The sequence below is a fragment of the Streptomyces hygroscopicus subsp. hygroscopicus genome (assembly GCF_030269125.1).
In the GTDB taxonomy this organism is placed as follows: domain Bacteria; phylum Actinomycetota; class Actinomycetes; order Streptomycetales; family Streptomycetaceae; genus Streptomyces; species Streptomyces hygroscopicus_C.
In genome coordinates this window covers 112,431-170,101 of record NZ_BSSM01000018.1, presented here as the reverse complement: position 1 = coordinate 170,101, position 57,671 = coordinate 112,431, and the positions used below count along the sequence as shown (strand labels likewise).

General features: G+C 73.1%; 39 protein-coding genes (2 of these 39 cut by a window edge). 17 read left to right on the top strand and 22 right to left on the bottom strand.

Annotation, left to right across the window (positions count from 1 at the left end; genetic code table 11):
• Together QSK45_RS32060 and QSK45_RS32055 are read right to left on the bottom strand one after the other, a co-directional pair.
• On the bottom strand, positions 1-166 hold the 5' end (the start) of the coding sequence (locus QSK45_RS32060; protein ID WP_285562413.1) for a DUF4129 domain-containing protein. 599 nt of this gene lie to the left of the window's left edge; 166 of the gene's 765 nt are visible here — the first part of the coding sequence; its start codon is at positions 164-166; its stop codon lies off the left edge, out of view.
• A gap of 22 nt (positions 167-188) precedes the next feature.
• Entirely contained in the window at positions 189-1,532 is a 1,344-nt protein-coding gene (locus tag QSK45_RS32055) for a DUF7847 domain-containing protein (protein WP_285562401.1), read from the bottom strand.
• A gap of 140 nt (positions 1,533-1,672) precedes the next feature.
• On the opposite strand from QSK45_RS32055, the gene mtnA reads away from it, so the two are divergent.
• From mtnA to QSK45_RS32020, 7 genes are all read left to right on the top strand, one after another.
• Positions 1,673-2,815, top strand: a complete 1,143-nt coding sequence (gene mtnA, locus QSK45_RS32050) for an S-methyl-5-thioribose-1-phosphate isomerase (protein WP_285562400.1) — start codon at positions 1,673-1,675, stop codon at positions 2,813-2,815.
• 145 nt (positions 2,816-2,960) lie between these two features.
• Positions 2,961-3,650, top strand: a complete 690-nt coding sequence (gene mtrA, locus QSK45_RS32045) for a two-component system response regulator MtrA (RefSeq protein ID WP_187279108.1) — start codon at positions 2,961-2,963, stop codon at positions 3,648-3,650.
• A 1-nt stretch (position 3,651) separates the two neighbouring features.
• A complete protein-coding gene (gene mtrB, locus QSK45_RS32040; RefSeq protein WP_285562399.1) occupies positions 3,652-5,787 on the top strand; it encodes an MtrAB system histidine kinase MtrB in 2,136 nt (711 codons plus the stop codon).
• On the top strand, positions 5,777-7,609 hold the full coding sequence (locus QSK45_RS32035; protein WP_285562398.1) for an LpqB family beta-propeller domain-containing protein: 1,833 nt from the start codon (positions 5,777-5,779) through the stop codon (positions 7,607-7,609). The genes mtrB and QSK45_RS32035 overlap by 11 nt, the downstream gene beginning before the upstream one ends.
• Positions 7,610-7,863: 254 nt before the next feature.
• Entirely contained in the window at positions 7,864-8,799 is a 936-nt protein-coding gene (locus tag QSK45_RS32030; RefSeq protein WP_285562397.1) for a ComF family protein, read from the top strand.
• Between the two features lie 314 nt (positions 8,800-9,113).
• Complete coding sequence (hpf, locus tag QSK45_RS32025) at positions 9,114-9,806, top strand: ribosome hibernation-promoting factor, HPF/YfiA family (protein ID WP_285562396.1); 693 nt, start codon at positions 9,114-9,116, stop codon at positions 9,804-9,806.
• 204 nt (positions 9,807-10,010) lie between these two features.
• The gene (locus QSK45_RS32020) at positions 10,011-10,766 is read left to right on the top strand and encodes a response regulator (RefSeq protein ID WP_285562395.1); all 756 of its coding nucleotides are present in this window, start codon (positions 10,011-10,013) and stop codon (positions 10,764-10,766) included.
• Positions 10,767-10,781: 15 nt separating this feature from the next.
• Here the strand turns inward: QSK45_RS32020 and QSK45_RS32015 are convergent, their stop codons facing one another.
• Positions 10,782-11,957: a winged helix-turn-helix domain-containing protein gene (locus tag QSK45_RS32015; RefSeq protein WP_285562394.1), complete on the bottom strand. Its 1,176-nt coding sequence runs from the start codon at positions 11,955-11,957 to the stop codon at positions 10,782-10,784.
• A gap of 46 nt (positions 11,958-12,003) precedes the next feature.
• Positions 12,004-12,576, bottom strand: coding sequence for a GNAT family N-acetyltransferase (locus QSK45_RS32010; protein ID WP_285562393.1), 573 nt, complete (start codon positions 12,574-12,576; stop codon positions 12,004-12,006).
• 253 nt (positions 12,577-12,829) lie between these two features.
• Here QSK45_RS32010 and secA point away from each other — a divergent pair, with 253 nt between their 5' ends.
• Positions 12,830-15,646: a preprotein translocase subunit SecA gene (gene secA / locus QSK45_RS32005; RefSeq protein WP_285562392.1), complete on the top strand. Its 2,817-nt coding sequence runs from the start codon at positions 12,830-12,832 to the stop codon at positions 15,644-15,646.
• 162 nt (positions 15,647-15,808) lie between these two features.
• On the opposite strand, the gene QSK45_RS32000 is transcribed toward secA, so the two are convergent.
• A complete protein-coding gene (locus tag QSK45_RS32000; protein WP_285562391.1) occupies positions 15,809-16,342 on the bottom strand; it encodes an Rv3235 family protein in 534 nt (177 codons plus the stop codon).
• 328 nt (positions 16,343-16,670) lie between these two features.
• On the opposite strand from QSK45_RS32000, the gene QSK45_RS31995 reads away from it, so the two are divergent.
• Together QSK45_RS31995 and QSK45_RS31990 are read left to right on the top strand one after the other, a co-directional pair.
• Entirely contained in the window at positions 16,671-17,165 is a 495-nt protein-coding gene (locus QSK45_RS31995) for a DUF6912 family protein (protein ID WP_285562390.1), read from the top strand.
• Positions 17,166-17,222: 57 nt separating this feature from the next.
• Positions 17,223-17,897, top strand: coding sequence for an HAD family hydrolase (locus tag QSK45_RS31990; protein WP_285562389.1), 675 nt, complete (start codon positions 17,223-17,225; stop codon positions 17,895-17,897).
• Positions 17,898-17,933: 36 nt separating this feature from the next.
• Here the strand turns inward: QSK45_RS31990 and QSK45_RS31985 are convergent, their stop codons facing one another.
• Positions 17,934-18,500 (bottom strand): DJ-1/PfpI family protein, encoded by a 567-nt coding sequence (locus QSK45_RS31985; RefSeq protein ID WP_285562388.1) that lies wholly within the window; start codon positions 18,498-18,500, stop codon positions 17,934-17,936.
• A 592-nt stretch (positions 18,501-19,092) separates the two neighbouring features.
• Here QSK45_RS31985 and QSK45_RS31980 point away from each other — a divergent pair.
• Together QSK45_RS31980 and QSK45_RS31975 are read left to right on the top strand one after the other, a co-directional pair.
• Positions 19,093-24,054 carry an NAD-glutamate dehydrogenase gene (locus QSK45_RS31980; RefSeq protein ID WP_285562387.1) on the top strand — a complete coding sequence of 1,654 codons (4,962 nt, stop codon included), beginning with the start codon at positions 19,093-19,095 and terminating at the stop codon, positions 24,052-24,054.
• A 211-nt stretch (positions 24,055-24,265) separates the two neighbouring features.
• Positions 24,266-25,780 (top strand): hypothetical protein, encoded by a 1,515-nt coding sequence (locus QSK45_RS31975; RefSeq protein ID WP_285562386.1) that lies wholly within the window; start codon positions 24,266-24,268, stop codon positions 25,778-25,780.
• Positions 25,781-25,882: 102 nt separating this feature from the next.
• Here the strand turns inward: QSK45_RS31975 and QSK45_RS31970 are convergent, their stop codons facing one another.
• The 4 genes from QSK45_RS31970 to QSK45_RS31955 all read right to left on the bottom strand — a co-directional run bounded on the left by QSK45_RS31970 (position 25,883) and on the right by QSK45_RS31955 (position 31,687).
• Entirely contained in the window at positions 25,883-27,559 is a 1,677-nt protein-coding gene (locus QSK45_RS31970; protein ID WP_285562385.1) for a glycosyltransferase family 2 protein, read from the bottom strand.
• Entirely contained in the window at positions 27,556-29,751 is a 2,196-nt protein-coding gene (locus QSK45_RS31965) for a CDP-glycerol glycerophosphotransferase family protein (RefSeq protein ID WP_285562384.1), read from the bottom strand. Before QSK45_RS31965 ends, QSK45_RS31970 begins: the two co-directional genes overlap by 4 nt.
• A gap of 180 nt (positions 29,752-29,931) precedes the next feature.
• Positions 29,932-30,783 carry an ABC transporter ATP-binding protein gene (locus QSK45_RS31960; RefSeq protein ID WP_285562383.1) on the bottom strand — a complete coding sequence of 284 codons (852 nt, stop codon included), beginning with the start codon at positions 30,781-30,783 and terminating at the stop codon, positions 29,932-29,934.
• Positions 30,776-31,687 carry an ABC transporter permease gene (locus QSK45_RS31955; RefSeq protein ID WP_285562382.1) on the bottom strand — a complete coding sequence of 304 codons (912 nt, stop codon included), beginning with the start codon at positions 31,685-31,687 and terminating at the stop codon, positions 30,776-30,778. The genes QSK45_RS31960 and QSK45_RS31955 overlap by 8 nt, the downstream gene beginning before the upstream one ends.
• 207 nt (positions 31,688-31,894) lie before the next feature.
• Here QSK45_RS31955 and QSK45_RS31950 point away from each other — a divergent pair, with 207 nt between their 5' ends.
• Positions 31,895-32,533 carry a TetR/AcrR family transcriptional regulator gene (locus QSK45_RS31950; protein WP_285562381.1) on the top strand — a complete coding sequence of 213 codons (639 nt, stop codon included), beginning with the start codon at positions 31,895-31,897 and terminating at the stop codon, positions 32,531-32,533.
• A 12-nt stretch (positions 32,534-32,545) separates the two neighbouring features.
• On the opposite strand, the gene QSK45_RS31945 is transcribed toward QSK45_RS31950, so the two are convergent.
• From QSK45_RS31945 to QSK45_RS31930, 4 genes are all read right to left on the bottom strand, one after another.
• Complete coding sequence (locus QSK45_RS31945) at positions 32,546-33,514, bottom strand: ADP-ribosylglycohydrolase family protein (RefSeq protein WP_490993648.1); 969 nt, start codon at positions 33,512-33,514, stop codon at positions 32,546-32,548.
• Between the two features lie 96 nt (positions 33,515-33,610).
• On the bottom strand, positions 33,611-34,606 hold the full coding sequence (gene galE, locus QSK45_RS31940; protein ID WP_285562379.1) for a UDP-glucose 4-epimerase GalE: 996 nt from the start codon (positions 34,604-34,606) through the stop codon (positions 33,611-33,613).
• A gap of 73 nt (positions 34,607-34,679) precedes the next feature.
• Positions 34,680-36,329, bottom strand: a complete 1,650-nt coding sequence (locus QSK45_RS31935; RefSeq protein WP_285562412.1) for a glycosyltransferase family A protein — start codon at positions 36,327-36,329, stop codon at positions 34,680-34,682.
• A gap of 44 nt (positions 36,330-36,373) precedes the next feature.
• A complete protein-coding gene (locus QSK45_RS31930) occupies positions 36,374-37,645 on the bottom strand; it encodes a glycosyltransferase family 87 protein (RefSeq protein WP_285562378.1) in 1,272 nt (423 codons plus the stop codon).
• 174 nt (positions 37,646-37,819) lie between these two features.
• Between QSK45_RS31930 and QSK45_RS31925 the strand changes: the two genes are divergently transcribed.
• Positions 37,820-39,343, top strand: a complete 1,524-nt coding sequence (locus tag QSK45_RS31925) for a glycosyltransferase family 39 protein (RefSeq protein ID WP_285562377.1) — start codon at positions 37,820-37,822, stop codon at positions 39,341-39,343.
• Here the strand turns inward: QSK45_RS31925 and QSK45_RS31920 are convergent.
• Positions 39,288-39,773 carry a MarR family winged helix-turn-helix transcriptional regulator gene (locus QSK45_RS31920; RefSeq protein ID WP_285562376.1) on the bottom strand — a complete coding sequence of 162 codons (486 nt, stop codon included), beginning with the start codon at positions 39,771-39,773 and terminating at the stop codon, positions 39,288-39,290. The two genes, QSK45_RS31925 and QSK45_RS31920, sit on opposite strands and share 56 nt — an antisense overlap.
• Before the next feature lie 123 nt (positions 39,774-39,896).
• On the opposite strand from QSK45_RS31920, the gene QSK45_RS31915 reads away from it, so the two are divergent.
• The gene (locus QSK45_RS31915; protein WP_285562375.1) at positions 39,897-40,310 is read left to right on the top strand and encodes an organic hydroperoxide resistance protein; all 414 of its coding nucleotides are present in this window, start codon (positions 39,897-39,899) and stop codon (positions 40,308-40,310) included.
• 63 nt (positions 40,311-40,373) lie between these two features.
• Here QSK45_RS31915 and QSK45_RS31910 read toward each other — a convergent pair whose 3' ends face one another.
• The 7 genes from QSK45_RS31910 to QSK45_RS31880 all read right to left on the bottom strand — a co-directional run bounded on the left by QSK45_RS31910 (position 40,374) and on the right by QSK45_RS31880 (position 54,605).
• Positions 40,374-42,578: a bifunctional glycosyltransferase/CDP-glycerol:glycerophosphate glycerophosphotransferase gene (locus QSK45_RS31910; protein ID WP_285562374.1), complete on the bottom strand. Its 2,205-nt coding sequence runs from the start codon at positions 42,576-42,578 to the stop codon at positions 40,374-40,376.
• A gap of 2 nt (positions 42,579-42,580) precedes the next feature.
• On the bottom strand, positions 42,581-44,782 hold the full coding sequence (locus QSK45_RS31905; protein WP_285562373.1) for a bifunctional glycosyltransferase/CDP-glycerol:glycerophosphate glycerophosphotransferase: 2,202 nt from the start codon (positions 44,780-44,782) through the stop codon (positions 42,581-42,583).
• A 219-nt stretch (positions 44,783-45,001) separates the two neighbouring features.
• Positions 45,002-47,251, bottom strand: a complete 2,250-nt coding sequence (locus QSK45_RS31900; protein WP_285562372.1) for a bifunctional glycosyltransferase/CDP-glycerol:glycerophosphate glycerophosphotransferase — start codon at positions 47,249-47,251, stop codon at positions 45,002-45,004.
• 156 nt (positions 47,252-47,407) lie between these two features.
• Complete coding sequence (locus QSK45_RS31895; RefSeq protein WP_285562371.1) at positions 47,408-48,310, bottom strand: carbohydrate ABC transporter permease; 903 nt, start codon at positions 48,308-48,310, stop codon at positions 47,408-47,410.
• A complete protein-coding gene (locus QSK45_RS31890) occupies positions 48,307-49,650 on the bottom strand; it encodes a carbohydrate ABC transporter permease (protein WP_285562370.1) in 1,344 nt (447 codons plus the stop codon). The genes QSK45_RS31895 and QSK45_RS31890 overlap by 4 nt, the downstream gene beginning before the upstream one ends.
• A 7-nt stretch (positions 49,651-49,657) precedes the next feature.
• Positions 49,658-51,049: an ABC transporter substrate-binding protein gene (locus QSK45_RS31885; RefSeq protein WP_285562369.1), complete on the bottom strand. Its 1,392-nt coding sequence runs from the start codon at positions 51,047-51,049 to the stop codon at positions 49,658-49,660.
• A gap of 184 nt (positions 51,050-51,233) precedes the next feature.
• Positions 51,234-54,605, bottom strand: a complete 3,372-nt coding sequence (locus tag QSK45_RS31880) for an FHA domain-containing protein (RefSeq protein WP_285562368.1) — start codon at positions 54,603-54,605, stop codon at positions 51,234-51,236.
• Positions 54,606-54,977: 372 nt separating this feature from the next.
• Between QSK45_RS31880 and QSK45_RS31875 the strand changes: the two genes are divergently transcribed.
• Entirely contained in the window at positions 54,978-56,696 is a 1,719-nt protein-coding gene (locus QSK45_RS31875; RefSeq protein WP_285562411.1) for a serine/threonine-protein kinase, read from the top strand.
• Between the two features lie 112 nt (positions 56,697-56,808).
• Positions 56,809-57,671, top strand: partial view of a serine/threonine-protein kinase gene (locus QSK45_RS31870; RefSeq protein ID WP_285562367.1) — the 5' portion only. The gene runs 367 nt beyond the window's last position; only the first 863 of its 1,230 coding nucleotides appear in the window; the start codon lies at positions 56,809-56,811; its stop codon lies off the right edge, out of view.

The following is a 57,671-nucleotide window of genomic DNA, read 5'->3' as shown; positions in this document are numbered from 1 at the left end:
GCTTGGCCAGCTCGCGCCGGGCCGCCTCGCGGGCGGGATCGCGCGGGACGGTCACCGGCGGCCCGTCCCCCGGGCCGCCCGCCGCGAGGACGGACGTGCCCGAGGCGCGCAGCAGGCCGTGTACGGCTGTGGCCACGGCGCCGGGCCGGCCCGGCGCCGTGAACATTCCCCCCGTGAGAAGCACCCCGTCAGCTCCCCGGGACGGGACCGGGGGCGCCGGTGGCGGCGCCCTGGACACCGGCGGCGCGGGCCAGTTCGAGGTCGAGGCCCTCGCGGCGGATGCGCTGGTCGATGTAGAGGAACACGGTGACGCAGGCGGAGACCGGCAGGGTGATGGTGGTGCCGATCACCGCGCCGATCCCGGCGATCACCAGGAAGGTCCAGCCGACGTGGCCGCCGTTCTGGCCCATCAGGCCGGACAGACCGTCGCCGCCCGCGATCAGGGCGATGACGGTGAAGGGAATCGAGATCACCACCCTGATGACGGCGACGATGAGCCCGGCGAGCAGCTGGATGCCGAGGATGCGCCACCAGGAGCCGTGCACCAGCTTCGTGGAGCGGCGCAGGGACTGTATGACGCCCTGCTTCTCCAGCATCAGCGCGGGCGCGGCCAGGGAGAAGCGCACCGTCAGCCAGATGAGGACGACCATCCCGGCGAGGAAGCCGATGATCAGGAGCGCGATTCCGGCGCCCTTGCTGCCGCCGAGGAAGCCGATGACGCCCGGGACCGAGGCGACCAGCATGATGCCGAAGCCCATGAGGAAGAGCAGGACCAGCTGGCCGAACAGCTTCCACAACTGCGGGCGGGCCTCGCGCCACGCCTCGCCCGGGGTGGCCGGCCTGCCGAGGACCGCCCGGCTGGTCACGCTCGTGAGCATCGCGGTGGCGATGAGCGTGCCGATCATGGTGATCAGGCCGAGGATTATGGAGCTGAGGAAGGACTCGCCCATGATGCGCAGGGCTTCGGTGGGCGTGATGGTCGGGTCGCCGAGGGAGGTCCGCGCGACGGTCTTGTTCAGGAAGAGACCCTGGAGGAGGACCGCGGTGATCTCCGTGACCAGCGCGAGGGTCAGGGATATGCCGAGGACGGTGCGCCAGTAGGTGCGCAGGGTGGAGACGGCGCCGTCGAGGATCTCGCCGACGCCGAGCGGGCGCAGCGGGATGACACCGGGCTTGGCCGCGGGCGGGGGACCGCCCCAGCCGCCGCCCCAGGCTCCGTGGCCGGGAGCGCCGTAACCACCGTACCCAGGGGGGCCTCCGTAGCCTCCGGGCGTGCCGGGGCCGCCCCAGCCGGGGCCGGGCGGCGGGGGTGGCGGGGTCTGGCCGGGGGCGCCGGTGGGTGCGGACCACCGGCCCGGTGGCGGCTGCTGGCCGGACCACTGCGCGCCTGGGCCCTGCGGCTGCGGGCCCGGCTGCGAAGCGGACGCGCCGGGACCGGATCCGGGCTGGTCGGTGCTGTCGGACGCGCCGGGTTCCCGGCCCTCGGGCGTCGGGTCGGATCCGGGCGAGGCCCAGCCCGGAGTGTCTGTCATCGGAGCTCCTTCTCGGTGCCCGTCCGCGGTCGCGGCGGCAGGTTGGTGGACATCGTGCCATGGCTCGGTCAAGTCGGGTCCGGGCGAGGTGGGGGCCGGATGCCTTCAGTTGTCCGAGGTGTCCGGGGCAGACTGATCCCATGGCTGATCATCAGGCACGAAGCGGTGGGGACGAACGGCCGTCCGGAGTACCGGCGATCCGATGGGAGGAACCACCCGAAGGTCCCGTACTGGTCCTTCTCGATCAGACGAGGCTTCCCGTGGAGGAGGTCGAGCTGGTGTGCACGGACGCGCCGGCGCTGGTGGAGGCGATCCGTTCGCTCGCCGTGCGCGGGGCGCCGCTGCTGGGGATCGCGGGGGCGTACGGCGTGGCGCTCGCCGCCGCGCGGGGCTTCGACGTGCCCGAGGCCGCGCGGGCCATCGAGGAGGCGCGGCCCACCGCGGTGAACCTCTCCGTCGGAGTGCGCCGGGCGCGTGCCGCGCACGAGGCCGAGCTGGCCAGGAGCGGTGACCCGGTCGCGGCGGCCGAGGCGGCGCTGGCCGCGGCGCGGACACTGCACCGGCAGGACGCGGAGGCCAGCGCCCGGATGGCGGTGCACGGCCTGGCGCTGCTGGACGAGCTGGTGCCCGGCGGCGGACACCGGATCCTCACCCACTGCAACACCGGTGCGCTGGTCTCGGGCGGGGAGGGCACGGCCTTCGCGGTGGCGCTCGCGGCCCATCGCGCGGGGCGGCTGCGGCGGCTGTGGGTGGACGAGACGCGTCCGCTGCTCCAGGGCGCGCGGCTGACGGCGTACGAGGCGGCCCGCAACGGCATGGCGTACTCCCTGCTCACCGACAACGCGGCGGGCTCGCTGTTCGCGGCGGGCGAGGTGGACGCGGTGCTGATCGGGGCGGACCGGATCGCGGCGGACGGCTCGGTGGCGAACAAGGTGGGCAGCTATCCGCTCGCCGTGCTCGCGCGCCACCACGGGGTGCCGTTCATCGTGGTGGCGCCGCTGACGACGATCGATCCGGACACGCCCGACGGGGCGTCCATCGAGGTCGAGCAGCGGCCCGGCTTCGAGGTGACCGAGGTGATGGCACCGCAGGCGCAGGTGACGGGGCCCGGCGGCGGGATCCCGGTGGCGCCGCTGGGGACGCGGGCGTACAACCCGGCGTTCGATGTGACGCCGCCCGAGCTGGTGACGGCCATCGTCACCGAGGAAGGGGCCGTCACGCCCGTGTCGGGCGAGGCGCTCGCGGGGGTGTGCAAGCGGGCGCGCGAGGCGGCGATCGGCTGATCGGAGCGCGGCGCCGGACCCGCGATCCGGCGCCGCGGGACACCGCGTGAGACGGTCGGGGGCAGACAGTGATGGCTCCGTACGACTATCGTCACCGGCCAGTGACCTCGCTCACCAGCGCCTCTGTCACTGTTACGAGAATGGGATGATGTCGTTTATGAAGGGACGAGTCCTTGTCGTCGACGACGACACCGCACTGGCCGAGATGCTCGGCATCGTGCTGCGTGGTGAAGGTTTTGAGCCGTCTTTCGTAGCCGACGGCGACAAGGCGCTGGCCGCGTTCCGTGAGAGCAAGCCCGACCTGGTACTGCTCGACCTGATGCTGCCCGGACGGGACGGTATCGAGGTGTGCCGGCTGATCCGGGCCGAGTCCGGGGTGCCGATCGTGATGCTCACGGCCAAGAGCGACACCGTCGACGTCGTGGTGGGCCTGGAGTCGGGCGCGGACGACTACATCGTCAAGCCGTTCAAGCCGAAGGAGCTGGTGGCCCGGATCCGGGCGCGGCTGCGGCGCTCCGAGGAGCCGGCGCCCGAGCAGCTGACCATCGGTGACCTGGTCATCGACGTGGCCGGCCACTCGGTGAAGCGGGACGGGCAGTCGATCGCGCTGACCCCGCTGGAGTTCGACCTGCTGGTCGCGCTCGCCCGCAAGCCCTGGCAGGTCTTCACCCGCGAGGTGCTGCTCGAACAGGTGTGGGGCTACCGCCACGCCGCCGACACCCGCCTCGTCAACGTGCACGTCCAGCGGCTGCGCTCCAAGGTCGAGAAGGACCCGGAGCGGCCGGAGATCGTGGTGACCGTCCGTGGCGTCGGTTACAAGGCCGGACCGAGCTGACATGTCCGAGGACAGTGCCGTTTCGGGGTCCGGCCTGCCCGGGGAGCGTCCGAAGCGGCCTGTCGGCCGGACGGCGTCGGGCACGCGCGTCGGGCGCTTCTTCGAGGGCGGACTGCTGCGGGGCGGGGTGCAGGGAAGCCCGGTCCTGCGGCTCTTCCTGCGCTGGGTGCGCCGTCCGCTGCTGCCGGTGATGCGGCTGTGGCGGCGCAACATCCAGCTCAGGGTGGTCGCCACCACCCTGCTGATGTCCCTGGGCGTCGTCCTGCTGCTCGGCTTCGTCGTGATCGGGCAGGTGCGCAACGGTCTGCTGGACGCGAAGGTGCACGCCTCGCAGAGCCAGGCCACGGGCGGTTTCGCGGTGGCCAAGCAGCGCGCCGACGAGGCGGCCGGCACCAACGGCACGGGCACCGGTACCGCGCCCGCCACCGCCGACGGCAGCACGGACGGCACCGCCGGTGCGGACGGCCGGCCGACGCAGAACGTCATCCAGTGGATGAGCGATCTCGTGGAGTCGCTGTCCAGCGGCGGAGCGGGTGCCTTCGACGTGGTGACGCTGCCCGTCGGCGACGACAGCGGCGGCGGCCGCAGCCCCCGTGGCTCCGGCAACGTCAACCCGACCTCCAGCATCCCCGCGGACCTGCGCGATCGGGTCAACAGCGGCATGACGGCCGCCCAGAGCTACACCCGGATCGTCTACTCCAACGGCAAGGAGTCGCAGCCCGCGCTGGTCATCGGCAAGCAGGTCAACGACCCGAACGGGCGGCCGTACGAGCTGTACTACCTCTTCCCGCTCACGCAGGAGGAGAAGTCCCTGAGCCTGGTCAAGGGCACCCTGGCGACCGCCGGGCTGTTCGTCGTCGTGCTGCTCGGCGCCATCGCCTGGCTGGTGGTGCGGCAGGTCGTCACGCCGGTGCGGATGGCGGCCGGGATCGCCGAGCGGCTGTCCGCCGGGCGGCTCCAGGAGCGCATGAAGGTCACCGGCGAGGACGACATCGCCCGTCTTGGCGAGGCATTCAACAAGATGGCGCAGAACCTCCAGGGCAAGATCCAGCAGCTGGAGGACCTGTCGCGGATGCAGCGCCGGTTCGTCTCGGACGTCTCGCACGAGCTGCGCACCCCGCTGACGACCGTCCGTATGGCCGCCGATGTGATCCATGAGGCGCGCGAGGACTTCGACCCCGTGACCGCGCGCTCCGCCGAGCTGCTCGCCGACCAGTTGGACCGTTTCGAGTCGCTGCTCGCGGACCTGCTGGAGATCAGCCGTTTCGACGCGGGCGCGGCGGCGCTGGAGGCCGAGCCGATCGACCTCAGGGAGGTCGTGCGGCGCGTGGTCGGCGGCGCCGAGCCGCTCGCCGAGCGCAAGGGCACGCGGATACGCGTGGTCGGCGACCTCCAGCCCGTGGTCGCCGAGGCCGACGCCCGGCGCGTGGAGCGGGTGCTGCGCAATCTCGTCGTCAACGCCGTCGAGCACGGCGAGGGCAAGGACGTCATCGTCAAGCTGGCCGCGGCCGGCGGCGCGGTCGCCGTCGCGGTGCGCGACTACGGCGTCGGGCTCAAGCCGGGCGAGGCGACCCGCGTGTTCAGCCGCTTCTGGCGGGCCGACCCGGCCCGCGCCCGCACCACCGGGGGCACCGGCCTCGGGTTGTCCATCGCCCTGGAGGACGCGCGGCTGCACGGCGGCTGGCTGCAGGCCTGGGGCGAGCCGGGCGGCGGCTCGCAGTTCCGGCTGACCCTGCCCCGGACCGCGGACGAGCCGCTGCGGGGCTCCCCGATACCGCTGGAACCCAAGGACGCGCGCCGCCGTCGGCGCCCCGACGACTCAGGGACGCCCCGGCAGGAGAAGCGGGCGACCGTCCCGGCGCAGCAGAGCGGCGGCCATGTGCCCGCCCTGCCGTCGCGCGCCCCCATCGCGCCCCGGCGGTCCGCCGCCACCCCCGCCACCGACCCGACCGCGCTGCCCGGCAACGGCAACGGGGCGCGCGTGGTGCCCCGGCCCACGGGGTCCGTGCAGCGCTCCGAGGAACGGTCCGCGGAGGATCGGGCGCCGGACGCGATGGCCGTACGACCGGAGTCCGGGCAGGGACCGGCGCGGCCGGAGGACTCGACCGAGCCAGGGGAGGCATTTCGTGGGCGCTGACCGCGAGGGGGGCGTCCGCCGAAGGCGCGGGCGCGCGGCGGCGTACACCGCCTTGGGGGTCGTCCTGCTGGCCGGATGCGCCTCGATGCCCGACAGCGGCGACCTGCGGAACGTGGAATCCACACCCCGGCAGGACACCGGGGTACGGGTGTTCGCCATGCCGCCCGCCGACGACGCCAACCCGGGCGAGATCATGCAGGGCTTCCTGGAGGCGCTGACCAGCGACGACCCGGAGTACGACACGGCGCGCAAGTACCTGGCGAACGACGCCGCGCGTACCTGGCGGCCGGAGCGGTCGACCACGGTCCTCGCGAACGGGCCGAGTATCGAGACCGACTGCCGTGCGGGCAGCCGGGAGACGACCAACAGCGTCACCTGTGTGCTCACCGGCACCCGGGTGGCCACGGTCGACGCCCAGCAGGCGTACCAGCCCGCGGCCGGCACCTACCGCAGGAAGGTGCATCTGACGCGGGACGGCAAGACCGGGCAGTGGCGCATCGACGAGCTGCCCGACGGCGTGGTCATGGGCAAGTCGGACTTCCAGCGCAACTACACGTCCGTCGACAAGTACTACTTCGCCTCCGGTACGTCCGTCGGGCCGGCCGGGGAGCCGGTGGCGGTCGCCGATCCGGTGTTCGTGCGCAGCAAGGTCGACCCGATGACGCAGATGGTCCGCTCGCTGCTGGACGGGCCGTCCGACTGGCTCGGTCCGGTGGTGCGTTCCAGCTTCCCGACCGGCACGGCCCTGCAGAAGGGCGTGTCGGGGCTGGCGCCGGACGACCAGAACCGGCTGACGGTGCCCCTGAACCTCGGCGCGTCGCGCGTCGCGCCGTCCAAGTGCACGGAGATGGCCACCCAGCTGCTGTTCACGCTGCGGAACCTGGCACCGACCCTGGAGTCCGTCGAACTGCAGGGCACCGGCGGCCGCCGGCTGTGCGACCTGACCGAGGAGCGCGCGGTGTCCGCCGCCTGGCACGGGTCGGCGAAGCGGCCCGAATACCTGTACTACGTCGACGGCAGGCACCGGCTGGTGCGGATGCCGACGGGGAGCACCGGCACCGGGTCCGTGCAGGTGCCCGGTGCCCTCGGCGAGGGCGACAAGACGCTGCGCTCGGTGGCGGTCTCACGGGACGAGCGCAGCGTGGCCGCGGTCGACAACTACGGCGCGTCGCTGCACGTCACGTCGCTGACCTCGGACGGCTCGCTCGGCGACGCGCTGGTCACCAGCAGGGGCGCGACCCCCGACGAGCGGCTGACCACCCCGAGCTGGGACGCCCGCGGCGACCTGTGGGTGGCCGACCGCGACCGGCAGGACGCGGCCCTGTACGTCGTGGAGCACGGCACCACCAAGGCGGAGAAGGTCACCGTCCCGGACCTGCCCGGCCGCATCAAGGACGTCCGGGTGGCCGCCGACGGGGTGCGCGTCGCGCTGGTCGTGGAGAAGGACGGCAAGCAGTCCCTGCTGATCGGCCGGATCGAGCGCGAGGACGGGACCGGGGCGGCGCCCTCGGTGGTCGGACTGCGTTCGGCCGCGCCCGACTTGGAGGAGGTCGGCACCATGACCTGGGCCGGGGACAGCAGGCTGCTGGTGGTCGGCCAGGAGCAGGGTGGTGTGCAGCAGATGCGGTACGTCCAGGTCGACGGCGCCACGCTCGACGGTCCGGCGCCCGGCGCGCTGCCCGGGGTGAAGGCGATCGCCGCGTCCGAGGACGACCGGGTGCCGCTGGTGGCCTACTCGGACGACGGGATCGTCCGGCTGCCCACCGGGGCGCAGTGGCAGAAGGTGGACAAGGACGGGACGGCGCCGGTCTATCCGGGCTGAGGTGTCAGCGCCGAGGTGCCAGGGGCCGGGGCGGTCACCGGTCCGGGCGAGTGGGCCGAGCAGGGCCGAGCGGGGGGCGAGCCGCGGGTGCGCGGGCGAGTACGGGCCTGCCTGGGTCTTGACCGGGCTGTGCGGGCCGGAACGGGCCGGACGGCGTGCCTGGTCAGCGGCCCGTCCGCGGTCTGTGTGAGGTGTCCACAGGCCGTTGTCCACAGGGGTGGTGGGCCCGCCCCGGCCTTGGCACAGTGGTGGTCATGCGGGGGTGGTGGCGGGACCTCACCGACCTGGTGCTGCCGACCGACTGCGCGGGCTGCGGAGCACCTCGTACGACGCTCTGCGGGCGCTGCCGGACGGCGCTGACCGGGGGTGTGCCGCGGCGGGTGCGGCCGCTGCCGGAGCCCGCCGGGCTGCCGGTGGTGTACGCGTCGGCTCCGTACGCGGGGTCGGTGCGCGCGCTTCTCCTCGCGCACAAGGAGCGGGGCGCGCTGACGCTCACGGGAACGCTGGGTACGGCCGTGGCGGGGGCCGTGCGGGCGGGCCTCGGCGATCCGGCCGGGACCGGGGCTTCGGCGAGGGGGACCCCGTCGACCGGAAGACCGACGGGGGCTCCGGCGGGCAGGGCTACCGGGACCGGTGCCTTCGGGACCGTCGTGCTCGTGCCCGTGCCCTCCGCCCGGTGGGCCGTGCGGGCGCGGGGGCACGATCCGGTACGGCGGATGGCGCTCGCGGCGGCCGGGGAGCTGCGGCGCACCGGGACGCCGGCCCGGGTCGCGGCGGTGCTGCGCCAGCGCAGACCCGTGGCGGACCAGGCGGGACTGGACGCGCGGCGGCGCCGGGCGAACCTCGCCGGTGCGCTGGAGGTCGCGAGGGGCGGGGACCGGTTGCTCGCCGGTGGCCGGGTGGTGCTCGTGGACGACCTCGTCACCACCGGCGCCACCCTCGCGGAGGCGGCCAGGGCGCTGCGGGAGGCGTGCGTGCCGCACTCCGACGGACGAAGTGAGGTGTCAGATGCCGTGTACGGGAACGCAACCCGGGAAGGAAGGGAGGAACGAGGCGCCGGGGCGCGATCGGAGAAGGGCGAGTGGGTGCATGGTGCAGCGAAAAAGACGGCGGTGAACGCCTTCGAGCGGCCGTTGCGCGCGGCCGTGATCGCCGCTCCGGCGGATTCTTTCGAAATAGGCAGGAACTGACCGCCGACCTGCGTCGTTGCAGGTAGTGAGAGGGTTAATTCATCTGGACGGAGGTACGCCGCGGTAGAGGGTGACGACATCCGTCCGGGCGAGATATGTTCGGTTGTGAGGAAAGAGGCGCAGGCCACACCTCTCATATCCGAATGCCGTGCTGCGGGTTTTCCGCAATCACCCGCGCCGGTGGGGTGGGCATCCCGCCCCTGGGGGAGGAGGAGGTGGACGTCACCGAGTCCGAGGTCCGGTGCTCACCGGACCTGGTGCAAAAGGGAGATGCTCCGCCGAAGCAGCGGAGCGATCCGGGAACGGAGTTCTGCGTGGACATCGTCGTCAAAGGCCGCAAGACCGAGGTGCCCGAGCGGTTCCGCAAGCACGTGGCCGAGAAGCTGAAGCTGGAGAAGATCCAGAAGCTCGATGGCAAGGTGATCAGCCTCGACGTCGAGGTGTCCAAGGAGCCCAACCCTCGACAGGCCGACCGCTGCGACCGGGTGGAGATCACGCTCCGCTCCCGTGGCCCGGTGATCCGGGCGGAGGCGGCGGCCAGCGATCCGTATGCGGCGCTCGACATGGCGGCGGAGAAGTTGGACGCGCGGTTGCGCAAGCAGCACGACAAGCGGTTCTCGCGCCGGGGCGCACGCCGGATCTCGGCGGCAGAGGTTCCCGACCACGTGCCGGGCGCGGCGACGCTGAACGGAAACGGCCTCCCGGTGGGGGAGGACGAGACGGACGGAGTGCCGACCACCAAGATCGGCTCGCTCGAGGTCAAGGGCGAAGGCCCCCTCGTCGTCCGCGAGAAGACGCACGTCGCCTCCCCGATGAGCCTCGACCAGGCCCTCTACGAGATGGAACTGGTCGGCCATGATTTCTACTTGTTCGTCGACTCCGAGACGAAGGAACCGAGCGTCGTCTACCGGCGCCACGCCTACGACTACGGCGTGATCCACCTCAGCACGGACCCGATGGTCGCCGAGGCGCAGCCCCCAGCGGCAGGAGGCACGCTGGGCGGCTGACCACCCGAGGTCGAAGCCGGACGGTGCCCCTGGAGCGCGCGTGCGCCCCCGGGGCACCCGTGTGCGACCAGTTCACGCCGCGTACGGCGCCTCGGTGTCGTCCCGGCATGAAATCATGGACGCAAGGGCCCAACCGGTGGGCCGCTGCCTTGGGTTGGCGATGGCACGGGACCACACAGGCCACAGCCTTCAGGGGGAGGAACGATGGCGGACACCTTCGGACCGATGCGGAGCGAGGAGGCCGACGACACCGACGACGGTGTACTCGGCAGGGGCCCCGGCGGGGGCTCTCCACGCGAGGAACCGATCAGAGTCCTGGTGGTGGACGACCACGCGCTCTTCCGGCGCGGCCTGGAGATCGTGCTCGCGGCCGAGGAGGACATCCAGGTCGTTGGCGAGGCGGGCGACGGGGCCGAGGCCGTCGACAAGGCCGCCGATCTGCTCCCGGACATCGTGCTGATGGACGTCCGGATGCCCCGGCGGGGCGGGATCGAGGCGTGCACCTCCATCAAGGAGGTGGCCCCCAGCGCGAAGATCATCATGCTGACGATCAGCGACGAGGAGGCCGACCTCTACGACGCGATCAAGGCGGGCGCGACCGGATACCTGCTCAAGGAGATCTCCACCGACGAGGTGGCGACCGCCATCCGCGCGGTCGCCGACGGGCAGTCGCAGATCAGCCCGTCCATGGCGTCGAAACTCCTCACCGAGTTCAAGTCGATGATCCAGCGCACCGACGAGCGCCGGCTGGTGCCCGCGCCCCGGCTGACCGACCGCGAACTGGAAGTCCTCAAACTCGTGGCCACGGGGATGAACAACCGGGACATCGCCAAGGAGTTGTTCATCTCCGAGAACACCGTGAAGAACCACGTCCGCAACATCCTGGAGAAACTGCAGCTGCACTCCCGCATGGAAGCCGTGGTCTACGCGATGCGGGAGAAGATCCTGGAGATCCGGTAGCCGCCGGACACAGGGCTAGTCGAGGGCGCGGGCGAGTTCCGCGGCGAGCGGGCCGCGCAGGGCCGGGGCGTCCACACGCTCCACCCGGACGTTCGTGCAGCCGACCCAGGTGGCGGCCTCCAACAGGGCCTGGGCGACCGCCGGGACCGCCTTGGGGCCGTCGAGGGTGACCTGCCGGGCCACCAGGGTGCGGCCCTCCCGGGCGGGGTCGACACGCCCGACCAGCCGGCCACCCGCGAGCACCGGCATCGCGAAGTAGCCGTACACCCGCTTGGGCTTCGGGACGTACGCCTCCAGGCGGTGGGTGAAGCCGAAGATCCGTTCGGTGCGCGCCCGTTCCCAGACCAGGGAGTCGAACGGCGACAGCAGGGTGGTGCGGTGGCGGCCGCGCGGTGGGGTCGCCAGGGCCGCGGGGTCCGCCCAGGCCGGCCGGCCCCAGCCCTCGACCTCGACCGGCACCAGGCCCGAGTCCGCGATCACCGCGTCCACCTGATCGCCCCTGAGCCGGTGGTAGTCGGCGATGTCCGCGCGGGTGCCCACGCCCAGGGACTCGCCGGCCAGCCGGACCAGGCGGCGCAGGCACTCTGCGTCGTCCAGCTCGTCGTGCAGCAGGGACGCGGGGACGGCGCGCTCGGCGAGGTCGTACACCCGCTTCCAGCCGCGGCGTTCGACGCACACCACCTCGCCGTACATCAGGGCCCGTTCGACCGCGACCTTGGTGCCGGACCAGTCCCACCACTCGCTGGTCCGCTTCGCGCCGCCCAGTTCGGTCGCGGTCAGCGGGCCCTCGGCGCGCAGTTGCTTGACGACCTGTTCGTAGGCGCCGTCGGGGAGTTGGTGGTTCCAGTGCGGGCGGTCGCGGTAGGCGCGGCGGCGGAAGGCGAAGTACGGCCACTCCTCGACGGGCAGGATGCAGGCGGCATGCGACCAGTACTCGAAGGCGTGCGTGTCCCGCCAGTAGGCGTCCTCGACCGTCTTGCGGCCGACCGCGCCGAGGCGGGCGTACGGCACCAGTTCGTGCGAGCGGGCGAGGACCGAGATGGTGTCGAGCTGGACCGCGCCGAGGTGGCGCAGCACCCCGCGCACGCCGGCCCGCCGGTCGGGCGCGCCGAGCAGGCCCTGGGCCCGCAGGGCGATACGGCGGGCGTCGTCCGCGGTGAGCGTGGTGGTCGGGCGCGGCAGGGTCGTCATGCCTCGGACGATAGAGGGTGGCACTGACAACCCGTGCCGGGCGGGGTCACCGCCCGGGGTCCGGCAGATACGGGGCGGTGGAGGGCAGGCCGAGGTCCGAGGGGAGCAGGGAGGCGATCCAGCAGTCCCGCCGTACCCCCTTGTTGTCGATGGCGGAGCGCAGGGTGCCCTCCAGGGTGAAGCCGGCGCGTTCGGCGACCCCGCGCGAGCCGTGGTTGCCGACCTCGGCACGCCACTCGACACGGTCCACGCCCAGGTCGGTGAAGATCCAGCGGCACGCGGTGAGCGCGGCCTCGGTGACGTAGCCGCGGCCGCGGTGCTCCTTGGCGGCCCAGAAACCGACCTCCGCCGCGGCCGGTCCGCGCATCGAGAGGCTGAGCATGCCCGCCAGCTCCCCGCCGGCAAGGAAGATCCCCCAGGTGAACATCGAGCCGTCCGCCCAGCCGTCCGGGACCATCTCGTGCGTGAAGCCGCGGGCGTGCTCGGGCAGGTACGGGGAGGGGATCGTGGTCCAGCGCTGGATGTCGGCGTCCTGGGCGGCCTCGTACACGGCCTCGGTGTCGGCCGGTCCGACGGCGCGCAGACGGAGACGGCCGGTGGTGAGCGTGACGGGTTCCATCGGGCGATTTTGCTCCCGCCGCCCCGCGGGGGCCATCGATTTCCGCGATCCGTGAGCACGCGATCACATTTCGCACAAATCCCTGCGCCGATGCGGCACTATCCGGATACCCGGTCCGTTGTTCCTGTGAAGCAGCGGCCGGGGCGCCAGGCCCTCCCGGCGCGGCGGGGTCCTCGCATACGATGGCCGTTGCTCAGTACGTCACATGGAAAACCGACCGTCCCAGGCCCGACCGGCAAGGAGACCAGCCCCCGTGTCCGTCCTCTCGAAGATCATGCGTGCAGGCGAAGGCAAGATCCTGCGCAAGCTGCACCGCATCGCGGACCAGGTCAACTCCATCGAAGAGGACTTCGTCGACCTCTCCGACGCCGAGCTGCGTGCCCTCACCGAGGAGTACAAGCAGCGCTACGCCGATGGTGAGAGCCTGGACGACCTGCTCCCCGAGGCGTTCGCCACCGTCCGCGAGGCCGCCAAGCGCGTCCTCGGGCAGCGTCACTACGACGTGCAGCTGATGGGCGGCGCCGCGCTCCACCTCGGCTACGTGGCCGAGATGAAGACCGGCGAGGGCAAGACCCTCGTCGGCACCCTGCCCGCGTACCTGAACGCGCTGTCCGGCGACGGCGTCCACATCGTCACGGTCAACGACTACCTGGCCGAGCGCGACTCCGAGATGATGGGCCGCGTCCACAAGTTCCTGGGCCTCGACGTCGGCGTCATCCTCGCCAACATGACGCCGGCCCAGCGCCGCGAGCAGTACGCGTGCGACATCACCTACGGCACCAACAACGAGTTCGGCTTCGACTACCTGCGCGACAACATGGCGTGGTCGCAGGACGAGCTGGTGCAGCGCGGCCACAACTTCGCCATCGTGGACGAGGTCGACTCCATCCTCGTGGACGAGGCCCGTACGCCGCTGATCATCTCCGGCCCGGCCGACCAGGCCACCAAGTGGTACGGCGACTTCGCCAAGCTCGTGCTGCGCCTGAAGAAGGGCGAGGCCGGCAACCCGCTCAAGGGCGTCGAGGAGACCGGCGACTACGACGTGGACGAGAAGAAGCGCACCGTCGCCATCCACGAGTCCGGTGTCAGCAAGGTCGAGGACTGGCTGGGCATCGACAACCTCTACGAGTCGGTGAACACCCCGCTCGTCGGCTACCTGAACAACGCCATCAAGGCGAAGGAACTGTTCAAGAAGGACAAGGACTACGTCGTCATCGACGGCGAGGTCATGATCGTCGACGAGCACACCGGTCGTATCCTCGCCGGCCGCCGCTACAACGAGGGCATGCACCAGGCGATCGAGGCGAAGGAGGGGGTGGACATCAAGGACGAGAACCAGACGCTCGCCACCATCACCCTCCAGAACTTCTTCCGCCTCTACAACAAGCTTTCCGGCATGACCGGTACGGCGATGACCGAGGCCGCCGAGTTCCACCAGATCTACAAGCTCGGCGTGGTCCCCATCCCGACCAACAAGCCGATGGTGCGCAAGGACCAGTCCGACCTGATCTACCGCACCGAGGTGGCCAAGTTCGAGGCGGTCGTGGACGACATCGCCGAGAAGCACGAGAAGGGCCAGCCGATCCTCGTCGGCACCACCTCCGTCGAGAAGTCCGAGTACCTCTCGCAGCAGCTCAGCAAGCGCGGCATCCAGCACGAGGTGCTGAACGCCAAGCACCACGAGCGTGAGGCGTCGATCGTCGCCCAGGCCGGCCGCAAGGGCGCCGTCACGGTCGCCACCAACATGGCCGGCCGTGGTACGGACATCAAGCTCGGCGGAAACCCCGAGGACCTCGCCGAGGCGGAGCTGCGCCAGCGCGGCCTCGACCCCGAGGAGCACATCGAGGAGTGGGCCGCGGCCCTGCCCGCCGCCCTGGAGAAGGCCGAACAGGCCGTCAAGGCGGAGAAGGAGGAGGTCGAGCAGCTCGGCGGCCTCTACGTCCTCGGCACCGAGCGGCACGAGTCGCGGCGCATCGACAACCAGCTGCGCGGCCGCTCCGGCCGTCAGGGCGACCCCGGCGAGTCCCGCTTCTACCTCTCCCTCGGCGACGACCTGATGCGCCTGTTCAAGGCCCAGATGGTCGAGCGCGTGATGTCCATGGCCAACGTGCCGGACGACGTGCCGATCGAGAACAAGATGGTCACCCGCGCCATCGCCTCCGCGCAGTCGCAGGTCGAGCAGCAGAACTTCGAGACGCGCAAGAACGTCCTGAAGTACGACGAGGTGCTCAACCGGCAGCGCGAGGTCATCTACGGCGAGCGCCGGCGCGTGCTGGAGGGCGAGGACCTGCACGAGCAGGTGCAGCACTTCATGGACGACACGATCGACGCGTACGTCGCCGCGGAGACCGCCGAGGGCTTCCCCGAGGACTGGGACCTGGAGCGGCTGTGGGGCGCCTTCAAGCAGCTCTACCCGGTGAAGGTCACCGTCCAGGAGCTGGAGGAGGCGGCCGGCGACCGGGCCGGTCTGACCGCCGAGTTCATCTCGGAGTCCATCAAGGAGGACATCCACGAGCAGTACGAGGCCCGCGAGGCCCAGCTCGGCTCCGAGATCATGCGGGAGCTGGAGCGGCGGGTCGTGCTGTCGGTCCTCGACCGCAAGTGGCGCGAGCACCTCTACGAGATGGACTACCTCCAGGAGGGCATCGGCCTGCGCGCGATGGCGCAGAAGGACCCGCTGGTCGAGTACCAGCGCGAGGGCTTCGACATGTTCACCGCGATGATGGAGGGCATCAAGGAGGAGTCCGTCGGCTACCTGTTCAACCTGGAGGTCCAGGTCGAGCAGCAGGTCGAGGAGGTGCCGGTCGAGGAGGCCGCCGAGCCGGTCGGCGAGGGCGTCCAGGACGCGGTGCCGGCGCAGGCGGGCGCGGGCCGTCCGGAGATCCGGGCCAAGGGTCTCGACGTTCCGCAGCGGCGGGACCTGCACTTCTCCGCGCCGACCGTGGACGGCGAGGGCGGCGTCGTCGAGCGCGACCTCGAGGACGACGGACCGGTGCGGTCGGAGTCGGACGGGCTGACGCGGGCGGAGCGGCGCAAGCAGGCCAAGGGCGGCCGGCGTCGCAAGAAGTGACGCCGACTCCGTGAGGGGCCGGGTTCCTTCGGGGACCCGGCCCTTTGCGTTGCCCCGTCCTGAGTGTCCCGCGCCGAGGCGCCCCCTGGGCCGCATCACCGCGGATCGGCCGCAGGGTGGCCCGCCCCCGACCGGCCACAGGCGGCCCGGCCGGCCCGGCTACTAGGGCGCCGCGCGGGGGCCCGTTTCCACGGCCGTGCAGCGCCAGCGCAGGTCGGCGCCGAGTTCCAGGCGGAAGGCGAGGGCGCGGAGCCGGCTGCCCGCGGCGATGCGGGCGAAGACCTCCAGCGCGCCCTCGCGCGCGACGTAGTAGCCGATGTCGCGGACGACCGGGCGGGCACCCCGCGTGCGCAGGGGGGCGCGTGCGGCGAGGCGGGCCAGGTCGTCGTAGGCGCGGCCCGCCGTGTGGCGGAGCATCCAGTGCACCGGGCGCTGACCGCTGAGGACGGCCAGCAGACGGTCCGCGAAGAGGTCGGTGGGGCGAGGGGGCCCGGCGGGTGCCTGCGGGGCCGTGCGGGGCGGCTGGGCCGGTCCGGAGGCCCTCGTCGAGCACGGCTGCGGGGCCGCCGTACGGGCGGCCGTGCGGCTGTCGGCGGCCGCGCGGCGCGGGGCCGAGGAGGGGCGGCGGGTGTCGTGGCGGGTCGGGGGGCGGTGGCGGGGGCGGGGGAGAGGGGTGCGGCTCATGACCTTGTTCATGGGGGTCCCCGTTCGGCGGCCCGGGGGATACCGGGCGGTAACTAGTGGTGGGGCTCTTGTACGGGGCACGGAACCGCGCAGCAAGGACGCGGGCGGTGGTGGCGGGGGGCTGGACGGATTCACCCCCTAGGGGGATGGACAGGGTTCCGGACCCCGATATCCCGCGGGTGCGCCGGGTGAGGCGCGACGCGTGGAGCTGACGTTCGGGGGGCCTGGCCAGGGACTCGAAAGGGGACAGCCGCACGTATCCTGAAGGCCCTCCGGAAGGCGGGGGCCGCGCCCCCGACCCGGGCCCAGCGGAGCGTTCGACCAGGAAAGAGCGGCGAGCATGCGCGTCTACGTCCCCCTGACCCTCCCCGGTCTCGCCGAGGCGCACAGGACGGGTGAGCTGGGGGCCGGCCCCTTCGTCGGGTACGCCGTCACGCCCGCCCTGCGCCAGTGGTACCTCTCCGACGACATCGAGGAGCTCGAGTACGCCGCGCTCGGCCGGGCCGCGCTCGCCTCCCTGCGCCTGCTCGCGGCCGACGAGGGTGCCCCGCGGCGCCGGGTCGTGGTGGCCGTGGACGTCTCCGACGGCGCCGCGACGGCCGACCCCGCCGCGCCGGGCGAGGTGACCGTGACCGTGACGGTGCCGCTCGCCAAGGCGGCGGCGGTCCACCTCGACGCCGACGACGCGGAGGGGGACGTGGGCGCGGCGGCGCGGGCGCTGGCGGCGGCGGACGGCGGGGACGACGACGCGCAGTCCGTGGTGGACGGGGCGGACGACCACGAACTGCTGTGGTACGCCACGCAGGAGATCCCGAACCTCGTCGGCCGGGGCTGAGCCGGCGGGACCGGCCGCCCGGCCGGATTGTCGGTGGGGGCGGGTACGGTCGTGTGCATGGGGAAGCACGCACGCGCGCACATCGTCTGGGACTGGAACGGCACGCTGTTCCACGACAACGAGGCGATCATCGGGGCGACCAACGCGGCCTTCGCGGAGCTGGGGCTGGCGCCGATCACGCTGGAGCAGTACCGGGCGCTGTACTGCGTGCCCGTGCCGAAGTTCTACGAGCGGCTGATGGGGCGGCTGCCGAGCGAGGCCGAGTGGGAGCTGATGGACGGGATATTCCATCGGCGGTACGCGGAGCAGCGGGCGCGGTGCGCGTTGACCGCCGGGGCGGCGGAGCTGCTCAGGGGATGGCGGACGGCGGGGCACAGCCAGTCGCTGCTGAGCATGTACGGGCACGAGGAACTGGTGCCGCTCGTACGGGGGTTCGGGATCGAGGAGCAGTTCCTGCGCGTCGACGGGCGGACGGGGCCGTCCGGGGGGAGCAAGGCGGAGCACATGGTGCGGCATCTGTCCCGGCTCACGGGGGCGGTGGAGCCGGGGCGGACGGTCGTGATCGGGGACGCGGCGGACGACGCCGTGGCGGCGCGGTACGCGGGGGCCGGGGCGGTGCTGTACACCGGCGGGTCGCACAGCAGGGCCAGCCTGGAGGAGGTCGGCGTGCCCGTGGTGGACACGCTGGCGGAGGCGGTGGAGGTCGCGCAGCGGATAGCCGTAGCCGCGTGAGGGTGCCCTCGTGGGCGCCCTGTGCGCCGCGGCCGCTCAGTTCACCGGCGCCTTCGCCCGCAGCACCTTGACGAACTCCCGCATCCACGCCGGATGATCCGGCCAGGCGCGGGCGGAGACCAGCGTGCCGTCGATCACGGTCTCCGTGTCCAGGAAGCTCGCGCCGGCGGACTGCATGTCGGGTTCCAGCGCCGGGTAGGCGGTGACGCGGCGGCCGCGCAGGGTGTCGATCGCGGCGGTGAGCAGGGGGCCGTGGCAGATCTGGGCGACCGGCTTGTCGGCGTCGAAGAAGGCCTTGAGGATCTTGCGCAGTTCGGGGTCGTTGCGCAGGTACTCGGGGGCCCGGCCGCCGGGGATGACGAGGGCGGCGTACGCGCCGGGGTCGACCTCGGAGAAGGCGAGGTCGGCGGGCCAGGTGTACCCCGGCTTCTCGGTGTACGTGTCGTAACCGGGCTCGAAGTCGTGCACGACGAAGCGGAGGGTCTTGCGGGAGGGGGCCGCGACGTCGACGTCGTAGCCCTCCTCGCGCAGGCGCTGGTAGGGGTAGAGGACCTCCAGGGACTCCGCGGCGTCGCCGGTGACGATGAGGATCTTCGGGGGCATGTCGGCGCTCCTCCGGGACGGACGGGACGGACGGGACGGACGGGACGGACCCCTCGGCAACTCCTGGCCCGTCGCTTTCAGAGTGCTGCGCGGGACGGCGCGCCGCTACCCCGCCCCGCCCCTCACCTGGCCGGATCCGGTTACGCCACCCGGACGGTCTCCGGCGCTGTGCAGAACGTCAAAGTTCGACCCCCTGTTTTGTACACATACGGCTCATGACTGTTCCGGGGTGAGGAGCGATAGCCTGGTGGCGTGATCAGCGCGATAGCTCGCGGGAGCGATGTGGCTCCCGCCCCGCGCCCGGGTTGCACGGAGGACCTCCGTGACCGGGCGGCGTTCGCTGGTCCGCGCGGGCGGGACGGGGGCGCCGCCGCCCCCAGGACGCCGAGGCCGGCCCGGAATGCGACGGTGCCGAGAGCAGCGTCACACTCGACGGCCGTGTCGGAAATGGCCGAATACCCCCCGCTCATCCCGCCTGGCGGCATAGCGTCGGAACGGACCGGAAATCCCGGGCCGTGGCGTCGAGCCGCAGGGGAAGAACCAGTACTTCCTTCTACGTCACGCAACGGCGCGCGACAGGAGCCAGAGGACAATGCAGACCAAGCTGGACGAAGCCAAGGCCGAGCTGCTCGAACGGGCCGCTCGGGTAGCTGAGAACGGCCCGGTCGGGGGGAACCTACCGACCGGGTCGACGGGCGAGGGCTCCCCGGACACCCCGGACAGCGAATCCCCCCTCGCGTTCCTCCAGCGCTACTACCTGCACACCGCACCCGAGGACCTCGCCGACCGCGACCCGGTGGACGTCTTCGGCGCCGCGGTCTCGCACCACCGTCTCGCCGAGAACCGTCCCCAGGGCACCGCGAACGTCCGGGTCCACACCCCGACGGTCGAGGAGAACGGCTGGACGTGCAGCCACACGGTCGTCGAGGTCGTGACCGACGACATGCCGTTCCTGGTCGACTCCGTCACGAACGAGCTGACCCGGGGCGGCCGCGGCATCCATGTCGTGATCCACCCGCAGTTCGTGGTCCGCCGCGACCTGACGGGCCGGCTGCTGGAGATCCTGCCGACCCCGGCCGGCTCCGTCGACGCCGCCGAGCTGCCGCACGACGCGCACGTCGAGTCGTGGATCCACGTCGAGATCGACCGCGAGACCGACCGCGCCGACCTGAAGCAGATCACCTCCGACCTGCTGCGCGTGCTGTCCGACGTCCGCGAGGCCGTCGAGGACTGGGAGAAGATGCGGGAGGCGGCGGCGCGGATCGGCGGCGAGCTGGAGAGCGAGCCGGTCCCCGCGGACCTGCCGAAGCCCGAGGTCGAGGAGGCCCGCGAGCTGCTGCGCTGGCTCGCCACCGACCACTTCACCTTCCTGGGCTTCCGCGAGTACCAGCTGCGCGAGGACGACACCCTGGCCGCCGTGCCCGGCACCGGCCTCGGCATCCTGCGTTCCGACCCGCACCACGCCGAGGACGACCAGCACCCGGTCAGCCCCTCCTTCGAGCGGCTGCCGGCCGACGCGCGCGCCAAGGCCCGCGAGCACAAGCTGCTGGTGCTGACCAAGGCGAACAGCCGGGCCACCGTGCACCGGCCGTCGTACCTCGACTACATCGGCGTCAAGAAGTTCGACAAGGACGGCAATGTCGTCGGGGAGCGCCGCTTCCTCGGCCTGTTCTCCTCGGCCGCGTACACCGAATCGGTGCGCCGCGTCCCGGTCATCCGCCGCAAGGTCGCCGAGGTCCTGGACCGCGCCGGGTTCTCGCCCAACAGCCACGACGGCCGCGACCTGCTCCAGATCCTGGAGACCTACCCGCGCGACGAGCTGTTCCAGACGCCTGCCGCCGAACTCCAGTCGATCGTCACCAGCGTGCTCTACCTCCAGGAGCGCCGCCGGCTGCGTCTGTACCTGCGCCAGGACGAGTACGGCCGCTACTACTCGGCCCTGGTCTACCTGCCGCGCGACCGCTACACCACCGGCGTGCGCCTGCGGATCATCGACATCCTGAAGGAGGAGCTGGACGGCACCAGCGTCGACTTCACGGCCTGGAACACCGAGTCGATCCTGTCCCGGCTGCACTTCGTGGTCCGCGTCCCGCAGGGCACCGAGCTGCCCGAGCTGTCGGACGCCGACAAGGACCGCATCGAGGCCCGCCTGGTCGAGGCGGCCCGCTCCTGGACGGACGGGTTCGCCGAGGCGCTCAACGCCGAACTGGGCGAGGAGCGCGCCGCCGAGCTGCAGCGCCGCTACGCCAACGCCTTCCCCGAGGGCTACAAGGCGGACCACACGCCGCGCGCGGCCGTGGCCGACCTCGTGCACCTGGAGCGGCTGACCGAGGAGCCGGGCAACGACTTCGCGCTGAGCCTGTACGAGCCGGTCGGCGCCGCCCCCGACGAGCGCCGCTTCAAGATCTACCGCAAGGGCGCCTCCGTCTCCCTGTCCGCCGTGCTGCCCGTCCTGCAGCGGATCGGCGTCGAGGTCGTGGACGAGCGGCCGTACGAGCTGCGCTGCTCCGACCGCACCACCGGCTGGATCTACGACTTCGGTCTGCGCATCCCCAAGTCGCTCGGCGGCCCCGGCGGCGACTTCCTGGGCGACGACGGCCGTGAGCGCTTCCAGGAGGCGTTCGCCGCGACCTGGACCGGCCGCGCGGAGAACGACGGCTTCAACGCCCTCGTGCTCAGCGCCGGGCTGACCTGGCGCGAGGCGATGGTGCTGCGCGCCTACGCCAAGTACCTGCGCCAGGCCGGTTCGACCTTCTCGCAGGACTACATGGAGGACACCCTCCGCAACAACGTCCACACCACCCGGCTGCTCGTCTCGCTGTTCGAGGCGCGCATGTCCCCGGAGCGCCAGCAGGCCGGCCTGGAGCTGACGGACGCCCTGCTGGAGGAGCTGGACGCGGCCCTGGACCAGGTGGCGAGCCTGGACGAGGACCGCATCCTGCGCTCCTTCCTGACCGTCATCAAGGCGACCCTGCGCACCAACTTCTTCCAGCGGCGCCCCGACGGCCACCCGCACGACTACGTGTCGATGAAGTTCGACCCGCAGGCCATCCCCGACCTGCCCGCGCCGCGCCCGGCGTTCGAGATCTGGGTGTACTCGCCGCGCGTCGAGGGCGTGCACCTGCGTTTCGGCAAGGTCGCGCGCGGTGGCCTGCGCTGGTCCGACCGGCGCGAGGACTTCCGCACCGAGATCCTCGGCCTGGTCAAGGCGCAGATGGTGAAGAACACCGTCATCGTGCCGGTCGGCGCCAAGGGCGGCTTCGTCGCCAAGCAGCTGCCGGACCCGGCCGCGGACCGGGACGCGTGGCTCGCGGAGGGCGTCGCGAGCTACAAGACGTTCATCTCGGCGCTGCTCGACATCACCGACAACATGGTCGCCGGCGAGGTCGTACCGCCCAAGGACGTGGTGCGGCACGACGGTGACGACACCTACCTGGTCGTCGCGGCCGACAAGGGCACCGCCACCTTCTCGGACATCGCCAACGGGGTCGCCGAGAAGTACAACTTCTGGCTCGGCGACGCCTTCGCCTCCGGCGGTTCGGCGGGCTACGACCACAAGGGCATGGGCATCACCGCGCGCGGCGCGTGGGAGTCCGTCAAGCGTCACTTCCGCGAGCTGGGCGTGGACACCCAGTCCGAGGACTTCACGGTCGTCGGCATCGGTGACATGTCCGGCGACGTGTTCGGCAACGGCATGCTGCTGTCCGAGCACATCCGCCTGGTCGCCGCCTTCGACCACCGGCACATCTTCATCGACCCGACCCCGGACGCGGCCACCTCGTACGCCGAGCGCCGCCGCCTGTTCGAGCTGCCCCGCTCCAGCTGGGCCGACTACGACACCGAGCTGCTGTCGGCGGGCGGCGGGATCTTCCCGCGCAGCGCCAAGTCGATCCAGCTCAACGCGCACATCCGCGAGGCCCTCGGCATCGAGGGCAAGGTCGCCAAGATGACCCCGGCCGACCTGATGAAGACGATCCTCATGGCGCCGGTCGACCTGCTGTGGAACGGCGGCATCGGCACCTACGTGAAGTCGTCCGCGGAGTCGAACGCGGACGTCGGCGACAAGGCCAACGACGCCATCCGCGTCGACGGCGCCGACCTGCGCGTCAAGGTCGTCGGCGAGGGCGGCAACCTGGGCCTGACCCAGCTCGGCCGCATCGAGTTCGCCCACCACGGCGGCAAGATCAACACCGACGCGATCGACAACAGCGCCGGCGTGGACACCTCCGACCACGAGGTGAACATCAAGATCCTGCTGAACGGCCTGGTCGCGGACGGCGACATGACCGTCAAGCAGCGCAACAAGCTGCTCGCCGAGATGACCGACGAGGTCGGCTCGCTGGTGCTGCGCAACAACTACGCGCAGAACACCGCGCTCGCCAACGCGCTGTTCCAGGCCAAGGACATGCTCCACGCCCAGCAGCGGTTCCTCCGCCACCTGGTGCACGAGGGCCACCTGGACCGGGCGCTGGAGTTCCTGCCGACCGACCGCCAGATCCGCGAGCGCCTCGGCCAGGGCCAGGGCCTGACCGGTCCGGAGACGGCCGTCGTCATGGCGTACACGAAGATCACGGTCGCCGAGGAGCTGCTGGGCACCTCGCTGCCGGACGACCCGTACCTGCGCGGCCTGCTGCACGCCTACTTCCCGACCGCCCTGCGCGAGCGGTTCACGGAGGCCGTCGACAACCACCCGCTGCGTCGCGAGATCACCACCACGGTGCTGGTCAACGACACGGTCAACACGGGCGGTACGACGTATCTGCACCGCCTGCGCGAGGAGACCGGCGCCTCCCTGGAGGAGATCGTCCGGGCCCAGACCGCGGCCCGCGCGATCTTCTGCTCGGCCCCGGTGTGGGACGCGGTGGAGGCCCTGGACAACCAGGTCGACGCCGGTGTCCAGACCCGCATCCGGCTGCACTCGCGCCGTCTGGTCGAGCGCGGCACCCGCTGGCTGCTCAACAACCGGCCGCAGCCGCTCCAGCTCGCCGAGACGGTGGAGTTCTTCGCCGAGCGCGTCGAGCAGGTCTGGCAGCAGCTGCCCAAGCTGGTGCGCGGCGCGGACCTGGAGTGGTACCAGCACGTGTACGACGAGCTGTCCGCGGCCGGCGTCCCGGACGAGCTCGCCACCCGCGTGGCCGGGTTCTCCTCCGCCTTCCCGGCGCTCGACATCGTCTCGGTGGCCGACCGCATGGGCAAGGAGCCGCTGGACGTAGCCGAGGTCTACTACGACCTCGCCGACCGCCTCGGCATCACCCAGCTGATGGACCGCATCATCGAGCTGCCGCGCAACGACCGCTGGCAGTCCATGGCGCGCGCCTCCATCCGCGAGGACCTCTACGCGGCGCACGCGGCCCTGACCGCGGACGTGCTCGCGGTGGGCAACGGCACCTCGTCGCCGGAGCAGCGCTTCACGGCCTGGGAGCAGAGGAACGCGCCCATCCTGAGCCGGGCGCGCACCACGCTGGAGGAGATCCGCGGTTCGGACTCCTTCGACCTCGCCAACCTGTCGGTGGCGATGCGGACGATGCGGACGCTGCTGCGCACGCACTCGTAGCCGCGGCGACACCCGTACGAGGCTGAGAACGCCCCGGGCCGATGAGGAATCGGCCCGGGGCGTTCCTTTTCTTGCCGACCTTTGCACAAAGGAGATGGGTGGATTTACCTTTTCCTGCTCATCGGTTTCCTTCGGATAGGGTTTGCGCTGTCCATCGTTCTCGCCTCCGCTTTTCGTTTTCTCGTCTATCGGACATGGGTGTTCCAGCAGAATGCACGCAGCGCAGTCTGACCTCGAAGAACAGGTGAGCCGCCCGGAGCCGTCGGGCGGCGGCGCGCGGGCGGCGCGTGCGGTGCCGCAGGTGGCCGCGGTGCTCGTGGTGGCGCTGCTGCTGGCGGTGATCGTCCGGCTGCCGTGGATCGGCGACCTCGGCATGCACGCGGCCACGATCCAGCGGCTCGGGCACAGCCTGCTGCACCCCGGCAATCCGCTGGTCGACGCGGACACGCCGAGTCCGTACTACTCGCCGTGGATGCTGCTGCTGGGCGCGCTCGCCAAGGTCAGCGGCCTGTCGGTGTTCGTGGTGCTGCGCATCGGCGCGCTCGTGGGTCTGACCCTGCTGGTCACGGGCGTGTGGCGGTACGTCCGCACGCTCAGCGCGCACCGCGCCGCGCCGGCGCTCGCCCTGCTCGGCCTGGTTCTGCTGTGGGGGACCGCCGTCCTCAACTGGAGCGGGTTCACCGGGCTGCACTCCCTCGCCCTGACCATCTCCTACCCGAGCGTGTTCGCGCTCGGGCTCACCTTCCACTTCTGGGCCTGGCTCACCCGGTCGCTGCGGGCGCGGGCGTCCTGGGGGCGGTGGCTGGCGCTCGGCGTGCTCTGGGCGCTGATCCTGCTCTGCCACCAGTTCACGGGCGTCGTCGCCACGCTCGGGGCGCTGGCCATGGTCGTCTCCGCCCGTCCGGGCCGGGACGTGTGGCTGCGGCTCGGGGGCGGACTGGCGCTCGGGGCCGTGCTGCTGGGGCTGTGGCCGTACTACGACTTCTTCTCGCTGTTCTCCGCCGGGGCGGATCTGGAGGCGATCCACAAGTCGCTGTACCAGCACCTGTTCGCACGGTTCGGGCTGGTGCTGCTCGGGGTGGCGGCGCTGGTGCCGCGCCTGCGGCGGGACCGGTGGGACGCGCTGGCGCTGTTCTTCGTCCTCGGCGCGCTGGTCGTCGCGGCCGGCGGGCTGACCGGGCACTATTCCTGGGGCCGCGCGCTGCCCGCCGCGCTGATCCCGGCGCAGCTCGCGGCCGCGCTGGAGGTGGTGTCCGCCGGGCGGCGGGCGGCGCGGGCGGGGTGGGCGTGTGTGCTCGGCCTCGCGCTGGCGGTGGGGGCGTGGGCGCAGGCCGGGACGCTCGGGTACGTGACCGGGAAGGACGCGCTGCCGTCCGTGCTGGCCGCCAGGTACGAGGCGCCGTGGGCCGGTTATCACTGGATCACGCCGTGGGTGCGGTACGGGGACGTGGTGATGGCCCGCACGTTTCCGGCGCGGCAGATTCCGGCGTACGGGGGATACACCGTGGCGCCGGGTTATCCGGATGTGTTCCTCCGGGACTCCGCGCGGCGGTCGGCCGCGGTGGACCGGTTCTTCGCGGACGGGACGTCCGCGGCGGAACGGCGGCGGATCCTGCGGGAGTACGGAGTCCGGTGGGTCGTGGGCTCGGCCGACCTGGCCGGCCCCGGCCTGCGGAAGGTGGCGACGGGCCCCGGGCACCAGGTCCTGTACCGCGTCGGGCCCTGAGGCGGAGGCGCCCCCGTCAGGGGCGCGGGGAACCGCGCGACACGCCACCGCGGACCCGCGGATGTCCGCGGGTCCGCAGTGCTACGGCGCTGTCCCGGGAAGTCACCTCAGGACGCTCGCCACCAGCTTCGCCGCCTTGCGCACCCTCGGCCGGGCGATCTTGTGCAGGACCGGCCGGATCACCGCCGCCGTCATCCCCACCGGCTCCCAGCGCAGCTGGAGGCGGCCGGGGTTGCGCCCCTCCGGTTCCACCGTGACCTCGTGCGGCGTCGCGCCCGAGCGGTAGTCGACGCGGGTCGTGGCCGGGGGGAAGTCCAGGGGGGCCAGCAGGACGCCGGAGTTCCACAGGCCCTGCTGGTTGAGGCGGATCAGGGGGTGGCGGATGCCCTGGAAGCCCTGGAGGGGAATCCGCGCGGCGGCGAGGTCCAGCCGTACCGTGCCCTCGAAGACGCCCGGACTGACCGGGTCCAGACGGAACGGCACCGTCATCCGGCGCCCGCCGGGGGAGACGATCAGTCCGGCGCGCTGGGGTCCGACGGGAAGCCGCAGCCCCGGGTCGTACGTGCGGACGGACAGCGTCAGCGTCGCCCCGCTGCCCCGGACCAGCTCCGTGATCTCGTGCCGGAACTGCGCCGTCGGGAAGGGGCGCGTGTCCAACTCCAGGTCGGAGAGGTCCAGTTCGCGGCGGCCCCGCTCGGTGTCGGGAACGCCCGCTCCCCAGTACGGCACTCCCGCCGCGTCCGTCGTGATCTGCCGCGGCGCGACCTCCTGGCCGAGCCCCCGCGCCGCGAGCCGCGCGTCCGCGAGGCGGCCCGAGCGCAGCAGTTCCAGGACCACCCGTTCGGGCCTCGGCAGCCGGGCGAACGCACCCGGTGCCAGCGTGTCCAGGTACGGGTTCATGATGTCGGCGAACGCGCCGAGCCATTCCTCGTCCCGGTAGGGCAGGTCGCCGGCGTACATCCGGAAGTCGTGCTTGAGGAACTTGAAGTCCTTGTCCTCGCGCAGCCCCGCGTGCCCGCTCTCCACCAGGAAGTCGTCGATGAGCCGCTGCACATGGACCCGGTCGCGCACGTTGCTGACCTTGTGCCGCTGGTTGGAGATGGACGCCGACGCGGCCGCCGCGTACGGGTCGATGTACCAGACGTACACCGGGTCCGGGATGATCGTGAACGCCTTCGCCAGGCAGTACGCCTGGGCCGAGAACAGCTGGTCCTCGTAGTGGATGCCCTCGGGGAAGCGCAGTGCGTGCCGGTCCAGGAAGGACCGCGCGTACATCTTGCTGGTCGACAGGTGCTCGAACAGCAGCCGCGGGTCCGCCTCGATGCCCTCGACCGTGCGCCGCTCGGCGACCAGGTGCGGCATCCACGTCGTGCGCCGCCCGTTGTCCACCCGCACCCGGCGCACCGCGCCCATGGTGAAGTCGACCTCGCGCTCACGGTGTGCGGCCAGCAGCAACTCCACGGCTCGCGGCGGGAGTTCGTCGTCGCTGTCGAGGAACATCAGATACGGCGCGCGGGCGATCTCGATGGCCCGGTTGCGCGGGGCGCTGCACCCGCCGCTGTTCTCCGGCAGCCGGAGATAGCGCACGCGCGGGTCCTCCGCCTCCAGGCGGCGCGCCACCGCGGGCGTGTCGTCGGTGGAGTGGTCGTCGCTGATGACGATCTCGATGTCGGCGTGCGTCTGCGCGCGCAGCGAGGCGACCGCCCGGGGCAGGCGGGCCGCGTCGTTGTACACGATGACGGTGACCGTGACGTCGGGGGTCGTGGCCGGGCTCGTCATGCCGTGGCCTCCTCGGGGGTCGGAGCGGGGGTGCGGTCCTCGATCGGCAGCACCGGTGGCAGCGCCTCCTCCGGCTCGCCCAGGAACACCCGGCGTACGACCCGTTCGGCGGCGCGTCCGTCGTCGTACTCGCAGAACCGGCGCCGGAAGGCGGCGCGGGCCTTGGCCGCGTTGTCGTCGCGCCAGGCGCCGGAGCGGAAGATCTCCGTCAGCTCCTCCTGGGTGCGGGCGACCTGGCCCGGATGGTCGGTCATCAGGTCGAAGTAGACGCCGCGGGTGGTGCGGTAGGTCTCCCAGTCGTCGGCGTAGACGACGACGGGGCGGTCCAGGTTGGCGTAGTCGAACATGATCGACGAGTAGTCCGTGACCAGCGCGTCGGCGGCCAGGCACAGCTCCTCGACGGGGTCGTAGGAGGAGACGTCGATGAGCCGGCCGGAGCGGCGCAGGCCGGTCAGCGGGGAGGTGGCGCCGCCGTAGAAGTAGTGGGCGCGCACCAGCAGGACCGTGTCCTCGCCGAGCCGGTCGGCGAGTTCGGCGAGGTCGAGGCGGGGGGTGAAGCCGGCCTCGTAGTCGCGGTGGGTGGGGGCGTACAGGATCGCCGTCTTGCCGGGGGCGATGCCGAGCCGGGCGCGGGCCGCGCGGACCGCCTCCGCGTCGCTCGTGTAGAAGACGTCGTTGCGCGGATAGCCGTAGTCCAGCGAGGTGTAGCGGGCCGGGTAGGCGCGTTCCCACATCCGGGTGGAGTGGCTGTTGGCGCTGACGCTGTAGTCCCAGCGGTCGATGCGGGCGAGCAGCGCGGCGAAGTCCAGCCCCTTGGCGGCGGCCGGGTGTTCCATCTGGTCCAGGCCCATGCGCTTGAGCGGGGTGCCGTGATGGGTCTGGAGGTGGATGGCGTCGGGCCGTTTGACCACCGCGTTGGGGAAGTTGACGTTGTTGACGAGGTACTTGGCGGTGGCCAGCACCTCCCAGTAGCGGCGGGTACCGGGGACCACGTGGTCGGTGCCGGGCGGCAGCAGGGCCGTGTTGTCCTTGGACACCACCCACACCGGGTGGATGTGCGGGGCGAGCTCGGCCAGCTCGGCGGCGATCGCGGCCGGGTTGCAGGCCACCCCGCGCTCCCAGTAGGCCGCGAACACCGCCAGGTCGGGATCGACGGGGCGGCTCAGGGCGCGCCGGTACTGCTGCTCGCGCAGCTTGGCGCCCACCTCGCGCTTGCGGGTGCGTACGGCCTTCCTGGCGGCGCGGCGGGCCCGGTTGGCGGCCTGGAACGCGCGGTACCTGGTGTACGCGCCCTCCTCCAGCAGCGCGTGCCGTACGCCCTCCACGCCCGCCGGGGGCTCGTGGCGCTCGGGGCGCCAGCGCACCGCCGCGAGGGAGGCGCGGCGGAAGAACTCGCGGGCCACCTCGTCGGGCAGGTTCTCACCGGCGAAGGTGCGCACCAGGTCGCGCATCATCAGGTCGTAGAGCACCACCCGCGGGGCGCGGCGGTCGCGGGTGAGCGGCATCAGCGCCTCGTAGCGCTCGATGAGCCCGAAGCGGTCCTCGGGGGCGAGCGGCGGCAGGCTCTCGGGACGCAGCTCGCGGTTCTCGTACGCCACCTGGTTGAGGCAGGCGACGCGGCCCGCGCACAGCAGGGCGGTGCCGGCGGCGCGCGGCTCGTCCTCGGTGGTGAGCCGCTCCTCGTGGGCCTGCCAGAACTCCCTGCGCAGGGCGCGGTTGCCGAGCAGCGGGGTCAGGCGCAGCAGGTCGGCGGCCTCGTCCAGAGGCAGCGCGGCGCGGCCGACGGCGGCGAGGAAGCGGCCGTCGCGGGAGGGGCGCGCGGCGCTCTGCCAGGTGGTGGTGAGGTGGTCGAGGAGGAGGACGTCCACGGTGTCGTCCAGCTCGGCGGCGCGCTCGGCGATCAGGCGGGGCGCGCCGGCCGGCAGGCCGTCCTTGGCGTGCACGAAGTGCAGCCAGCGGCCCGAGGCGCGCGCGGCGCCCGCGGCGCGGGCGGCCGCGTCGGTGGTGCCGTCGGGGAGCGGGACCACGACGGTGTCGGGGGCGTGTCCCTCCGCCGTCTCGCGGGCCCAGTCACCGACCGCGGCGACCACGATCTCGGCGTCGGACAGGGGATGCGCGTCCAGGGAGTCGAGCAGCTCCGTCAGATGCCCCTGCGCGTTGGGTCCGTAGACGATGACGCTGAGTTGGGGCATGCGATGGACTCCTTCGGCTCTTCGGTGGAGGATCACCCTTCATAACATACTGTCACTAAGCGGATGAAAGGGATGACCACGTTCGGGGTAAGAAGAAGGGGACCCGGTTGTTAGACAGACGTCCCGGGTCCCTGGTTGCCCCGTTGGCCACCTTTACGCGACGAAGGGTTTCCGCACGCGTTACGCGGCCTTCTTCGGGGCGGCCTTCTTCGCCTTGTCGGACTTGTCGCCGGTGAAGGCCTCGTACTCCTTCATGACCTCCTCGGTGGGGCCGTCCATGCGCAGCTCGCCGCGCTCCAGCCACAGCGTCCGCTCACAGGTGTCGCGGATCGACTTGTTGTTGTGGCTGACCAGGAAGACGGTGCCCGCCGTCGCGCGCAGCTCGCGGATCCGCTCCTCCGAGCGCACCTGGAACCTGCGGTCGCCGGTGGCCAGGGCCTCGTCGATGAGCAGCACGTCGTGGTCCTTGGCGGCGGCGATGGAGAAGCGGAGCCGGGCGGCCATGCCGGAGGAGTACGTGCGCATCGGAAGGGTGATGAAGTCGCCCTTCTCGTTGATCCCGGAGAAGTCGACGATGTCCTGGTAGCGCTCCTTGATCTGCTCGCGGGACATGCCCATGGCGAGGCCGCCGAGGTGGACGTTGCGCTCACCGGTGAGGTCGTTCATCAGCGCCGCGTTGACGCCGAGGAGGGAGGGCTGGCCGTTGGTGTAGATGTGGCCGCTCTCCACCGGCAGCAGGCCGGCGACGGCCTTGAGCAGGGTGGACTTGCCGGAGCCGTTGGTGCCGATGAGGCCGATCGCCTCGCCCTTGTAGGCGACGAACGACACCTTCTTCACCGCGTGCACCCGGCGCACGCCGGCGGCCTTCTCGGCCTGCTTGCGGCGCATGATGCGGTTGAGGGCGGCGGTGGCGGAGCCGCGGCCCGCGCCGGTGCCGTTGACCCGGTAGACGATGTCGACCCCGTCGGCGACGACGGTGGGGATCCGGTCGGTGTGCGCGATCTGCTGGGTGTGCTCGGTCTGCTCAGCCACGGCCGTACGTCTCCTCAGCCTTCCAGAAGTAGATGAAGCCGCCGACACCGGCGAGCAGGGCCCAGCCGACGGCGATCGGCCACACGTGCGGGGGCAGCTGCCGGGCGTGGAAGCTGTCGATCAGCGCGAAGCGCATGAGGTCGATGTAGACCGCGGCGGGGTTGGTCTGCAGCAGGACGGTGACGACGTGCGGCAGGTGGTCGTTCTTGGTGAGCTTGTCGATGCTCCACATCACGCCGGACACGTACATCCAGGTGCGCAGGATGAAGGGCATCAGCTGGGCGATGTCGGGGGTCTTGGCGCCCCAGCGGGCCATGATCATCGCCACGCCCGCGTTGAAGGTGAACTGCAGGAACAGCGCCGGGATCACCAGCACCCAGGAGACGCTGACCGGCACGCCGAAGCAGAGCAGGATGACGACGAGGGCGGCCATCGAGAACAGCAGCTGCTGGAGCTGCTGGATGCAGAAGGAGATCGGCAGGGCGGCGCGCGGGAAGTGCAGGGCGCGCACCAGGCCGAGGTTGCCGGAGATCGCCCGGGTGCCGACCTGGATCGAGCTCTGCGTGAAGGTCCACACGAACACGCCGGTGACCAGGAAGGGGATGTAGTCCGGGACGCCCCTCTTGGTGCCGAGCAGGACGCCGAAGATGAAGTAGTAGACCGCCGCGTTCAGCAGTGGGGTCATGACCTGCCAGACCTGGCCGAGCTTCGCCTCGCTGTACTGCGCGGTGAGCTTGGCGGTGGCGAAGGCGGTGATGAAGTGGCGCCGGTCCCACAGCTGGCGGATGTACTCCGGCAGCGAGGGGCGGGCGCCGCTCACCGACAGGCCGTGCCGGGCGGCCAGCGCCTTGAGGTCGTCGGCCGGGGCCTGGATCGGGGGCGGTGTGTCGAGGACCTGGCTCACATCCGCTGCTTTCGCTCGGGGGGAGGGGGGTGCCACGGCTCCGACTGTGGCCGGGTCCGCGGCGGGCCGGTCCCGTGGTCCGCCGTTTCCTTACGTTTCTCTTCACGTTCTCTTACGACGGGACGGGACCGTATCGTCGCAACGTGAGCGTAGAACCATGTGACGTCGCGACGCAACCGTTTCGTCGTAACGCCCTATGCTGGGTCCATGACCACGAACGCCGCCGGGCCCGCCGACGAACCGCCGAAGCCTGCGCGCCGCCGTACCCCCGCCGGGGCCGCGGTGCTGCGCCCGGATGTGACCGAGGCCATCCGGGCGGCCGTCTTCGAGGAACTGGCCGCGGTCGGCTACGCGCGCATGAGCATCGAGGGGATCGCGCGGCGGGCGGGGGTCGGCAAGACGGCGGTGTACCGGCGCTGGCGCTCCAAGCTCCACCTCGTGCTCGACGTGGTCTCCGCGATGGCGGTCCTGGGCCTGCCCGTGCCGGACACGGGCTCCCTGGAGGGCGATCTGCGCCTCCTCTACGAGGTGACCTCGCGCGCCCTGCGCCACCCCGTCGCCTCCCAGATCATCCCCGACCTCCAGGCCGAGGCCGCCCGCAACCCCGACATCGCCGAGGCCTTCCAGAAGGCCCTGCGCGACGGGCAGGAGGGCGTGGCCAGCAAGGTCGTCGCCGCGGCCACCGCCCGCGGCGAACTCCGCCCCGACCTCGACCCCGACCTCTCCCTCGACCTCATCTCCGGCCCCCTGTACTGGCGCTCCGTGGTGATCCGCTCCCCCAAGCTCCCGAAGGGCTATCTGGAGAAGCTGGCGCGGGCGACGGCGGGGGCGCTGAAGGCGCTGTGAGGACGGCGGGGCTCAGGCGGGGGTGAGAGCGCGGGCGAGGGCGATCAGGTCCGGTGCGCGCAGGACGCGCCCGCCGAAGCCCGGGAGCGGTACGTGCAGGACGCGCGTCCAGCGCTCGGGTACGGCGCCGATCCCGTGGACGGCCCCCGTCGGCGCACCGGTGACCGCCGCCACGGTGTCCGTGTCGCCGCCCAGGTCGACGGCCGCGCGGACGGCCTCCTCGTACGACCCCGTCGTCCGCAGCGCCCACACGGCGGACCCGAGGCAGGGCCAGACCGCGCCGTTGAACTCGGTGGCCCGGTCCGGGTGCCGGCCGGGGGCGAGCACCACGGCGAACCGCTCCCGGTGACCGGGGCGCAGGGCGGCCGGTGTCGCGGGCGCGGCGGCCGGCGGGTCGTCGCCGGCCAGTGCCACCCGCACCAGTTCGTGCAGCACGGCCGTGCCCTCGCCGGCGGCGGGGTCGCCGTGGGTGAGCGCGGCGAGACGGCGGGCGGCGTCGAGGGTGGCGGTACGGCCGTGCCGCGCGAAGTACACCGCGGAGGGCGCGGCCCGCATCAGCGCCCCGTTTCCCGCGGCCCGCTGACTGTTCCGGAAGTGCAGCCCGGCCGCGGTGTCCCACGGATGTCCGCCGGTCAGCACGGCCTCCGTCTGCAACCCGATGTCCTTCGGCTCGACGGCGGCCCGGCGCCGGAAGCACCGGAAGACGTCGGCGGGATCGAGCCCGCCGCGCTCCAGGAGCGACTCCCCGACGAGTACGGCCGTCTGCGTGTCGTCCGTGGCCTCCCCGGGCTCCCAGCCGCCACCGCCGCACATCTCGCCGCCGGGGGTCGGGAAGCGCTGCGAGAAAGCGCCCTCGGGCCCGAACTCGAAGGGCGCGCCCAGGGCGTCGCCGACCGCGGATCCGACGACGGCGCCGATGGCCCGATCGAGGGCCGAGGGAGCAGGGGGCACGGGCTCACCCTGCTGAGGCGCGCCGGGCATCGGGGCCCGCGCGGGCCGGGCGCCTCCCCGCGAGGCGCCCGGCCGTGACACGCGTGGCGGTCGTGGCCGGGCGGTTCCGCGCCCGCGCCCGGCGGATCAGTCCCGCAGCATCTTGTCGCGCACCGGGATCCAGTCCAGCGCGGAGCGGATGCCGTCCTCCAGGGACAGTTCCGGTGTCCAGCCCAGCAGCCGGGCCGCGCGGTCGCTCGTGGTGTAGCCGCCGGCGACGTCGCCGGGCCGCGGATCGGTGTCGATCGTCGCGAGGGGCGTGCTCACGACGTTGTTGAAGGCCGCGCACAGCTCCCGCACCGTCGTGCCGGAGCCCGTGCCCAGGTTGATCGCGATCGACGGCTCCGCCTCGTCGAGGATGGCGTCGAAACGCTCGATCGCCGCGATGTGGGCCGCCGCGAGGTCCCAGACGTGCACGTAGTCGCGGATGCCCGTGCCGTCGCGCGTGGGGTAGTCCACGCCGGTGACCGGGAACGGCGTGCCGTTCTGGTGGGCCTGGATCAGCATCCCGAGCGCGTGGCTGGGCCGCTTGAGCTGGAGGCCGGTGCGCAGCAGGGGGTCGGAGCCGACCGGGTTGAAGTAGCGCAGGGACAGCACCCGCATCTTCCCGGCCGCGGCGATGTCGGCGAACATCTCCTCGCACACCGCCTTGGTCCGCGCGTAGGGGCTCTGGGGCGCCAGCGGCGAGTCCTCGGTGACGGGGGAGCCGTCCTCGGCGCGGTAGACCGAGGCCGAACTGCTGAAGATGAGGCGGTCGCAGCCGTTGCGGTGCAGATGGCCGACGAAGGCCAGGCTCTTGGCGACGTTCGCCTCGTAGTAGCGGATCGGGTCCGCCACCGACTCCGGCACCACGATCAGCGCCGCGCAGTGCACCACGGCCGAGATGTCCGGGTGCTCCGCGAAGATCCGGTCGACCAGCGCCCCGTCCGCGATGTCCCCCTCGTAGAAGACACGCCCTTCGGTGAACTCGGCACGGCCCCGCACGAGGCTGTCGAGGATCACCGGAGTGATGCCCGCGTCCAGACAGGCCGACGCGACGGTGCTTCCGATGTAACCCGCTCCACCGGCGATAAGGACAGACACGATGATTCTCTTCCCGGCCTCGTTCCAGACCCAGTAGTTCCAGACACAGTACGAGCGAACAGAGCGCCGCCGCTCAGTGAAGCAGGCGTCGCAGCCGGGCGCGCAGGACCCGCGCGAGACCCCGCGCGCCCGTCGCCACGCGCAGGGCCAGCGCGCCGGAGTGGGTGGCGTACGGCTGGACGAGCAGCACGCCGTGCCGGAGGCTGGGGACGGCGCGGCGGCGCAGCCGGCCGGCTCCCGTACGGGCGGCCGCCGTCACCGCGCGCTCCGCGCCGTCCGCGAAGCGCACGGTCAGCCGCAGATCCCACACGCCCGCGCCGAGCGCGCCGAGGTCGACGGGCAGCTCGGCCGACCAGAGATCCGCGCCGGCGGGCGTGAGGGCGACCGTCGCGCGCCCCCGGGCGCGTTCGTCGTCCCGGGACTCCCAGCGCACGTCCAGCTCGCGCGGGCCCGCCGCGGCCACCCTGCCGTACAGCTCGTGCAGCCGCAGCGTGAGGCCGCCGGCGCGTGCCCGCGGGCGCAGTTCCGCGTCCAGCGCGAGCGGGAGCCTCTCGACAGGGCTGGTCAGCAAGGACGCGAGGGACAGCTGGGGGAGGTCCTCGGACCAGACCGGGGTGCCGTCCGAAGCGCGGGCGTACGGCGGGAGCAGGCGGCCGGGACGCGCGGCCAGGTCCCGCAGCCGGGTCAGGTCGCGCGGCTCCGGCGACTCCAGGAGCAGCCGGCCCAGCAGCCGGCCGGGCGCGACCGGGTCCAGCTCCCAGTCGGCGGCGTCGTAGCGTGCGAGGTACGCACGGGTGTGCGCCCACCACGCGCGCCGGTACTCGACATCACGCAACCCCAGTTCGCGCGCGTACATCCGAAGGTCGTGGTCCAGGAACTTGTCCCGGGCCGCCCGCGCCAGCTCCTTCTGCCCGGCGCCCAGCAGAATGTCGTACGCCAGCGCGCACGCCCGCGTGCGCGCCTCCCAGTTGTCGATGTGCCCCCGGTCCAGCGAGAGCGACAGCCGTTCGGCGGCGCGGCGCACGTGCCACACGTACACGCGGTCGGGGACCAGCGCGATGCGCGGGCCCGCGGCCAGGACCCGGGCGGTGAACACGAAGTCCTCGTAGAGGAAGCGGCCTTCGGGGAAGCGGATGCCGTGCGCGCGCAGGAAGTCGGTGCGGTACAGCTTGTTGACGCACAGCGTGTCGTGGACCAGCTCCGGGCGCTGGGAGGGGCGTGCGAGGACGGCGTGCGCCGCGTAGAGGCTCTCCTGCCAGGGCTGTTCACGTCCCGAGGGCAGCTCCCGGCGCACGCACAGCCCGCTCGCCACCGAGGCGCCCGCCCCCTCGGCGGCCGCCAGCAGCGCGTCCACCGCGCCCGGCGGCAGCACGTCGTCGCTGTCCAGGAACATCACGTACGACGCCGTCACCGCGTCGATCCCGGTGTTGCGCGGGCTGCCGCAGCCGCCGCTGTTCGCGTCCCGGCGGATCACCCGCAGCCGGGCATCCGCGCCGGCCATCCGGTCGAGCAACGCGGCGCTGCCGTCCGTGGAGCAGTCGTCCACCGCGACGACCTCGGCGACCGAGGGCCCCTGCGCGAGCGCCGAACGCACCGCGTCGGCCACGTGGGCGCGATCGTTGTAGCCGATCACGACGACGCAGACGGCGCCGACGCTCTGTGCGTCCTCCCCGTTCTGGGTGGTACGGGCGGTATCTGGCTGGTCGGGCGAGTCGGGAAGCATGGGGTCCACAGGCCGGGAGCGTAGAAATGTTTGGTAATACCCCATTAAGAGAGGCTTAGTGCTCGGTTTGGTAGACGGTTGGAATCCGTGCGGGGTTGTGCTCTTTGCTCGCTCTTTACCGTCGGTGCCCCGGTGGCCCGCCACAGCCTGGCGAAGGACAGGACCGCGGCGGCCGCCAGCATCCCGTTGCGCCCCAGCATCAGCAGGCAGCCGGCCCAACTGCCCCCCATCACCTGCCCGTAGCACAGCGGGTACACCACCGTGCTCAGCGCCGACGCCGCCAGGACGAGCGCGGCCACCGGGCGCTGGACGGTGTGCCGCGAGGTCAGACAGACGCCGGCGAGCCCGAGCAGCCAGACCATGTACTGGGGGCTGATCACCCTGCTGGTCACCGTGAACAGCAGGACCGCGCACAGTGCCGCGTCGAACGGCGTCGCCTCGTTCCAGCACCGTGCCCGCACCCGCCACAGCACCAGCAGTCCGAACGCCAGCGCCGTCAGCGCGAGGGACGCGGCGGCCACGACCGGCACGTACGGGCCGACCAGTTCGATGGCGCCGTACTGGTACCGGGGCCGACCCGACCAGCCCGCGTGCCGGGCGAGGTTGAGCGCCGTGCCGCCCAGCGACTCGATCTGCACCCCGCGCCCGCCCTGTTCCGCGAGGAAGGACAGCGGATGCCGGAACGACAGCGACAGCAACCCCAGTGCGACGGTCCCGGCGCCCGCCGCCCACGTCCACGCGCTCCGGGTCGTCGCGCCCCGGGGCGTGCCCAGCAGCACCAGCGCGGGCCAGCCCTTCACCAGCGCGCCGAGCGCCCCCAGCACCCCACCCGCGCGCGGGGAGCGCGCCAGCGCGAGCAGGGAGAGGACGGCGAAGGCGGTGACCTGGACGTCGTACCGGGCGAGCGGCAGGTGCAGCAGCAGCGGCAGCCCGCCGGTCCACATCGCCGCGCCGAGCAGACTCCGCCCCGGCCGGCGCCCCGCGCGCACCAGCGCCACCTCGATCAGGGCGTCCGCCGCCAGCGTCAGCGTCACGAACGCCTGGACGTACGTCAGCCCCGGCACCAGCCCCGGCGCCAGCAACACCGCCCCCGCGCCCGGCGGGTACTGCCACAGCGTGTCGTGCACCGGATACGACCCCTGTTCGAGCACGCCGTACCAGTGGAAGTACAGCCGCCCCACCTCCCGCGCCACCGAACCGCCGCTGAGCAGCGGCGAACTGTCGTGCGCGAGCAGCCACAGCATCAACGCACGACTGGCGAGCCAGCCGACGGCGAGCCTGGGGACGGGGCCGGGGGTGACACCGAGACCGTTCATCGCGTTGGAGCCTAAGCCGGGTGGATGGAGTATCGGCGCCGATACGCCGCAATCACCCGCAAATATTGTCTCATCGCGAAAGATCGGGCCGTGGTGAACGTCGCGCTCCCTGGGGAAGCTGTGCAAGCGCCGTCGCGGAAGCCGCCTGGGGTGCGGGGGCGGCGCGGGGTCGTGGTGGGCGCACCCGCACTGGTGATGCTCGTCCTCGGGCTGTGGGGGGTGGACCGGGGTGGGATGTGGCGCGACGAGGCGGTCACGTTCCAGGTCGCGCGGCGGACGGTGCCGCAGATCTGGCGGTTGCTGCGCGAGGTGGACGCGGTGCACGGGCTCTACTACCTCCTCATGCACGCCGTGCTCGCCGCGCGCGCCGACGAGGTGGTGCTGCGGTTGCCCTCGGTCGCCGGGGCGGCGGTGACGGCGGGCCTGGTGGCCGAGGTGGGGGCGCGGCTGGTGCGGCCGCGGGTGGGGCTGTGGGCGGGGCTGCTGTACGCGGTGAATCCGATGGCCGGTCACTACGCCCAGGAGGGGCGGTCGTACGCGCTGGTGGCGGCGGGGGTGACGCTGCTGCTCCTGCGGGGGGTGGAGCGGGGGGCCTGGTGGGGGTACGGCGCCTGCCTCGGCGTCACGTGCTGGCTGCACGAGTTCGCGGTGCTGGTGGTGCTCGCCCACGGGGCGGCGCTGGCGCTGGGCCGCGTGCGGGGGCGGACGTGGCGGGGGTGGGGCTGTGCGGTGGGCGCGGTGCTGGTGGGACTGGTGCCGATGGTGGTGGTGTCGCGGACGCAGGCGGCGCAGGTGGCGTGGCTGCGCAGGCCGACGGGGGCGACGGTGGAGGGGCTGGCGCGGCAGTTCTTCGGGGCGTCGGACGGGGTGTACCGGGTGTGTCTGGGGCTGGCGGCGGTGGGGCTGGTGGCCGGGGTGGCCGGGGGGAGGGGGAAGGCGGGGCAGGTCACGCTCGCGGGGGTGGCGGGGGCGTTGGCGGTGGTGCCGCCGACGGTGCTGATGGTGGTGTCGCAGTCTTCGCCGCCGTTGTACGTCGACCGTTATGTGCTGTTCGCGCTGGCGGGGGCACCGCTGCTGGTGGCCGGTGGGGCGGAGTGGCTGGTGGGGGCGGCGGGGCGGCTGGTCGCCCGTGGACGTCCGGTGCCCGCGGGGCTCCGCACGTCCTCTCCCTCCGTCACCCTCGCCGGTCTGCTCGCCCTCGCGCTCGTCCCCCTCCAGGAGTTCCCCCTCCTCCGGCAGGACCGCGACCCCGCCCGGCGTCCCGACGACCTCGCCGCGGTCGCCCGAGCCGCGGCCCACGGGGTGCGGGCGGGGGATGCCGTGCTGTACCTGCCGGCGTACACGCGGAACACCGAGCTGGCGTACCCCGCTCCGTTCCGGGGGACGCGGGACCTCGCGCTCGGGCGGTCCGGCGACGTGTCGGGGACCCTGTACGGGGTGGAGGTCCCCGGTGGCGAGGTGCGGCGCAGGGCGGCGGGGGTGCGGCGGGTGTGGGTCGTCGCCGACCTCGCCGTGCTGGCGGGGCGGTGGACGCCGCGCAGTCCCACCGAGCGGGCCAAACTCGCCCTGCTCCGGCAGGAGTTCATGGTGAGCGGCGAGGCCGTGCGCGGGCGGACCGTCGTACGGCTCTATGTGCGGCCCCTCAGTCCCGCGAGCGCGCGGCCTCCGTCGCAGCCGCCGCGTCCAGTGCGGTGGTGAGGCGGTCGAGGCGGGCGTGCAGGTCGGCGATCTCGGCGAGGTCGAAGCCGGTGGAGCGCATGATGCGGCGCGGTACCTCCAGGGCGCGCTCGCGCAGGGCGGTGCCCTCCCCGGTGAGGAGGACCCGCACCGAGCGCTCGTCCTCGACGCTGCGCTCCCGGCGCACCAGGCCCGCCGCCTCCAGGCGCTTGACCAGCGGGGACAGCGTGCCGGAGTCGAGTCGCAGCTGTTCGCCGAGCTTTTTGACCGGCAGGTCGCCCTGTTCCCACAGCACCAGCATCACCAGGTACTGCGGGTAGGTGAGGCCGAGGTCCTTGAGGACCACGCGGTAGACGCCGTTGAAGGCGCGGGACGCGGCGTGCAGCGAGAAGCAGATCTGGCGGTCCAGGCGGAGCCAGTCCGCCTCGGTCTCGGCGGGGGAAGCGGTCATGGGTCCAGGGTAGCTCTTCGTCCGGCATTTGATTGTGCACAACTAAATTGTGTGCTCTACTTGTCGGGCCGAGGAAGCACCGAAGCAACACCACGCAGGACTCATCGAGAGGGATGGTTCGTCATGGACGCGCTCTACACCGCCGTCGCCACCGCCACCCACGGCCGTGAGGGCCGTGCCGTCTCCTCCGACGGCAAGGTCGACGTCAAGCTGGCCCCGCCGGTGGAGCTGGGCGGCAACGGCGAGGGCACCAACCCCGAGCAGCTCTTCGCCGCCGGGTACGCGGCCTGCTTCGGCGGCGCCCTCGGCGTCGTCGGCCGCCGGGAGAAGGTGGACGTCACCGACGCCGCCGTCACCGCCGAGGTCGGCATCGGCAAGCAGGGCGAGGGCTTCGGTCTGAAGGTCACCCTGCGCGTCGAGCTGCCCGACACGGTGGACCGCGAGACCGGCCGCAAGCTGGTCGATGCCGCCCACCAGGTCTGCCCCTACTCCAACGCCACCCGCGGCAACATCGACGTCGATCTCGTCGTCGAGTAGGTCCGGGGGCTCGGAGAGGCGGCACCGGCCCGGCGGATCACCCCCGCCGGGCCGGCGCCGCTCTCACGCCGGCGTCAGCGCACCCCGCCCCGCCGCCTGCCCCGGCAGCCGTACCCCCACGCCCGGCATCGGCTCGTCCAGCAGCAGGGTGCGGACGACGCGTTCGGCGGCGCGCCCGTCCTCGAACTCGCAGTAGCGCGAGCGGAACGCGGCACGCAGCCGCGCCGACTCCGAGTCCCGCCAGCGGCCCGAGGCGAACAGCCGGGCCAGCTCCCGGTAGGAGCGGGTGACATGGCCGGGCGGCTCGGCCGTCAGGTCGAAGTAGACGCCCCGGGTCCCCCGGTACACCTCCCAGTCGTCGGCGTGGATCACGATCGGCCGGTCGAGGTTGGCGTAGTCGAACATCACGGACGAGTAGTCGGTGATCAGGGCGTCCGCCGCGAGCAGCACGTCCGCGAGTCCGGGCTCGTCCGTCGCGTCGATCACGATGCCGCGCCGGGCCAGCTCCGCGAGGCCGAGCCCCCGCGCGGGTCCGGCCCTGAGCGAGGGGTGCAGCCGGACCACGAGGGTGTGGCCCGCGCCGAGGTCGGCCGCGAGGCGGGCCACGTCGATCCGGTCCACATGGCCGCCCCTGCGGTAGTCCCGCCGGGTCGGCGCGTACAGCACGACCGTGTGCTCCTCCGGGATGCCGTGCCGCCGGCGGAAGTCCCCGGGACCGCCGTCGACCAGCACGTCGTTGCGCGGGCTGCCGGTGCGCGCCGAGGCGAAGTGGCAGGGGTAGGCGCGTTCGTACACCAGCTCGGAGTGGCGGCAGGCGACCAGGCTGTGGTCCCAGCGGTCGGCCCGGCGCAGCGACTGCGGCACGTCGACGCCGAGCCGGGCGCCCGGCTTGTCCAGCAGATCCGCGCCCAGGTACTTCAGCGGGGTGCCCTGGTGGGTGTGGATGTACACACTGCCGGGCCGCTTGGCCGGGACACCGGTCCACACCACGTCGTTCACGAGGTACTTGGCGCGCGCCATGACCTCCGCGCAGCGCCGGGTGCCCGCGATCACGTGCTCCACGTCCGGTGGCAGCCCCGCCGCCGTCTCCGCGTCCCGTACGACCCACACCCCGCGCAGCTGCGGGGCGATCCGCCGGGCCGCGCGGTAGACGGCCGCCGGGTCGCCCAGCAGGCCCCGGTGCGAAGACGCCGAGTACACGACCAGGTGCGGGTCCAGTGGGCGGCGGGCGTGCAGGGACGCCCATCCGGAGCGGGCCCGCCCGGCCGCCGGGCGCCACACCGCGCCCGCCCGCCGGACCGCCTCCCGCCCGGCCCGGCCCGCCTGCCGCCGCAGCCGGTAACCGGCCCAGCTGCCCTCCAACGCCGCCACCTCGCCGTCCACGTGGGCGCCCTCGGGCTTCCACCGGCGGAACAGCTCGGCCGTGCGACGGAAGAACTCGGCCTTGTCGGCGGGCGGCAGCCGGTCCGGCTTGGCGAGGATGTCCAGGCAGTGCTCGCCCATCTTGCGGTGCAGGTAGGGCCGCCATGGCGCGAGCTCGGGCCGCTGCCCGACGAACGCGAGGACCCGCTCGTACTGGTCGTGGACGTCGAAGTGCTTGCGGCTGGTGGTGGACAGGATGTTGCCCTGCCTGCGCTGACGGTAGTTCAGGCAGATCCGGTCCAGCGCCGCGATCCGCCGCGCGCTGAGCATGACCGGGAAGGTCCAGGGGGTGTCCTCGTAGTAGCCGGGCGGGAACTCGAAGCCCTCCGCCGCGACGAACTCCCGCCGGTAGACCTTGTTCCACACCACCATCAGCAGGTCCAGGATCCGGGGGTACCCGGCCGCCGTGAAGGGGTCCGGACCGGCCTCGGCGAGCACCTCGGCGAGGGCGTTGCGCCGGGTGCCGCCCCACCAGTAGGTGCGCGCGTAGTCGAACACGAGCACGTCCGGGTCGCCGCTCTCCGCCAGCCGGTCGGCGATGGCCCGGAGCGCGCCCGGGGTGAGGGTGTCGTCGCTGTCCAGGAAGAGGAGGTAGTCGCCGGTGGCGTGCGGCAGCCCGGCGTTGCGGGCGCGGCCGAGGCCCACGTTCTCCGCCAGGTGCAGCACCCTCACCCGCGGATCGCGCGCGGCGTACTCGTCGAGGATCGCGCCGCAGTCGTCCGGCGAGCGGTCGTCCACGGCGATCACCTCGAGGTCCTGGTACGACTGCGCCAGCACCGAGTCCAGGCACTCGCCGAGGTACGCCTGCACCTGGTAGCAGGGCACGATCACACTGAAGCGGGGCACGGTCAGCTCCTCACGAGGGTCACGGCGGCGGGGGCGGGGACGCGTTCGGCGAGCGGCAGCACCGGCGGGAGCGCCTGTGGCGGCTCGCCGAGCAGCACCCGCCGCACGACGCGCTCGGCGGCGCGCCCGTCGTCGAACTCGCAGAACCGCGCACGGAACCGGGCCCGCAGCGCCGTGGACTCCGCGCCCGCGTACGCGCCCTCGCGGAAGACGGCGGCCAGCTCCTCGGCGGTGCGGGCGACCGGGCCCGGCGGCTCGGCCATCAGGTCGAAGTAGACGCCGCGCGCCTGCCGGTAGACGTCCCAGTCGTCGGCGTGGATCACGATCGGCCGGTCGAGGTTGGCGTAGTCGAACATGATGGAGGAGTAGTCGGTGATCAGCGCGTCCGCGGCCAGGCACACGTCCTCGGCGCAGCGGTGCGCGGTCACGTCGATGATCCGGTCGGAGTGCCGGGCGGGGCCCCGGTCGTAGAAGTAGTGGGCGCGCAGCAGGACGACGACGTCCTCGCCGGCCGCCGCGCAGAACGCCTCCAGGTCCAGGCCGGGTTCGAAACCGGTGTGGTGGTCGCGGTGGGTGGGGGCGTAGAGGACCGCGAGCCGGCCCTCGGGGATGCCCAGTTCCCGCCGGACACGGGCCACATCGGCCGCGGTCGCCGTGTAGTAGACGTCGTTGCGCGGATAGCCGTACTCCAGGACCTCCCAGGAGCCGGGGAAGGCGCGCTCCCACATGCGGGTGGAGTGGCGGTTGGCGGAGAGGTTGAAGTCCCAGCGGTCGACCCGGCCGAGCAGCCGGGTGAAGCTGCCGGAGCGCGCGGCCACCACCGGGTACGTCGACTGGTCCACGCCCATCGTCTTCAGGGGGGTGCCGTGCTGGGTCTGGAGGTGCACGCTGCCGGGCCGTTTGACCACGCCCTCGGCGAAGTTGGCGTTGTTGACCAGATAGGTGGCGCGGGCCAGCACGTCCCAGGCGCGGCGGGAGCCGAGTACCGCGTACTCCACGTCCTTGGGCATGGTGTGTTCCTGCCCGGCCTCCACCAGGAACACCGAGCGCAGCCGCGGGGCGAGTTCACGGGCCTTGGCGTGGATCGCGGCCGGGTTGCAGGCGTAGCCGCGGCCCCAGTAGGCGCAGTAGACCGCGAGGTCGGGGTCGAGCGGGCGGCGCAGGGCGGCCTGGTAGCGCAGCCGGGTGCGCGCGGCGCGGGGGCGCGGCACGGTCTCGGCGGCCTTGCCCGCGAGCCGGTTCGCGTCGCGCAGGGCGCGGAAGGCGTCGTACGCGCCGACCGCCAGCAGCCGGTGCTGCACGCCCAGGCTGCCGCGCGGCATCCGGTGCCCGGCCGGCCGGAACCGCCGGTACAGCCTGGCCGCGCGGCGGAAGAACGCCCGGTGCCCGCGGGGCAGCCGCTCCGGCCGGGACGCGGTCCTCAGCACCGGCGCGAACAACTGGTCGAAGAGGGGACCGGTGCGCTCGGCGGGCAGGGAGCGCTCGGCCGCCCGCGCGAGGACCAGCTCCACCTGGTCGAGGAGAGTGTGCTGCCGCTCCCCGGGCGCGTTCAGCCTGCTGCCCTGCCGCCGCAGCCGGTGCCGTACGACCACCCGGCGCAGGACGGCGATCCGCTCGGCGGCGACCGTGGTCAGCCCGCCCCAGCCGAGGTCGGTGAAGTGGCCCTCGGGGAAGACGAGTTCGTGCCCGGTGAGGAAGGCGCGGCGGTACACCGCGCTCCACGCGGGGAGCGCGGCGCCGGTCAGCCGCGGCAGTTCGACGGGGGCGAAGGCGCCCTGCGGGGCACCGGCGAACAGCGACGCCACCGGGTTGGCCGGCTCGCCCTCCCACCAGGGGGCGCGCTCGTGCTCCACGTACAGCACGTCCACCCCGGCCGTCTCGGTCAGCCGGACGTCCACGGCCGCGAGCGCGCCCGGCAGCAGCAGGTCGTCACCGTCGAGGAACAGCACGTACGCGCCGGTCGCCGCCCGCATCCCGGCGTTGCGCGCCCCGCCGAGCCCGGCGGAGGGCGGTGAGTGGACCGGCATCACCCGGGGGTCCCGCCCGGCGTACCCGGCGGCCACCTCGGCGGCCGGCGCGTCGGGCGCGTCGCAGACCGGGATCAGCTCCAGGTCGCCGAAGGACTGACCGAGGACCGAGTCCAGCGCCTGGGACAGCCGGCCGGCGACCCCATGGGACGGGACGATGATGCTGAAGCGGGGCATTCTGCTCTTTCTGTCGTCATGCGTAAGCGGCCTTCCCGGACCCGGGGTCCGTCCCCGCGGACACGCGGCCCGCCCTCGCGGGGACCTGGCCCGAGCGTGCGGCGGCACCGCCCGTCGTCCCGCCGCGGGCGCGGCCGGGTCGTCCCGCGGGGCGCCGGGTGGACGGCCGGCTCGGGGCGGGCCGCGTCGAGCGGAGGGGCATGGGAACTCCCGGTGTGGTCAACGGTGTCCGGCGATCCTGGTGACGGGGCGCGGGCCGGCCGGATGCGGCACGGTCGCCAGCGGTGACCGCACGGCGCACGCGAGACCCGCCGCGGCCGACGGCACCGGACGGCGCTCGGCGAGCGGCACCACGGGCGACGGCTCGGTGCGGCCCAGCACGACATGCCGTACGACCCGTTCGGCGGCGCGCCCGTCGTCCCACGGGCAGAACCGCTCCCGGAACGCGGCGCGCAGCAGCGCGGCGCGCCCACTGTTCCAGTGGCCGTCGGTGAACACGGCGGCCAGCTCGTCCTCGTCGCGGCCCACCGCGCCCGGCGGGGCACCGGGCAGGTCGACGTAGGCGCCGCGCACGGCCTCGTACGCCGTCCAGTCCGCCGTGTGCAGCACGATCGGCCGGTCCAGTCCCGCGTAGTCGAACACCAGCGGCGCGTGGTCGGTGAGCAGCGCGTCCGAGGCCAGGCACAGGGCCTCGCGGCAAGGGTGCGCGGAGACGTCGACGACCCGGTCGCCCTCGACCGGCACGTCCCCGTGGGTGCGCGCGAGGATCACGAAGCGCGGGCCGAGGCGGTGCGCGAGCCGCGGCAGGTCCAGGGGGAGGTGCTGGGTGCGGCGGTGGTCGCGGCGGCCGGGCGCGTAGAGGATCGCGACGGCGCCCGCGGGGACGCCGAGGTGGGCCCGCAGCCGGGCCACGTCGTCCGGCGTGGCCCGCTGGAAGACGTCGGTGCGCGGGCTGCCGTACTCCAGGGTGGTGTAGCGGCCGGGGTGGACCCGCTCCCAGGTCAGGGTGGAGTGCCGGTTGCCGGAGACCACGTGGTCCCACGTGTCGACGTCCCGCAGCAGCGCCGCGAAGTCCGTGTCGCGGGCGGCCGACGGACGCTCCTGGAGATCGAGTCCCGTGTGCCCGAGGGGAGTTCCGTCCAGGGTGCGTACGAGGATCTGCCCGGGACGCTTGCGCAGCCCGCGCGTGAGGTGCGCGTCGCCGAACAGGTACGTGGAGCGGGCGAGCGCCGTCCAGTGGGCGGCCGTGCCGGGGGCGATGGGACGCGGCCCGGCCGGGAGCGGGTGCGGGTGCGCCGGGTCGGCGATCCAGGCGGTGCGCACGTACGGGGCGTATCTGCGCACCGCCTCCTCCAGTGCGGCCGGATCGCCGCCGTACCCGCCCTCGGCGGCGAACACCGCGCGCTCGGGCCGCAGGGGCAGCCGCAGCTGGATCCGGTAGTGCAGGCGGAGCGCGCCGGAGCGTACGGCGCGCGCCGGCCCCAGCACGAGCTGCCGCAGACGCCGGCGGACGGCGGAGACGTACCGCAGCGCCCGGAAGGTGCGGTGCAGACCGAACCGGATCAGCAGGTGCCGCCGCCGCAGCCGCGCCTCCGGCACCCGGTAGCGGCGGTGGTGGTCGCGGGCGCGGCGCAGGAACTCCCGGTGGCTGCCGCGCGGCAGCCGCCCCGGGCGGGTGAAGACGACGCCGTAGTGGTCGATCATCCGGCGGAACAACTCGGGTTTCCAGGAGGCGAGTTCGGGGTGGTCCGCGACGTAGGCGAAGACCCGCTCGTACTGGTCGAACAGGTCGAAGTGCTGACGGCTGGTGGTGGACAGGATGCTGCCCTGGCGGCGCTGCCGGTAGTGCACGCACACCCGGTCCAGGGTCGCGATCGAACCGGCCGCCATCAGCACCGGGAAGGTCCAGGGGGTGTCCTCGTAGTAGCCCGGCGGGAAGGTGAACCCCTGCTCCGCGACGAACTCCCGCCGGTACGCCTTGTTCCAGGCCACCATCAGCACCCGCAGCAGCCCCGGCCGGTCCGCGAGCCGGAAGGGCGCCCGGCCCCACTCGCCGAGCTCGCCCGCGAGGTGGTTGCGCACCCGCCGGCCGTCCCAGTACGCGCGCGCGTAGTCGTACACCAGCACGTCCGGCCCGCCGGTCGCCTCGATCCGGTCGGCGACGGCCCGCAGCGCGCCCGGGGTGAGGGTGTCGTCGCTGTCCAGGAAGATCAGGTAGTCGCCGGTGGCCTGCGCGATCCCCGCGTTCCTGGCCCGCCCGAGCCCCCGGTTCTCGGCCAGGTGCACCGGCTTCACCCGGGGGTCCCGGGCCGCGTACTCGTCGATGATCTCCCCGCAGGCGTCCGGCGAACGGTCGTCCACCGCGATCAGTTCGAGATCCGGGTACGACTGCGACAGCACCGAGTCCAGGCACTCGGAGAGATACGCCTGGACCTGGTACGCGGGGACAATGACACTGAACCTGGGCACGGGACATCCATGGGTCGGTCGGCGCGGGCGTTCTGCCCGGGAACGGCCGAAGGAGTGACGGGGTTACGGCCCGTACGGCATTCGGGGGACACCCGGTGAACAAGAAGGGGTGGGCCCGTGCCCGAGCCCACCCCCGCGACGGCCTTCTGGTACGGCCTACTTGACCGCGCCCGCCATCACCCCGGAGACGAACTGCCGCTGGAACGCGAAGAACACGGCCAGCGGGATCACCATGGAGACGAACGCGCCGGGCGCGAGCACGTCGATGTTGTTGCCGAACTGCCGTACCTGCGTCTGGAGAGCGACCGTGATCGGCTGGGTGCCGGACTTGGTGAACACCAGCGCGACCAGCATGTCGTTCCACACCCACAGGAACTGGAAGATGCCGAGGCTCGCGATGGCCGGACCGCCGAGCGGCATCACCACCCGGGCGAACAGCCTCAGTTCGCCGGCGCCGTCGAGGCGGGCCGCCTCCAGCAGTTCTCGCGGGATCTCCGCGAAGAAGTTGCGCAGCAGGAACACAGCGAACGGCAGTCCGAAGCCGGTGTGGAACAGGACCACGCCGAGGATCGTGCCGAACAGGCCGATCCTGCCGAAGAGTTCGGCGATCGGGATCAGCGCCACCTGCACCGGCACCACCAGCAGGCCGACCACGCCGAGGAACCACCAGTCCCGGCCCGGGAACTCCATCCACGCGAACGCGTATCCGGCGAGCGAGCCGATGACCACGACCAGCACGGTCGCCGGGACCGTGATCATGACCGTGTTCAGCAGGGAGTGGGTGATGTCGCCGTTCTCCAGCAGATTCCGGTAGCTGGCGAAGGTCAGCTGGGAGGGCTTGGTGAACACCGTCCACCAGCCGCTCGCGCTCATGTCGTCGGGGGAGCGCAGCGAGGAGATCAGCAGCCCGATGGTCGGCACCAGCCAGAACAGGCCGACCAGGACGAGGAGGACGCGGACCAGTCCGCCGTTCAGCCTCTGCGCGATCCTCGAACCGAGCGACCGCGCCGCTCGGGCGGCGGGCGCCGCCTTCCGCACGTCGGTGGCGAGCGCCGTCATCGCCGTACCTCCCGCCTGAGCCGTCGGATGTTGAACAGCATCACCGGGATCACCAGCAGCAGCAGGAACACCGCGATCGCGCTCGCGACGCCCGGCTGGCCCTCCGCGAAGCCCCTGCGGTACAGCTCCAGGGCGAGCACGTCGGCGTCGTCCTGGGAGGAGCCGGGGGCGATGATGTAGACGAGGTCGAACACCTTGAGCACGTTGATCATCAGGGTGACGGCGACGACCGCGAGGACCGGTGCGAGCAGCGGCACCGTGACCCTGCGGAACACCTGCCACTCGTTGGCGCCGTCGACCCGCGCGGCCTCCAGCAACTCCCGGGGCACGCCCGCGAGTCCGGCCGCGATCAGCACCATCGCGAAGCCCGCCCACATCCAGACGTACGCCCCGATGATCGCCGGGGTGACCAGCGCGGGGCCGAGCCACTCCACGCCGTTGTACGGCTCCCGGAAGTTCCCCGCCGGCAACCGCAGCCGGGCGCCGTCGGCCGCCGCGGGCAAGGTGAAGGTGCCGTCCGCCGCCGCCTTCGCCGAGGCCACGACCTTGCCCCCCTTGACCGCCTCGATCCGCATCCCCGGATAGCCCAGCTCGGACGGGTCGGGCACGCCGAGCCTGCCGACGCCCTTGCCGCGGGTGAAGTCCTGCCAGGTGGTGCCGGTGACCTTGCCCGGCTCGGCCTTCGCGGCCGCCGCCCTCCCCGCGCCGCCGGGCATCCGGTCCGGGGCGACCCCGACGAGCGGCAGCGTGACCGGCTGCCCGGCGTGCACCACCGCCCTGGTGACGAAGCCGCCGCCCTGCGCGACGAGCGGCGACCGGCGCCCCGGGTGCGCCTTCGGGAACGCCGACGACTGCGCGAACGTGTCGTGCACCGACACCCACGCGGCGTTGGCGACGCCCTTGTCCGGGTCCTGGTCGTACACCAGCCGGAAGATGATCCCGGCCGCCAGCATCGAGATCGCCATCGGCATGAAGACGACCAGCTTGAACGCGGTTCCCCAGCGCACCCGTTCGGTCAGTACCGCGAAGACCAGCCCGAGCGCGGTGGAGACGGCGGGCGCGAACACCACCCAGACGACGTTGTTCTCGAGGGCGGTGAGGATGCCGTCGTCGGTGAAGACCGTCCGGTAGTTGTCGAACCCGGCGAAGCCGTGCCCGGAGTCGGTGCCGAAGCTGCGGACGATCGAGTACCCGATGGGGTAGACCACGAGCGCGCCCAGCAGCACCAGGGCGGGCAGCAGGAACAGCACCACGACGGTCCTGCGGGTGCCGGTCACGCTCTTGCGCGCGCGGGGCGCGGCGGGACCCGGTGGGGCCCCGGCCGCCGCTGCCGACGCCATGGCCGGCTCAGCTCCCGCTTCCGTACGCGGCCGCCGCGTCCTTCTCCAACGCGGCCTGGGCGCCCGTGACATCGCTCGGGTTCTTCAGGAAGTCCTGGAGGTCCTTCCACTCGCCCTTGCCCGGGGTGCCGCCGAAGGCCTGCGGGGCCTGGTCGGACATGTCGAAGCGGAAGTCGTCGCCGGACGCGATCAGCGCCTTGGCGATCTTCTGCTGGACGCTGTTCGGGTACGCCGAGACGGGCACGTTCTTGTTCGGCGAGAGGAAGCCGCCGAGCTTCGCCTGGATCGTGGCCGCGTCCGGGGAGGCGAGGAAGGCCACCAGGGCCTGCGCCGCCCTGGAGTCCTTCAGGACGACCGCCGCGTCACCGCCGGAGACCACGGGCGCGGACGAGCCGACCGCCGGGAACGGGAACACCTTCGCGTCCGTGCCCACCTTGGCCTTGGTCTCGCCGATGTTGACCTGCACGAAGTCGCCCTCGTACACCATCGCGGCCTTCGGCTGGTCGCCGCCGGTGAAGGTCTGGGTGACCGAGTTCGGGAACTCCGTCTGGAGGGCGCCGTTCTGCCCGCCGGCCAGGTAGTCCCTCTTGCCCCAGACCTGCGCCAGCGTCTCGAGCGCCTGCTTCACCGAGGGATCGGTCCACTTGATCTTGTGCTGGGCGAGCTGGTCGTACTTCTCGGGCCCCGCCTGCGACAGGTAGACGTTCTCGAACCAGTCCGTCAGCGGCCATCCGTCCGCGCCGGGCACGGAGAACGGCGTGACCCCCGAGTCGTAGACGGCCTGCGCGGTCGTCAGCAGGTCCTTCCAGGTCGCGGGCTCCTTGGCCCCCGCGTTCTCGAAGACCTTGGCGTTGTACCAGACCAGCGACTTGTTGGCGGCCTTGTAATAGACGCCGTACTGCTTGCCGTCGACCTTCCCGATGTCCTGCCAGCCCTGCGAGTAGTTCTTCCGCACTTCCTTGAGCGCGTCCGGCCCGACCGGCTTGGCCCACCCCTTGTCCACGGCCTGCTTGATGGCACCGGGCTGCGGCAGCATCGCCACGTCCGGCGGCTGCCCGCCCGCGATCTTCGAACCGAGGAAGTTGATGATCGGGTCCTGCGCGGGCACGAAGGTGACCTTCGCGCCGGTGCGCCTCTCGAACTCCGCCAGTACCTTCTTGAAGTTCGTCTGCTCCTGTCCGGTCCACACGGCGGCGATCTCCAGCTTCGCCCCGTCCAGCCTCGGCAGCGAGACGGAGGCGCCGGCGGAGGGCGAACTCCCCTTGTCCTTCCCGCCGTCACCGCTCCCGCCGTCACCACTCCCGCCGGAACACGCGCCGAGCACAAGGCCCCCCGCGAGCAACGCGGCGACCGCGCCGACGGCCCTGCCGGTCCGGATGGTGCTGCTCCTGCTGCGCATCACTTCCCCGTTCGTCGTTCGTCCTTCACCGTTGAACGTCGGAACACTGCCCGTGCGGTCCGGTGTACGCCGCGCCACGGAGGCGGGGCAAGAGCGCCTGCGTGCGGGGCGGGGTGATCGTGACCGGGTCGTGACCGGGGGCGTATGCGCCTTTCTCGGGGGCGCGTCGGGGCTTCCGGTCCTCCTACAGCAGGGACGGCACCTGAGCTGCCGCGACCTGGCGGGCGGCGCGTTCCACGGCGCTGGCCAGGAGGGCCAGGTCGGTGGGGCCGTTGCCGAGTTCGCGGACGGGGCGGCGGGTCGGGGGATCGCCCATGCGGTGCCAGTCCAGGGGCACGACCGTGGGGCGCTGGGTCGCGGTGCGGGGGATGCGGCCGGTGACACGGCCGGCCTGGAACTCCACGGAGCGGCCGTCCGGGCGCGTCAACCCGCCACGGCCCGGGGCCGGTTCGTCGGGGCCCTGCTGGGGGGCCGCCAGGGTGACGCGGAGGGTGGCCCGGCGGGCCGGTTCGCTCTCCGCCGTACGGCCGTTCGCGCCGGTCGCCGCCACCAGGTGCACGCCCAGCCGCTCGCCCTCCCGGGCCACCGCCTCCAGCGCCCGCATCACCGAGCCCGCGGCGGGCCGGCCCGGGGCGCCGAGCGCGGGGGAGACCAGCGCGTCCAGGTCGTCGACGACCACCACGAGCCGGGGCAACGGCGGTACGGCCTCGGCGCGTTGACGTGCCGCCGCGCCGGGACGGAGCCGCAGCGTGGAGCTGGGGGGCGCCTCGATGTCCCCCGCGCCGGCCGGGGTGCGCTGCGCGACGACACGGCCGGAGACCGCCTGTCCCGCGTGCCACTGCGCGAAGTCGGTGCGGCCCAGCAGCTCCGCGCGCCGCTTCAGCTCGGCGCTGAGCGACTGCGCGAACTCCCGCATCCGGACGGGATCGTTGGCGATCAGGTGCGTCGTCACGTGGGGTATCTCCACGCAGACCCGCAGGCCCTCGTTGCGCCCGCTGCCCGTGCCGACACCGTCCCGGCCGTCGATGAGCACCATGCCGAGCCGGTCCGGGCGTTCGGCGGCGGCCAGCGAGGCCACGACGGCCCGCAGCAGTTCGGTACGGCCGCTGCCGGCCGGCCCCTCGATCAGCAGATGCGGGCCGTCGGCCACCAGGTCCGCGGTGACCGGGCCGTGCGGGCCGGCGCCGAGCACGGCGCGGGCCCGGCCGCCCAGCGCCTCCGGGTCGTCCGCCGCGTCCGCCCAACGGGCCATCAGCGAGGCCGGGGTGGCGCGGGCGAGCCCCAACTCGTCCAGCAGCCGCGCCGACGGGGGCAGCGGAGTCGCCACCCGCGCGTGCCCCGCACCGGCCGGGCCGTCCGGCCGCATCGGCGCCAGCGCCCGCGCGAACCGCTCCGCCCACGCCGGGGACACCGCGTCCACGGTGGCGGCCACCCCGGGCTCCACGGGGCCGCCCGGCGCGACCCGCATCAGCTGGAGCGTGCCGGCCACGTCCCCGCCGAGCAGGGCCACGGCGCCGCAGTGCCGCAGGGTGGGCGTCACGGCGCACGCCGCCTCGTAGGTCCGCGCCACGGGGGAGACGGCCGAGGAGGCGGACACCTCGGCCAGGCACACCACGTGCACTCCGGCCCGGGGGCCCGCCACGGCCAGGCGGGCCAGGGCCTCTTGCAGACCGGTGCCGCCGGGGTCGCCGTCGACCACGACGACCGTGTAGGGGCCGGGGAAGCCGGTGCCGCCGAGGTCGGCTTCGTCCTTGGCCCAGGAGGGGCGGCGCGGGGAGGGGGCGGCCCCCGGGGCGGCGCTCCGCGCGGGCGCGCCGAAAGCGGGCGACAGGGCCCCGCGGGCCGGGGTGCCGAGAGGGGCGGTGGGCGCGGACTCGCCGCCGCGGCCCTGCGTCCGCGGGGCGCCGGGGGCGCCCGGGGCCTGGGCCTGGTGGGGGATCAGCGGGGTGTCGTACGGCACCGCGTGCGGGCGCGTCCGCGAGGCCGCCGAGCCTTGCGGAGGGGCCGGGTGGGGGTGCGCGTCCCGGCGGCCGCGCGCCGTGAAGTCGTCCACCCGGCGCAGCAGTTCCTCCGCGCGGGCGGCGGCCTGCTCGCGGTCGTAGGCGAGCAGGAGGCGGCAGTCCTGGCCGTGGTTCGGGCGGACGTGCGGGAGCCAGCCCAGCCAGGACCACTCGGCCGTGCGCTCCTCGACGGGACGGGAGCCGTCGGCGCTGATGAGCACGATCTCCAGCAGGTCGGGGGAGTGCAGCGCGGCCAGCTGGGCCAGCACCGCGCGGGTCAGGCCGGACAGCCGGGGCCGGGGACCGGCGAGGCCCAGCGAGCCCGCCTCCCGCAGCGCGGCGGTCACCGGCACGGCGGGCAGCAGGCCCGAGCCGTCCGGCGTGCTCCGGTCGGCGGTGCCGAGCCGCACGGTCAGCGCCTCCGGGTGTCCGGGGCCCCGCTCCCACAGGCGGGGGCCGGGGCCGAGCGCCGTCAGCAGCAGCGCGGCGGGGTCCGGCCAGGTGTCCGGCCGCCGGGGGGCACCGGTGTCCGGGGTGCCGCCGGCCGCGGTCCCGTCGCCGTACGGCTCCGCGCCGGGCGGCTGCTCCCCGCGCCCACCGGCCAACCGCCGGGCCCAGGCCCCGAGTCCCCGCCGCCGAACGCTCTGCGCCCCGCCGCCGACCCCGAACCGCCCCGCGTGCGTGTCCCCACCCTGTACGGCGAGTTCCCCGGCGCCGCGGGGAGCACCGGCCTCGACGGCTCCCCACGAGGCGGCGCCGTAAGCGTGTCCGGTCCCCCCGGTCCCCCCGGCACCGTCCGCCGCGGGCCCCGAGCCGCCGTGACCGGCGGACGCCGGGATCTCGCCCGGCAAGGCGTCCGGGGCGGGCGGGAACCCGGCCGCCCCCGTACTCGCGGCGGACCCGACCCGCACACACCCCTCTCCGTCCGCGACCACCGGCAGCCGCACCCGCGGCCCGCCGGGAGCGACTCGCAGCGCCGACTCCCCGATCCGCAGCAGCCCCCCGGCGGGGACCGGTACCGGCCGCTCCCCGATCGGGGTGCCGTCCAGCGTCGTACCGTTCGTGGAGCCGAGGTCCGCGACGGACACCCGCCCGTCCGCGGCCACCGTCACCGCGCAGTGCAGGCGCGACACGTCGGGATCGTCCAGCGGCACATCCGCGTCCGCGGAGCGCCCGACCGTGATCCGGCCGCCGTGCAGCAGATGCACCCCGCCCGCGTCCGGCCCCGCCACCACGTGCAACTGCGTGGGCGCGTCGTCCGGCTCGGGATGCGGCTCGGCGGCCGCGGGGGCGCCCAGGGACAGTACGGCGCCGTCGACCAGCGGCGGCTCGCCGAGAACGGCGCGGCGCGGATCGAGCCGCTCGGCACCGGCGTACAGCACGACCGCCGCGCCCCCGGTGTCGCGCCCCGCGCCCTCCCCGGTGACCGCTCCGGCCAGCGCGGACGCGACCGCGGCGAGGTCGGTGCCCGCGGGCGCCGTGACCAGCACGTCGCGGCTCGCGCCCCGCTGCGGGGGCGGGCCCAGCGGGTCTACGACGGTCAGCCGGATCTGCATCGGCGTCAGCGGTCCCTTCTGCGCGGGTCTGCGCGGGCGCGGACTACCCCCCACCCCACACGAGCACGTCGGCCAGTACGGGAAGCATCCTCGCACCTGACGCCGACACCGTGCCCGCCACCCGGTGCGAAGTGATCTTGATTGGTCGGCTCTGCCCCCAAAAATGCCTGACGTGGACCACGCCGGCGATCAGTTGAGATCGGTCACGTCCCCTCTCCGACTGCTTCCGGCAACCACGAGCCGAAGACGCGCGTCTTTCCTTCGAACCTGCTCGGGAACGCTCATGTGGTGCCCTGCCGGGCGGCACTACAGTGGGTCGGAACATCCGGTATGCAGGCAGCAAGCATCAGCAAGCAGCAGGGAGCGCGTGACGTGCGGCCAGTCGGCAGCAAGTACCTGCTTGAGGAGCCGCTCGGACGCGGCGCCACAGGCACCGTCTGGCGTGCCCGCCAGCGCGAGACCGCGGGCGAGGAAGCGGCCGTACCCGGCCAGCCGGGCGAAACGGTCGCGATCAAGGTCCTGAAGGAGGAGCTGGCCGGCGACCCGGACATCGTGATGCGCTTCCTGCGCGAGCGCTCCGTCCTGCTCCGGCTCACCCACCCGAACATCGTCCGGGTCCGCGACCTGGTCGTGGAGGGCGAGCTGCTGGCGCTGGTCATGGACCTGGTCGACGGCCCCGACCTGCACCGCTACCTGCGCGAGAACGGCCCCCTGACGCCGGTCGCCGCCGCGCTGCTGACCGCGCAGGTCGCCGACGCGCTCGCCGCCAGCCACGCCGACGGGGTCGTCCACCGCGACCTGAAGCCCGCCAACGTGCTGCTGCGACAGCAGGACGGCGAGATGCACCCGATGCTGACCGACTTCGGCATCGCCCGCCTCGCCGACTCCCCGGGCCTGACCCGCACCCAGGAGTTCGTCGGAACGCCCGCGTACGTCGCGCCGGAGTCCGCCGAGGGCCGCCCGCAGACCTCCGCCGTGGACGTCTACGGCGCCGGCATCCTGCTGTACGAGCTGGTCACCGGCCGTCCGCCGTTCTCCGGCGGCACCTCGCTCGAAGTGCTGCACCAGCACCTCAGCGCGGAGCCGCGCCGGCCCTCCACCGTCCCGGACCCGCTGTGGACGGTCATCGAGCGCTGCCTGCGCAAGAACCCCCTGGAGCGGCCCAGCGCCGAGAACCTCGCGCGCGGCCTGCGGGTCGTCGCCCAGGGCGTCGGGGTGCACGCGAACGCCGCCCAGATCACGGCGGCCGAGGGCGTCGGCGCGCTGCTCGCCCCCGACCCGGCCCCGGCCCCGGTGCCGGGCGAGCCGGGTCCCGTCGGCGCCGCGGACCCCACGCAGGTGCTGCCGACGAACGCGCCGCAGGGGTCGTACGACCCGAACGGCGCCACCAGCGTCCTGCCGCACACCGCCGGGCCCGCGGGCGCCGCGGACCCCACCGCCGTCCTGCCGCACACCGCCGGCCCCGCCGGCGCCGCGGACCCCACCGCCGTCCTGCCGCACACCGGTGCGGCCGACCCGACGGCCGTGCTGCCGAACACCGGACCGCAGGGACCGGGACCCGACCAGCCGCACCCCTGGCAGAACCAGTTGCGGGCAGCCCGGGACCGCAATGAGCAGACGCAGGTGCAGTACCTCTCCCCGGAGGACGACCCGCTGCACCACCGGCCCCAGCGGCAGGTCGCGCGCCCCCAGCAGCAGCCGCGGCAGGCACCGCAGCCGCGCCGGCAGCAGCCGCAGCCGCGCGGACGGCAGCAGGGGTACGGCTACGCGCCCCAGCAGCAGCCGCAGCAGCACCAGCCCCAGCAGTACGCCCCGCCGCGGCAGCCCCAGCGCCCCCAGGAGCCTCAGCGGCCCGCGCGGGAGCCCCGGGCGCCGCGGCAGCGCAGCGCCAACCCGATGAAGATCCCCGGGCTCGGCTGCCTGAAGGGCTGCCTGTTCACGATCGTCATCCTGGTGGTGGCGAGCTGGCTCATCTGGGAGCTGACGCCGCTGCACACCTGGGTCGGCCAGGGCCGCGGCTACTGGCACGAGGTGACCCACTGGGCGGGCCAGGTGAGCGGCTGGGTGAAGAACCTGGGCAGCGGCAACTGACCCGCGAGATAGGGGATTTGTCGACATCTGGCGGGTGATTTCCGTCGCCGCGGTGAAGGTTGGCTCGCCGGACGCGTAGTTTTGTCGGCAACACGCGTCTGTAGGAGCAGTCTTGGCACGGAAGATCGGCAGCCGGTACACCGCGAACCAGATCCTGGGGCGGGGCAGCGCCGGCACGGTGTGGCTGGGCGAGGGGCCCGAGGGGCCCGTCGCGATCAAGCTGCTGCGGGAGGACCTCGCCTCGGACCAGGAGCTGGTCGGGCGCTTCGTCCAGGAGCGCACGGCGCTGCTCGGGCTGGAGCACCCGCACATCGTCACCGTGCGCGACCTGGTGGTCGACGGCAACGACCTGGCCCTGGTGATGGACCTGGTGCGCGGCACGGACCTGCGCACCCGCCTGGAGCGGGAGCGCAGGCTGGCACCCGAGGCGGCGGTGGCGATCGTCGCGGACGTCGCGGACGCGCTGGCCGCGGCGCACGCGGCCGGGGTCGTGCACCGGGACGTGAAACCGGAGAACGTCCTCCTCGACATGCAGGGCCCGCTCGGCCCCGGCGGGGCGCACCCGGCGCTGCTGACCGACTTCGGCGTGGCCAAGCTGATCGACGCGCCGCGGCGGACGCGGGCCACGAAGATCATCGGTACGCCGGACTACCTCGCCCCCGAGATCGTGGAGGGGCTGCCCCCGCGGGCCTCCGTCGACATCTACGCGCTGGCCACGGTGCTGTACGAGCTGCTGGCGGGCTTCACCCCGTTCGGCGGCGGGCACCCGGGCGCGGTGCTGCGCCGCCACGTCACCGAGACCGTGGTCCCGCTGCCCGGTATCCCCGAGGAGCTGTGGCAGCTGATCGTGCAGTGTCTCGCCAAGGCGCCGGCGTCCCGGTTGCGGGCGTCGGAGCTGGCCGCGCGGCTGCGGGAGCAGTTGCCGACACTGGCCGGGCTGCCGCCGCTGGACGTGGACGAGCCGGACCTCTCGGA

Excerpts from the sequence above, each read along its gene's own strand:
- QSK45_RS31880 (WP_285562368.1), bottom strand. The coding sequence starts at position 54,605 with ATGCAGATCCGGCTGACCGTCGTAGACCCGCTGGGCCCGCCCCCGCAG.
- QSK45_RS31905 (WP_285562373.1), bottom strand. The coding sequence starts at position 44,782 with ATGCCCCGCTTCAGCATCATCGTCCCGTCCCATGGGGTCGCCGGCCGG.
- QSK45_RS31950 (WP_285562381.1), top strand. The coding sequence starts at position 31,895 with ATGACCACGAACGCCGCCGGGCCCGCCGACGAACCGCCGAAGCCTGCG.
- QSK45_RS31935 (WP_285562412.1), bottom strand. The coding sequence starts at position 36,329 with ATGCTTCCCGACTCGCCCGACCAGCCAGATACCGCCCGTACCACCCAG.
- QSK45_RS31985 (WP_285562388.1), bottom strand. The coding sequence starts at position 18,500 with ATGCCCCCGAAGATCCTCATCGTCACCGGCGACGCCGCGGAGTCCCTG.
- QSK45_RS32030 (WP_285562397.1), top strand. The coding sequence starts at position 7,864 with ATGCGGGGGTGGTGGCGGGACCTCACCGACCTGGTGCTGCCGACCGAC.
- QSK45_RS31970 (WP_285562385.1), bottom strand. The coding sequence starts at position 27,559 with ATGACGAGCCCGGCCACGACCCCCGACGTCACGGTCACCGTCATCGTG.
- mtrB (WP_285562399.1), top strand. The coding sequence starts at position 3,652 with ATGTCCGAGGACAGTGCCGTTTCGGGGTCCGGCCTGCCCGGGGAGCGT.
- QSK45_RS31885 (WP_285562369.1), bottom strand. The coding sequence starts at position 51,049 with ATGCGCAGCAGGAGCAGCACCATCCGGACCGGCAGGGCCGTCGGCGCG.
- mtnA (WP_285562400.1), top strand. The coding sequence starts at position 1,673 with ATGGCTGATCATCAGGCACGAAGCGGTGGGGACGAACGGCCGTCCGGA.
- QSK45_RS31980 (WP_285562387.1), top strand. The coding sequence starts at position 19,093 with ATGCAGACCAAGCTGGACGAAGCCAAGGCCGAGCTGCTCGAACGGGCC.
- QSK45_RS31995 (WP_285562390.1), top strand. The coding sequence starts at position 16,671 with ATGCGCGTCTACGTCCCCCTGACCCTCCCCGGTCTCGCCGAGGCGCAC.
- QSK45_RS31930 (WP_285562378.1), bottom strand. The coding sequence starts at position 37,645 with ATGAACGGTCTCGGTGTCACCCCCGGCCCCGTCCCCAGGCTCGCCGTC.
- QSK45_RS31975 (WP_285562386.1), top strand. The coding sequence starts at position 24,266 with ATGCACGCAGCGCAGTCTGACCTCGAAGAACAGGTGAGCCGCCCGGAG.
- QSK45_RS31965 (WP_285562384.1), bottom strand. The coding sequence starts at position 29,751 with ATGCCCCAACTCAGCGTCATCGTCTACGGACCCAACGCGCAGGGGCAT.
- QSK45_RS31895 (WP_285562371.1), bottom strand. The coding sequence starts at position 48,310 with ATGACGGCGCTCGCCACCGACGTGCGGAAGGCGGCGCCCGCCGCCCGA.
- QSK45_RS32020 (WP_285562395.1), top strand. The coding sequence starts at position 10,011 with ATGGCGGACACCTTCGGACCGATGCGGAGCGAGGAGGCCGACGACACC.
- QSK45_RS31890 (WP_285562370.1), bottom strand. The coding sequence starts at position 49,650 with ATGGCGTCGGCAGCGGCGGCCGGGGCCCCACCGGGTCCCGCCGCGCCC.
- QSK45_RS31915 (WP_285562375.1), top strand. The coding sequence starts at position 39,897 with ATGGACGCGCTCTACACCGCCGTCGCCACCGCCACCCACGGCCGTGAG.
- QSK45_RS32015 (WP_285562394.1), bottom strand. The coding sequence starts at position 11,957 with ATGACGACCCTGCCGCGCCCGACCACCACGCTCACCGCGGACGACGCC.
- QSK45_RS31920 (WP_285562376.1), bottom strand. The coding sequence starts at position 39,773 with ATGACCGCTTCCCCCGCCGAGACCGAGGCGGACTGGCTCCGCCTGGAC.
- QSK45_RS32000 (WP_285562391.1), bottom strand. The coding sequence starts at position 16,342 with ATGAACAAGGTCATGAGCCGCACCCCTCTCCCCCGCCCCCGCCACCGC.
- mtrA (WP_187279108.1), top strand. The coding sequence starts at position 2,961 with ATGATGTCGTTTATGAAGGGACGAGTCCTTGTCGTCGACGACGACACC.
- QSK45_RS31990 (WP_285562389.1), top strand. The coding sequence starts at position 17,223 with ATGGGGAAGCACGCACGCGCGCACATCGTCTGGGACTGGAACGGCACG.
- QSK45_RS32010 (WP_285562393.1), bottom strand. The coding sequence starts at position 12,576 with ATGGAACCCGTCACGCTCACCACCGGCCGTCTCCGTCTGCGCGCCGTC.
- QSK45_RS31945 (WP_490993648.1), bottom strand. The coding sequence starts at position 33,514 with ATGCCCGGCGCGCCTCAGCAGGGTGAGCCCGTGCCCCCTGCTCCCTCG.
- QSK45_RS32055 (WP_285562401.1), bottom strand. The coding sequence starts at position 1,532 with ATGACAGACACTCCGGGCTGGGCCTCGCCCGGATCCGACCCGACGCCC.